This window comes from Pseudomonas sp. UBA5568, from assembly GCF_002425525.1.
GTDB classification, from domain to species: domain Bacteria; phylum Pseudomonadota; class Gammaproteobacteria; order Pseudomonadales; family Pseudomonadaceae; genus Aquipseudomonas; species Aquipseudomonas fulva.
In genome coordinates this window covers 56,576-112,660 of record NZ_DIMK01000014.1, presented here as the reverse complement: position 1 = coordinate 112,660, position 56,085 = coordinate 56,576, and the positions used below count along the sequence as shown (strand labels likewise).

At 59.8% G+C, this 56,085-nt stretch carries 53 protein-coding genes, 3 tRNA genes and 3 pseudogenes (1 of these 59 running past the window's edge); 17 read left to right on the top strand and 42 right to left on the bottom strand.

Annotation, left to right across the window (positions count from 1 at the left end; all coding sequences use genetic code 11):
- Positions 1-209 precede the first annotated feature (209 nt).
- The 6 genes from pcaC to pcaQ form a co-directional block, all read right to left on the bottom strand.
- Positions 210-611 (bottom strand): 4-carboxymuconolactone decarboxylase, encoded by a 402-nt coding sequence (gene pcaC / locus B2S33_RS04400; RefSeq protein WP_088523194.1) that lies wholly within the window; start codon positions 609-611, stop codon positions 210-212.
- A gap of 18 nt (positions 612-629) precedes the next feature.
- A complete protein-coding gene (gene pcaD, locus B2S33_RS04395; RefSeq protein ID WP_145279470.1) occupies positions 630-1,418 on the bottom strand; it encodes a 3-oxoadipate enol-lactonase in 789 nt (262 codons plus the stop codon).
- Positions 1,419-2,789: a 3-carboxy-cis,cis-muconate cycloisomerase gene (locus B2S33_RS04390; RefSeq protein ID WP_145279472.1), complete on the bottom strand. Its 1,371-nt coding sequence runs from the start codon at positions 2,787-2,789 to the stop codon at positions 1,419-1,421. It abuts the gene before it with no gap.
- Positions 2,790-2,995: 206 nt separating this feature from the next.
- Complete coding sequence (gene pcaG, locus B2S33_RS04385; protein WP_288501047.1) at positions 2,996-3,601, bottom strand: protocatechuate 3,4-dioxygenase subunit alpha; 606 nt, start codon at positions 3,599-3,601, stop codon at positions 2,996-2,998.
- A gap of 12 nt (positions 3,602-3,613) precedes the next feature.
- Complete coding sequence (gene pcaH, locus B2S33_RS04380; RefSeq protein WP_132578418.1) at positions 3,614-4,333, bottom strand: protocatechuate 3,4-dioxygenase subunit beta; 720 nt, start codon at positions 4,331-4,333, stop codon at positions 3,614-3,616.
- 120 nt (positions 4,334-4,453) lie between these two features.
- Complete coding sequence (gene pcaQ / locus B2S33_RS04375; protein WP_027916065.1) at positions 4,454-5,383, bottom strand: pca operon transcription factor PcaQ; 930 nt, start codon at positions 5,381-5,383, stop codon at positions 4,454-4,456.
- Positions 5,384-6,067: 684 nt separating this feature from the next.
- Here pcaQ and B2S33_RS04370 point away from each other — a divergent pair.
- The 4 genes from B2S33_RS04370 to B2S33_RS04355 all read left to right on the top strand — a co-directional run bounded on the left by B2S33_RS04370 (position 6,068) and on the right by B2S33_RS04355 (position 11,505).
- Positions 6,068-8,485 carry a glucose/quinate/shikimate family membrane-bound PQQ-dependent dehydrogenase gene (locus B2S33_RS04370; RefSeq protein ID WP_288649920.1) on the top strand — a complete coding sequence of 806 codons (2,418 nt, stop codon included), beginning with the start codon at positions 6,068-6,070 and terminating at the stop codon, positions 8,483-8,485.
- Between the two features lie 115 nt (positions 8,486-8,600).
- Entirely contained in the window at positions 8,601-9,881 is a 1,281-nt protein-coding gene (locus tag B2S33_RS04365) for a carbohydrate porin (protein WP_128610415.1), read from the top strand.
- A gap of 329 nt (positions 9,882-10,210) precedes the next feature.
- Positions 10,211-10,660, top strand: coding sequence for a type II 3-dehydroquinate dehydratase (gene aroQ / locus B2S33_RS04360; protein WP_197873762.1), 450 nt, complete (start codon positions 10,211-10,213; stop codon positions 10,658-10,660).
- A complete protein-coding gene (locus tag B2S33_RS04355) occupies positions 10,657-11,505 on the top strand; it encodes a shikimate dehydrogenase (protein WP_145279479.1) in 849 nt (282 codons plus the stop codon). The genes aroQ and B2S33_RS04355 overlap by 4 nt, the downstream gene beginning before the upstream one ends.
- A gap of 216 nt (positions 11,506-11,721) precedes the next feature.
- Here the strand turns inward: B2S33_RS04355 and B2S33_RS04350 are convergent, their stop codons facing one another.
- Together B2S33_RS04350 and quiC are read right to left on the bottom strand one after the other, a co-directional pair.
- On the bottom strand, positions 11,722-12,393 hold the full coding sequence (locus B2S33_RS04350) for a TetR/AcrR family transcriptional regulator (protein ID WP_128610412.1): 672 nt from the start codon (positions 12,391-12,393) through the stop codon (positions 11,722-11,724).
- Between the two features lie 128 nt (positions 12,394-12,521).
- A complete protein-coding gene (gene quiC, locus B2S33_RS04345) occupies positions 12,522-14,429 on the bottom strand; it encodes a 3-dehydroshikimate dehydratase QuiC (RefSeq protein ID WP_145279481.1) in 1,908 nt (635 codons plus the stop codon).
- 302 nt (positions 14,430-14,731) lie between these two features.
- Here quiC and B2S33_RS04340 point away from each other — a divergent pair, with 302 nt between their 5' ends.
- Positions 14,732-16,108, top strand: coding sequence for an MFS transporter (locus B2S33_RS04340; protein ID WP_242809545.1), 1,377 nt, complete (start codon positions 14,732-14,734; stop codon positions 16,106-16,108).
- Positions 16,109-16,765: 657 nt separating this feature from the next.
- On the opposite strand, the gene B2S33_RS04330 is transcribed toward B2S33_RS04340, so the two are convergent.
- Positions 16,766-17,422 carry a glutathione S-transferase gene (locus B2S33_RS04330; protein WP_242809546.1) on the bottom strand — a complete coding sequence of 219 codons (657 nt, stop codon included), beginning with the start codon at positions 17,420-17,422 and terminating at the stop codon, positions 16,766-16,768.
- A gap of 186 nt (positions 17,423-17,608) precedes the next feature.
- Here B2S33_RS04330 and B2S33_RS04325 point away from each other — a divergent pair, with 186 nt between their 5' ends.
- The gene (locus B2S33_RS04325) at positions 17,609-18,172 is read left to right on the top strand and encodes a TetR/AcrR family transcriptional regulator (protein ID WP_110606664.1); all 564 of its coding nucleotides are present in this window, start codon (positions 17,609-17,611) and stop codon (positions 18,170-18,172) included.
- Between the two features lie 117 nt (positions 18,173-18,289).
- On the opposite strand, the pseudogene B2S33_RS04320 reads toward B2S33_RS04325, so the two are convergent.
- Positions 18,290-18,735, bottom strand: a pseudogene (locus tag B2S33_RS04320) (structural protein P5).
- Positions 18,736-19,653: 918 nt separating this feature from the next.
- On the opposite strand from B2S33_RS04320, the pseudogene B2S33_RS04315 reads away from it, so the two are divergent.
- Positions 19,654-19,956: pseudogene (locus B2S33_RS04315) on the top strand (site-specific integrase); the annotation flags it as partial.
- A 69-nt stretch (positions 19,957-20,025) separates the two neighbouring features.
- Here the strand turns inward: B2S33_RS04315 and B2S33_RS04310 are convergent.
- The 9 genes from B2S33_RS04310 to thrS all read right to left on the bottom strand — a co-directional run bounded on the left by B2S33_RS04310 (position 20,026) and on the right by thrS (position 27,513).
- Positions 20,026-20,102: transfer RNA gene (locus tag B2S33_RS04310), tRNA-Pro, on the bottom strand.
- 111 nt (positions 20,103-20,213) lie between these two features.
- A complete protein-coding gene (locus B2S33_RS04305; RefSeq protein WP_003250681.1) occupies positions 20,214-20,570 on the bottom strand; it encodes a MerR family transcriptional regulator in 357 nt (118 codons plus the stop codon).
- A complete protein-coding gene (gene ihfA, locus B2S33_RS04300; RefSeq protein ID WP_003250679.1) occupies positions 20,551-20,853 on the bottom strand; it encodes an integration host factor subunit alpha in 303 nt (100 codons plus the stop codon). The genes B2S33_RS04305 and ihfA overlap by 20 nt, the downstream gene beginning before the upstream one ends.
- A 4-nt stretch (positions 20,854-20,857) precedes the next feature.
- Positions 20,858-23,239 carry a phenylalanine--tRNA ligase subunit beta gene (gene pheT / locus B2S33_RS04295; protein ID WP_110606663.1) on the bottom strand — a complete coding sequence of 794 codons (2,382 nt, stop codon included), beginning with the start codon at positions 23,237-23,239 and terminating at the stop codon, positions 20,858-20,860.
- Between the two features lie 33 nt (positions 23,240-23,272).
- Positions 23,273-24,289, bottom strand: coding sequence for a phenylalanine--tRNA ligase subunit alpha (gene pheS / locus B2S33_RS04290; RefSeq protein ID WP_027916075.1), 1,017 nt, complete (start codon positions 24,287-24,289; stop codon positions 23,273-23,275).
- Positions 24,290-24,398: 109 nt separating this feature from the next.
- Complete coding sequence (rplT, locus tag B2S33_RS04285) at positions 24,399-24,755, bottom strand: 50S ribosomal protein L20 (RefSeq protein ID WP_003250671.1); 357 nt, start codon at positions 24,753-24,755, stop codon at positions 24,399-24,401.
- 27 nt (positions 24,756-24,782) lie between these two features.
- Positions 24,783-24,977, bottom strand: coding sequence for a 50S ribosomal protein L35 (gene rpmI / locus B2S33_RS04280; protein WP_003250667.1), 195 nt, complete (start codon positions 24,975-24,977; stop codon positions 24,783-24,785).
- Positions 24,978-25,039: 62 nt separating this feature from the next.
- The gene (infC, locus tag B2S33_RS04275) at positions 25,040-25,591 is read right to left on the bottom strand and encodes a translation initiation factor IF-3 (protein ID WP_173645890.1); all 552 of its coding nucleotides are present in this window, start codon (positions 25,589-25,591) and stop codon (positions 25,040-25,042) included.
- Positions 25,591-27,513: a threonine--tRNA ligase gene (gene thrS, locus B2S33_RS04270; RefSeq protein ID WP_027916077.1), complete on the bottom strand. Its 1,923-nt coding sequence runs from the start codon at positions 27,511-27,513 to the stop codon at positions 25,591-25,593. The genes infC and thrS overlap by 1 nt, the downstream gene beginning before the upstream one ends.
- Positions 27,514-27,849: 336 nt before the next feature.
- Between thrS and B2S33_RS04265 the strand changes: the two genes are divergently transcribed.
- Together B2S33_RS04265 and B2S33_RS04260 are read left to right on the top strand one after the other, a co-directional pair.
- Positions 27,850-28,155 (top strand): hypothetical protein, encoded by a 306-nt coding sequence (locus B2S33_RS04265; RefSeq protein WP_280076811.1) that lies wholly within the window; start codon positions 27,850-27,852, stop codon positions 28,153-28,155.
- 162 nt (positions 28,156-28,317) lie between these two features.
- Positions 28,318-28,530, top strand: a complete 213-nt coding sequence (locus tag B2S33_RS04260; protein WP_028633362.1) for a cold-shock protein — start codon at positions 28,318-28,320, stop codon at positions 28,528-28,530.
- A 105-nt stretch (positions 28,531-28,635) separates the two neighbouring features.
- On the opposite strand, the gene B2S33_RS04255 is transcribed toward B2S33_RS04260, so the two are convergent.
- Positions 28,636-28,956, bottom strand: a complete 321-nt coding sequence (locus B2S33_RS04255) for an I78 family peptidase inhibitor (protein WP_049695795.1) — start codon at positions 28,954-28,956, stop codon at positions 28,636-28,638.
- Between the two features lie 258 nt (positions 28,957-29,214).
- Here B2S33_RS04255 and B2S33_RS04250 point away from each other — a divergent pair, with 258 nt between their 5' ends.
- Complete coding sequence (locus tag B2S33_RS04250; protein WP_027916081.1) at positions 29,215-29,427, top strand: hypothetical protein; 213 nt, start codon at positions 29,215-29,217, stop codon at positions 29,425-29,427.
- On the opposite strand, the gene B2S33_RS04245 is transcribed toward B2S33_RS04250, so the two are convergent.
- The 7 genes from B2S33_RS04245 to B2S33_RS04215 are packed head-to-tail and all read right to left on the bottom strand — an operon-like array spanning position 29,399 to position 36,314.
- Complete coding sequence (locus tag B2S33_RS04245) at positions 29,399-30,400, bottom strand: nucleoside hydrolase (RefSeq protein ID WP_027916082.1); 1,002 nt, start codon at positions 30,398-30,400, stop codon at positions 29,399-29,401. The genes B2S33_RS04250 and B2S33_RS04245 overlap by 29 nt on opposite strands.
- Positions 30,401-30,449: 49 nt before the next feature.
- Positions 30,450-30,848 carry a D-ribose pyranase gene (rbsD, locus tag B2S33_RS04240; RefSeq protein ID WP_027916083.1) on the bottom strand — a complete coding sequence of 133 codons (399 nt, stop codon included), beginning with the start codon at positions 30,846-30,848 and terminating at the stop codon, positions 30,450-30,452.
- Positions 30,845-31,753, bottom strand: coding sequence for a ribokinase (gene rbsK, locus B2S33_RS04235; protein WP_027916084.1), 909 nt, complete (start codon positions 31,751-31,753; stop codon positions 30,845-30,847). Before rbsK ends, rbsD begins: the two co-directional genes overlap by 4 nt.
- A gap of 9 nt (positions 31,754-31,762) precedes the next feature.
- Positions 31,763-32,785, bottom strand: coding sequence for a LacI family DNA-binding transcriptional regulator (locus B2S33_RS04230; RefSeq protein ID WP_059183860.1), 1,023 nt, complete (start codon positions 32,783-32,785; stop codon positions 31,763-31,765).
- A gap of 3 nt (positions 32,786-32,788) precedes the next feature.
- Positions 32,789-33,784, bottom strand: a complete 996-nt coding sequence (locus B2S33_RS04225) for an ABC transporter permease (protein WP_145279758.1) — start codon at positions 33,782-33,784, stop codon at positions 32,789-32,791.
- Complete coding sequence (locus B2S33_RS04220) at positions 33,781-35,334, bottom strand: sugar ABC transporter ATP-binding protein (RefSeq protein WP_145279760.1); 1,554 nt, start codon at positions 35,332-35,334, stop codon at positions 33,781-33,783. Before B2S33_RS04220 ends, B2S33_RS04225 begins: the two co-directional genes overlap by 4 nt.
- Before the next feature lie 20 nt (positions 35,335-35,354).
- Positions 35,355-36,314 (bottom strand): sugar ABC transporter substrate-binding protein, encoded by a 960-nt coding sequence (locus B2S33_RS04215; protein ID WP_288649907.1) that lies wholly within the window; start codon positions 36,312-36,314, stop codon positions 35,355-35,357.
- A gap of 375 nt (positions 36,315-36,689) precedes the next feature.
- Between B2S33_RS04215 and B2S33_RS04210 the strand changes: the two genes are divergently transcribed.
- The gene (locus tag B2S33_RS04210; RefSeq protein ID WP_028686428.1) at positions 36,690-37,778 is read left to right on the top strand and encodes an asparaginase; all 1,089 of its coding nucleotides are present in this window, start codon (positions 36,690-36,692) and stop codon (positions 37,776-37,778) included.
- Between the two features lie 47 nt (positions 37,779-37,825).
- Here B2S33_RS04210 and B2S33_RS04205 read toward each other — a convergent pair whose 3' ends face one another.
- Positions 37,826-39,823 carry a TonB-dependent receptor family protein gene (locus B2S33_RS04205; protein ID WP_242810547.1) on the bottom strand — a complete coding sequence of 666 codons (1,998 nt, stop codon included), beginning with the start codon at positions 39,821-39,823 and terminating at the stop codon, positions 37,826-37,828.
- Between the two features lie 266 nt (positions 39,824-40,089).
- On the opposite strand from B2S33_RS04205, the gene B2S33_RS04200 reads away from it, so the two are divergent.
- Both B2S33_RS04200 and B2S33_RS04195 read left to right on the top strand, forming a co-directional pair.
- A complete protein-coding gene (locus B2S33_RS04200; protein ID WP_028686430.1) occupies positions 40,090-40,335 on the top strand; it encodes a DUF1654 domain-containing protein in 246 nt (81 codons plus the stop codon).
- A 7-nt stretch (positions 40,336-40,342) separates the two neighbouring features.
- On the top strand, positions 40,343-41,032 hold the full coding sequence (locus tag B2S33_RS04195) for an endonuclease (RefSeq protein WP_027916093.1): 690 nt from the start codon (positions 40,343-40,345) through the stop codon (positions 41,030-41,032).
- A gap of 18 nt (positions 41,033-41,050) precedes the next feature.
- Here B2S33_RS04195 and B2S33_RS04190 read toward each other — a convergent pair whose 3' ends face one another.
- The 3 genes from B2S33_RS04190 to B2S33_RS04180 all read right to left on the bottom strand — a co-directional run bounded on the left by B2S33_RS04190 (position 41,051) and on the right by B2S33_RS04180 (position 42,067).
- Entirely contained in the window at positions 41,051-41,620 is a 570-nt protein-coding gene (locus tag B2S33_RS04190; RefSeq protein WP_027916094.1) for an SPOR domain-containing protein, read from the bottom strand.
- Between the two features lie 133 nt (positions 41,621-41,753).
- Positions 41,754-41,830 (bottom strand) — tRNA-Val (locus B2S33_RS04185).
- 160 nt (positions 41,831-41,990) lie between these two features.
- A tRNA-Val gene (locus B2S33_RS04180) sits at positions 41,991-42,067 on the bottom strand.
- 199 nt (positions 42,068-42,266) lie between these two features.
- Between B2S33_RS04180 and B2S33_RS04175 the strand changes: the two genes are divergently transcribed.
- Positions 42,267-43,550, top strand: coding sequence for an NAD(P)/FAD-dependent oxidoreductase (locus B2S33_RS04175; protein WP_027916095.1), 1,284 nt, complete (start codon positions 42,267-42,269; stop codon positions 43,548-43,550).
- 149 nt (positions 43,551-43,699) lie between these two features.
- Here B2S33_RS04175 and B2S33_RS04170 read toward each other — a convergent pair whose 3' ends face one another.
- From B2S33_RS04170 to B2S33_RS04160, 3 genes are all read right to left on the bottom strand, one after another.
- The gene (locus B2S33_RS04170) at positions 43,700-44,383 is read right to left on the bottom strand and encodes a peptidase C39 family protein (RefSeq protein ID WP_027916096.1); all 684 of its coding nucleotides are present in this window, start codon (positions 44,381-44,383) and stop codon (positions 43,700-43,702) included.
- A 447-nt stretch (positions 44,384-44,830) separates the two neighbouring features.
- On the bottom strand, positions 44,831-45,583 hold the full coding sequence (locus B2S33_RS04165; protein WP_027916097.1) for a TerC family protein: 753 nt from the start codon (positions 45,581-45,583) through the stop codon (positions 44,831-44,833).
- Between the two features lie 29 nt (positions 45,584-45,612).
- The gene (locus B2S33_RS04160) at positions 45,613-45,852 is read right to left on the bottom strand and encodes a hypothetical protein (protein WP_059183857.1); all 240 of its coding nucleotides are present in this window, start codon (positions 45,850-45,852) and stop codon (positions 45,613-45,615) included.
- Between the two features lie 132 nt (positions 45,853-45,984).
- On the opposite strand from B2S33_RS04160, the gene nhaR reads away from it, so the two are divergent.
- The 3 genes from nhaR to B2S33_RS04145 all read left to right on the top strand — a co-directional run bounded on the left by nhaR (position 45,985) and on the right by B2S33_RS04145 (position 48,896).
- Complete coding sequence (gene nhaR / locus B2S33_RS04155) at positions 45,985-46,878, top strand: transcriptional activator NhaR (protein WP_028686432.1); 894 nt, start codon at positions 45,985-45,987, stop codon at positions 46,876-46,878.
- 83 nt (positions 46,879-46,961) lie between these two features.
- Positions 46,962-48,173, top strand: a complete 1,212-nt coding sequence (gene sstT, locus B2S33_RS04150; protein ID WP_049695793.1) for a serine/threonine transporter SstT — start codon at positions 46,962-46,964, stop codon at positions 48,171-48,173.
- A gap of 75 nt (positions 48,174-48,248) precedes the next feature.
- Positions 48,249-48,896, top strand: a complete 648-nt coding sequence (locus B2S33_RS04145; RefSeq protein WP_049695792.1) for a YceH family protein — start codon at positions 48,249-48,251, stop codon at positions 48,894-48,896.
- A gap of 3 nt (positions 48,897-48,899) precedes the next feature.
- Here B2S33_RS04145 and B2S33_RS04140 read toward each other — a convergent pair whose 3' ends face one another.
- The 8 genes and pseudogenes from B2S33_RS04140 to B2S33_RS04105 form a co-directional block, all read right to left on the bottom strand.
- Positions 48,900-49,088 (bottom strand): hypothetical protein, encoded by a 189-nt coding sequence (locus tag B2S33_RS04140; RefSeq protein WP_027916102.1) that lies wholly within the window; start codon positions 49,086-49,088, stop codon positions 48,900-48,902.
- 146 nt (positions 49,089-49,234) lie between these two features.
- Entirely contained in the window at positions 49,235-50,797 is a 1,563-nt protein-coding gene (ahpF, locus tag B2S33_RS04135; RefSeq protein WP_288649905.1) for an alkyl hydroperoxide reductase subunit F, read from the bottom strand.
- Positions 50,798-50,983: 186 nt separating this feature from the next.
- The gene (gene ahpC / locus B2S33_RS04130; protein ID WP_028686434.1) at positions 50,984-51,547 is read right to left on the bottom strand and encodes an alkyl hydroperoxide reductase subunit C; all 564 of its coding nucleotides are present in this window, start codon (positions 51,545-51,547) and stop codon (positions 50,984-50,986) included.
- Positions 51,548-51,795: 248 nt separating this feature from the next.
- The gene (gene gorA, locus B2S33_RS04125) at positions 51,796-53,151 is read right to left on the bottom strand and encodes a glutathione-disulfide reductase (protein WP_280076818.1); all 1,356 of its coding nucleotides are present in this window, start codon (positions 53,149-53,151) and stop codon (positions 51,796-51,798) included.
- A gap of 148 nt (positions 53,152-53,299) precedes the next feature.
- Positions 53,300-54,139, bottom strand: a complete 840-nt coding sequence (gene galU, locus B2S33_RS04120) for a UTP--glucose-1-phosphate uridylyltransferase GalU (RefSeq protein ID WP_027916106.1) — start codon at positions 54,137-54,139, stop codon at positions 53,300-53,302.
- Positions 54,140-54,322: 183 nt separating this feature from the next.
- Positions 54,323-55,234 carry a c-type cytochrome gene (locus B2S33_RS04115; RefSeq protein WP_145279778.1) on the bottom strand — a complete coding sequence of 304 codons (912 nt, stop codon included), beginning with the start codon at positions 55,232-55,234 and terminating at the stop codon, positions 54,323-54,325.
- Positions 55,231-55,882, bottom strand: a pseudogene (locus tag B2S33_RS04110) (c-type cytochrome). The gene B2S33_RS04115 and the pseudogene B2S33_RS04110 overlap by 4 nt, the downstream one beginning before the upstream one ends.
- 77 nt (positions 55,883-55,959) lie before the next feature.
- On the bottom strand, positions 55,960-56,085 hold the 3' portion of the coding sequence (locus B2S33_RS04105; RefSeq protein ID WP_027916109.1) for a hypothetical protein. It continues 237 nt past the right edge of the window; 126 of the gene's 363 nt are visible here — the last part of the coding sequence; its start codon lies beyond the right edge, outside the window; the stop codon is at positions 55,960-55,962.

Here is a 56,085-nt window from a genome sequence, read left to right as displayed (position 1 = left end):
CACTCATGTGTGCGGGGCTTCCAAGCTTACATGCACGCGTGTTCGGTAGGGTAGCCATGCTTGACCAAGCCCCCCTACTTGAACGCCGATAACTACAGCCCGCTTCGACCGTTCGAAAAAGTTAGTACGCAGGGTTGCGCCGCGTCGCAACCGTAACTGTCCGCTCGGCGATTGATGGCGCGTCTTTCAACCCTGGCGACTAGAGGCATTCATCTGGCAGAATCGAGGGATTCCACGCCAAGCTCGTTCCACACCGATTCGGCCAGGTGGAAGGTGGCGTTGGCAGCCGGGATGCCGCAGTAGATGGCGCTCTGCATCAGCACCTCCTTGATTTCCTCTCGCGTTACGCCGTTGTTCTTGGCCGCGCGCAAATGCAGCTTCAGTTCACCTTCGCGGTTCATGCCGATGAGCATCGCAATAGTGATGAGGCTGCGTGTGTGGCGCGACAGGCCCGGGCGAGTCCAGATATCGCCCCAGGCATGGCGGGTAATCATTTCCTGAAACTCCTGGTTGAACGGCGTCAGGTGCTTGAGACTGTGATCAACATGGGCTTCACCCAGCACAGCGCGGCGTACCTGCATACCGGCTTCGTACCGTTGTTTCTCGTCCATCGGATGGTCCTCGCGCGCTTAGGCGGTCAGGAAGGCCAGCACGTGCTGGCTGAAGGCATCACTGGCCTGCACGTTGGAAAGGTGCGCGGCGTGGAGTTCGACCAGTTCGGCACCGACAATGCGCGCCTGCATCAGGCGGCCGTGCTCGATGGTAGTCACCGGATCGCTGCTGGCGCAGATGATCAGTGTCGGCACACCGATAGCACCGAGCTGCTCGCGATAGTCGGCGTCGCGCACCGCAGCACAACTGGCGGCGTAGCCTTGCGGTGAAGTCTGGGCCAACATGTCGACAATGGGCTCGACCTTGGCGGGCTCTGCCTTGGCGAAGTCGGCGGTGAACCACCGTGAGATCGAGGCATCGCGCAGATCACGCATGGCCTGAACGCCACCGGCCAGCACGACTTCGATGCGCGAATTCCACACCTGCGCAGTACTGATTTTTGCAGCCGTGTTGCAAAGCACCAGGCGCTCGATACGCTCAGGGGCATGGATCGCCAGCCACTGGCCAATCAGCCCACCCATGGACAGGCCGCAGAAGCTTGCACGCTGAATATCAAGTCCGTCGAGCAACGTCAGCACGTCGCCCCCCAGTTGTTCGATGCTGTAGGGGCCCTCGCTGACCAGCGACCGCCCATGGCCTCGGGTATCGTAACGAAGTACTTGAAAGTGCTCGGTGAAAGCCACCATTTGCGCATTCCACATGTGCAGGTCGGTGCCCAGCGAGTTGGACAGCACCACTACGGGCGCACCAGGCGGTCCTTCGAGTTGATAGTTGAGGTCGCCATCGGCAAGTTGTAGGGTAGGCATCTAAAGCTCCTCACGCGAAACGTTCGAATGTTCAGCGACAGCACATTGGACCCATCGGCGCGCTTGCCCGAGGTATTGGGCCGGGTCGAGCAGGCGATCAAGCTCAGTGGCACAGAGCTGTGCGCTGACTTCGGTGTTGGCCGACAGCACTGCGCGAAGGTGAGTCCCCTCCTCCACCGCCTCGCGGCAACACTGTTCGATCAAGTGGTGGGCGGCATCCCGTCCGATGCGCTGCGCCAGAGAAATGCTCACCGCCTCGGCCAGTACCAGACCTTGTGTCAGTTCAATATTGCTGCGCATGCGCTCGGCATCCACCTCCAGCCCAGACACCACCAGCAACGCCTGCTGCAGTGCGCCGGAAATCATGCAACACAGCTCCGGAAGGGTTTCCCATTCTGCATGCCATAAGCCCAGACTGCGTTCGTGCTCCTGCGGCATGGCCGCGAGCATGGTGGAGACCAGCCCCGGCGCGCGTACGGCCACGCCGATCAGCACGGCGGCACTGACCGGGTTGCGTTTGTGCGGCATGGTCGAAGAGCCACCCTTGCCCGGCGCGGAAGGTTCGAAAACTTCACCGACCTCGGTCTGCATCATCAAACTCAAGTCCCGGCCCAGCTTGCCCAGACTGCCGGCGATCAAGCCGAGCAGGCTCGCGAACTCGACCAGGCGATCGCGATGCGTATGCCAAGGTTGTTCAGGCAAATTCAGCCCCAACTCGCGGGCCAAGGCCTCGCTGACTGGCCAAGCCTGCTCGCCCAATGCTGCCAGGGTGCCGGAAGCACCCCCGAACTGGAGCACCAGTAGACGAGGCTTTAGCTGCTCAAGGCGCTGGCGGTGGCGAGTCACTACACCGAGCATGCCTGCCAGTTTCATGCCCAAGGTTACCGGCGTGGCCTGCTGCAACCAAGTGCGCCCGATCATTGGGGTATCGGTATGACGCTCGGCCTGCGTTGCCAAGGCGTTGGCTAGATCGACGAGATTGTTTTCGAGCACCTCGACAGCGGCGCGCAGCTGTAGCACCAAGCCACTGTCCATGACGTCCTGGCTGGTGGCGCCATAGTGTACGTAGCGTTCTGCGTCTGGGCTTTGCGCGGCGACGCGCTTGCCCAGCGCCTTGACCAGTGGAATCGCCGAGTTGCCAGCGTTGACGATTGCATGTGCCAACTCCGCCGGATCGTAGAGGTCGGCGTTGCAGGCGGCGACGATCGGCGATAGCACCTCAGCGGGAATCAAACCGGTGCTCGCCTCGGCACGTGCCAACGCGGCCTCGAAATCCAGCATACCCTGCAGTCGTCCACTGTCGCAGAAGATCGCACGCATGGCCGGCCGGGTGAAATACAAGTCGAAAAGTTGATTGCTTGGGCTGCTCAAGCGGGTACTCCAAAAATCGGGAAAGTTATCTGGGGCGCAGCGTCTGCCTCAGGGGGCCACCGGCAAAATCAGGACCGCTGCGCGGACATTCCTTCGAGCTGAGAGGCCGCAAGGGCAGCTCAGGCCCGTTCGACAGCCAGCGCGCCAAGCCCTGACTACGCTCCTGGCGACGGCTCGGCAACAGAGCCAGCGCCAAATGGGTACGCTCAGCAGTCAAAAAAAACGGTTTCCCCCTCGCCTTGGATCCGCATATCGAAACGGTAGGCCAGATTGCCATTCACCTCGCAGCGTTTGGCGATCAACGTCTGGCGACGCTGTGGCTGCTCGATCAAGTTGAGTACCGGATCGTCCTGATTGGCCTGGACTTCATCATCGAAGTAGATACGCGTATGCAGGTGGATATTGATACCCCTGGCGAAAAGCAACACGTTGATGTGCGGTGCCATCGGCACTCCAGCGGCGTTTTTCACCACACCCGGCTTCACCGTCTGCAACGTCCACTCGCCAGCATCGAAGGTCGTGGCGGTACGGCCGAAGCTGTTGAACGACTTCTCCAAGTCAAAGCGGGTGTCGTAGACCCCTTCATGGTTGGCCTGCCAGATTTCAAGGAAGGAATCACGCACCAAATGGCCATTGCCATCATAGACATGGCCGAACAGCAGAATGTGCTCGCCAGGGGCATCTGGCTTGGCCAGTTGATTCCAGATTTCCTGCGCACGTGGGGCAACACCGGCGGCTTCCAGAGCCAGTCCGATATGAACGTAAGGTCCGGCGGTCTGCGAAGGGGTTTCGGGCAGCAGTTCAAAAGGCATGTGCGTGAGTCCTCAGCGGTTTTCGAAGTGCGTCTTGCGCTGGCCGCGCAACACGATGTCGAAACGGTAGGCCAGGCAATCCATGGGGTTGGCCATGCCCATGTCGAGCTTGGCTATCAGGCTCTGTACCGCTAGCGGGTTTGCGATCGACTTGACGATGGGGCACATCGCAATCAAGGGGTCGCCTTCGAAATACAGCTGGGTGATCAATTTAGCGGAGATCGACGGGCCACTGATGGAGAAATGGATATGCGCTGGCCGCCAGTCATTGGGTCCGTTACGCCACGGGTACGGGCCGGGCTTGACGGTACGAAACATGTAGTTGCCTGCGCTATCTGTCAGCGTGCGGCCGACACCCCCAAAGTTAGGGTCGATCGGTGCCAAGTAGCGGTCGTTCTTGTGTCGATAGCGGCCACCAGCATTGGCCTGCCACATCTCCACCAAGGTATGCGGGATCGGCTTGCCGTATTGGTCCATGACCCGGCCGGAGACGATGATGCGCTCGCCGATCGGCAGGCTGCCGGTGTTGAAGTTGAGCAGCAGGTCGTTGTCATGATCGCCCATCTTCAGGTGCGAAAAGTCCGGCCCTGTGGTCTCCGAAATAGACTGCGCAATGCTCACCAACGCCTGTCGCGGCGAGCGGGTGATCGACGTTTTATAATCGGGCGTAAGGGCTTTGGGGTGCCAGTTGCGGTCTCGTATGACGAAACGGCCGGTGTCCAGTTCGGACATGGCGGTCTCCTGTTGTTGGCGTTATAGGAGCCTGGAAACTATCAGGCATGTGCGCCGCAGTTTCCGCGAGCCTGCCGGATCTGAAAACTGAAAAGGCGCTGCGTATCCATAACCAACGGGTTATGGATACGCGTGCACGCGATACTCCTGGCCTAGCTCGCGCAACACTTCCTGGCACCAGCGTGCGCCGAGGGACAGTGGTAAGGCGGCGTTGCTGCAGATGCCCACCGAGCCACCCCCCTCTTGCAGCTGCGGCGCCAGTTCCACCAACTCCCCTTTGGCCAGGGGGCTGCGCACGGCATCGGTCGGCGCCACCCAAACCGCTTCGCTGGTATCGACATAACGCCGGCTCAGGCTTAATGACAGGGTTTCCAGTCGTCGATTTGGCAAACGCAGACCGTGCTCGACGAGCAGGCTTTCGATGCGTTTGCGGATAGTAGTGCCAACTGTCGGAAGGACCATTGGATAGTCCTCCAGCGCGACCGTATCGAAAGCCCTCTCGAGCAGTGGATGGCCGGCTCGTACCACCAGGGTCAGGGGCTCGTTGTAGAGATGCTCGAAGGTCAGTCCTTGGATCTGCGGACTATCAGTCATGCGCCCGACAACCAAGTCCAGCTCGCCCACGCGCAGTTGCGACAGAAGAGGCGCGCTGGGCCCGGTAACCACGCTGATCACCAGCGAGCAATGGCGCCTGTGCAGACGGCGCACCACCTCCGGCAGAAACTCGCCCTCGACCGTGGACAGCACGCCAAGGCGCACGTTGCTGGGTTGGAAGTCTCCGCCGCGTAGGCTCTCCACCCCTTCGCGCAGTGTCTGCACGCTGGGCCCGGCATAACGCAGGAAGACCACCCCGGCCTCAGTCAGCGTGGCGCCTTCCTTACCACGCTCGAACAACTGTGCGGTCAGCGCATCCTCTAGCTCCTTGAGCGTCTTGGAGACGGCAGGCTGGCTGATCGCTAGCCGATCGGCTGCACGCGCCAGGCTGCCTAGGCGTGCCACCTCCAGGAAGCACTGCAGGTGACGAAACTTGATGCGTTTGTCGATGCTCATCGGTCACTCCAGAAGGCCTTGGGCCACTGCCCCGCGTCGGGGTTGGAACAGGCCGTGAACGTACACCAGCACGCAAAAGCTCATCGGGTTGAAGAGCGGCTGCACCGTCATACCGGCGTAGCTGAATTGCGCTTGGCCTCCTGCAGCCGGCGCTGAGTGATCACATGCGGCATTTTGCTTGTCCACGACCTCACGGCGGCCGACCACTATAAACGCCGTAACGGCGACATCAAACGCTCACGTTGGGCTGGCTACCCGTCAAGGACCTATAACTGCCAAAGGTAGACGCGGCACTGGCAAAGAACCAACGGCGCCATAAATGCAGGATGAGCATCAATCGCTGATGCGCCCGGGAACTCAGGTGGTCATTTTCGTCAATCACTGGGGTCCACCGTGGCCAGCCAATGTCCGTCAGAAAGGTCAGGCTGATGAGAACAGGCGGCTGCCCGGTCTGATGCCTGACGGCTCAGCCTACACATGGCCGTGACAAATCGATGTCTTTAACGAAATTTTCACGTCATTAAACTCGGCATGTTAGAGAACATTACCCACACATTTCGATAATTTCGTCGCATCTTGGCAAGATTGAAATGGTCATGCGCTTTCTATGAGAAAAATGTACTAACTTGTTAATTAGCTTGCTAAGGGCTTATGCTTTGCGCATTCCATCGCGAGATCCTTGGCATGAACGACTCACCGCGCGCATCTGGCGCCTCGAAAATCATTCTGGTTGGCTTTGGCGCGGTCATCGCCTTGCTTGGCCTACTGCTGGCTGCTGGCGGCATCAAGCTGGCCAGTCTGGGCGGCTCTTGGTACTTCCTGATCGGCGGTTTGGCCATGGCGATCGCCGGCATCCTTATCGCCCGCAGCAAGGTCGCTGGGGCCTGGCTGTATGCCGCATTCCTGCTCGGCACTGCACTGTGGGCCGTGATTGATACCGGGCTGGTGTTCTGGCCATTGTTCTCGCGCCTGTTCATGTTTGCCGTGATCGGTACCGTCGTCGCGCTGGTGTACCCGCTGCTCAAGCGCGCCAACGGTACCGGTACGGGACGCGGTGCCTACGCTGTCGCTGGCGTGATGGCGGTAGCGGTTGTGGTCGCGGCCGGCAACATGTTCGTCGCCCACCCAAGCGTGGCCCCGACCGGAATAGGCCCGGGGCTGACCGCAGTCGCACCTGCGCATGCGCAAAAAGACTGGGCTCACTACGGCAATACCGAAGGGGGCAGCCGCTTTGCCGGCCTTGATCAGATCAACCGCGGTAACGTCGACAAGCTGCAGGTCGCCTGGACCTACCACACCGGCGATGTCGCTATCAGTGATGGCAACGGTGCCGAAGACCAGCTGACCCCGCTCCAGGTCGGTAACAAAGTATTCATCTGCACGCCGCACAACAATCTGATTGCACTCGATGCCGACACCGGCAATGAGCTGTGGAAAAACACCATCAACGCCCAATCGAAAGTCTGGCAGCGCTGCCGCGGCCTGGCCTACTTCGACGCCACTGCGCCACTGGCCCAGCCCACCCAGCCGAATAGCTCACCCGTCGTTGCAGCTGTGCTAGCGCCTGGCGCCAACTGCCAGCGCCGCCTGCTGACCAATACCATCGACGGTCGCCTGATTGCAGTCGACGCTGACACTGGCGAGTTCTGCCAGGGCTTTGGCACCAATGGTCAGGTCAACCTGAAGGCTGGCCTGGGCGATGTACCGGACTCCTTCTACCAGCTGTCCTCGGCACCGCTGATGGCCGGCACCACCGTGGTTGTTGGCGGCCGTGTTGCAGACAACGTACAGACCGACATGCCAGGTGGCGTGATCCGTGGCTTTGACGTCATCACTGGGCAAATGCGCTGGGCCTTCGACCCAGGCAACCCTGAGGACCGCAATGCCCCCGCCAACGGCAGCACCTACGTGCGCAGTACGCCGAACAGCTGGGCGCCGATGTCCTATGACCCTGCGATGAACACCGTGTTTCTGCCGATGGGCTCATCGTCCACCGACATCTACGGTGTTGAACGCAGCAAGCTCGACCACACCTACGGCGCCTCGGTATTGGCCTTGGACGCCACTACCGGTGACGAGAAGTGGGTTTACCAGACCGTCCACAACGACCTGTGGGACTTCGACCTGCCGATGCAGCCGAGCCTGATCGACTTCACCAAGGACGACGGCCGGACCGTCCCTGCGGTGGTAATCGGTACCAAGGCCGGGCAGATCTACGTGCTCGACCGTGCTACCGGCAAACCGCTGACCCAGGTCGACGAGGTGCCGGTCAAGCCAAGCAACATCCCCAACGAGCCGTACTCACCCACTCAGCCCAAGTCGGTCGGTATGCCGCAGATCGGTGCTCAAACCCTGACCGAATCGGACATGTGGGGCGCTACGCCATACGACCAACTATTGTGCCGCATCGACTTCAAGAAGATGCGCTATGACGGCCTTTACACCGCACCTGGCACCGACGTATCGCTGAGCTTCCCGGGCTCGCTGGGCGGCATGAACTGGGGCAGCATCTCCACCGACCCGGTGCATGGTTTCATCTTCGTCAACGACATGCGCCTGGGGCTGTGGAGTCAGATGATTCCGTCGCAGAATCAGGCTGAAGCTGCCAGTGGTGGCGAAGCACTGAACACCGGGATGGGGGCGGTACCGCTCAAAGGTACGCCGTACGCGGTGAACAAGAACCGCTTCCTGTCGATTGCCGGAATCCCGTGTCAGGCGCCACCGTTCGGCACCCTGACCGCAATTGACATGAAGACCCGCCAGGTCGCCTGGCAAGTACCGGTCGGCACCGTTGAAGACACGGGTCCGCTTGGCATCCGCATGCACCTGCCGATCAAGATCGGCCTGCCAACGCTGGGCGGCACCCTGTCGACCCAAGGCGGCTTGGTGTTCATTGCCGGTACCCAGGACTTTTACCTGCGCGCCTTCAACAGTGGCAACGGTGAAGAAGTCTGGAAGGCTCGCTTGCCCGTCGGCAGCCAGGGAGGCCCGATGACTTACGTGTCGCCCAAGACTGGCAAGCAGTACGTGGTCGTCACCGCAGGCGGTGCCCGCCAGTCGACTGACCGTGGCGATTATGTAATGGCCTACGCCTTGCCATAACTGGCGCCTCTCCCGTACAGCACGAGGCCGCTTCTGCACACACGTTGCAGTGGCGGCCTCATGCATTGAGCGGCGCCGTTCATCATCACCTTGCGATTTCCAGGAAAGCTGCGCAATGTCCTTCGTGTTCCGTTTGTCCCCTGCTCCCATCACCGCCGGCCTGCTTCTGGTCCTGGCCAGCAACGGTGCCATGGCCGAAGCCGATCTGCTGCGCCGCAGCACCTTCACTGGCGACTGGGGCGGCCTGCGCCATCAATTAGAAGACAACGGCGTCAAGTTCAGCGCTGACTACAGCGGCGAAACCGCCTACAACGCCGATGGCGGTCTGCACCGCTCGGCGCGCTATTCGCAGAACATCAAGCTTGGCGTGCAGTTCGACTTGTCCCGCTTGTACGGACTGGACAACGCCGGCAAGGTCCAACTGAGCATCAACGATCGCCGCGGGCACAGCGCTTCGGAAGAACTGGTAGGCAACCGCCTGCCGATCCAGGAAAACTTCGGTGGCCTGTACACCCGCCTCACCGAGCTCAGCTATGAGCGCAACTTTACCCCGGCGCTGAATATCAAGCTCGGCTACATGGCCATGGGCAACGACCTTGGCGGCCTCGACAGCGGGATCCTGTGCAACTTCATGAATGCCGGCTTTTGCGGGCATCCGCTGAACATGTCCGGCGGCAGTGGCTGGACCAATTACCCCAACGCGCGGCTCGGTGCACGGGTCAAATACGACCTGTCGCCAGCCTGGCAAGTGCGCGTGGCGGCGTTCAATGTCGACCCCGAGAGCAACGGCAACTCCAGCCGTGCCTGGAAGCTTGGCCCCAAGCACACCACAGGCACAGTGGTGCCGGTGGAGCTGGTGTACAGGCTGCTGGGCGAGCTACCGGGTGAGTACAAAGTGGGTTATTACTACGACAGCTCAAACGTCAAGCGCATTGGCCGCAATGACGAAGTGGCCGGCCGTGGTGGGCACTACCTGCTGATCGATCAGGCAGTATGGAATGACCCGGGCGTGGCAGGCCGCAGTTTGCATGCCTTTGGTCAGTACTCGGCATCGAGCAAGGCTGCATCGCCGTTTACAAAATGGTATGGCACGGGTGTTGTGCTGTATCAGCCGTTTGCAGGGCGCCCGCGGGATACCTTGTCGCTGGGCTACGGCCGCGCCGTACCGAACCCCCGTAGTCGAGCTGTGCTGGAGGATGCAGCTGCGCGCAATGATCAGGAGTTCCCGACCATCGACAGTGCCGAGCAGTTGATCGAGCTGAGCTATGGATATCAGGTCACACCCTGGCTCAATCTGCGACCGGATCTGCAGTACATCATCGAGCCTGGGGCATTTACCGGCGCTGATATTGATAATGCGCTGGTAGTCGGATTGCAGGTCAAGGCCAGTTTCTGAAGCGCTCTGGATGGCACGGCTTGGTAGTCCTTTCCGCTTCCTGGGTGTCCTCTCGTCATGCTTGCAGCCCCTGGGGTCGGGGCAACGAGACGCCCCGTGATCGGGCATGGCGATAGCTAGAGGGCGCGAACACGGCTGTAGCAACAAAGCTACGCGTGGAACTGTATGACAGGCCCCAACACAGCGCATTCAAGTTTCGCGCTGCCAGGCAGCCGAACTTTGTGGTTCGGTAATCGCACATATTCAACGCGCAATCACGTACATCGATTGACGAATTAACCAGATAGTACAAACATCGGAGCTCCCAATAACAACACAGTGATCTGCCAATGACGCCCCGCATCCTCGTGCTCAACGGCCCCAATCTCAATCTGCTTGGCACACGCGAGCCGGACCAGTACGGTCGCGAAACGTTTAGCGACCTCGCTGACAGCTGCGGCGCCAGCGCTCGCGATCTGGGCCTGGACATCGAATTCCGCCAGACCAACCACGAAGGCGAATTGATCGAATGGATCCACGCTGCCCGCAGCCGTTGCGCCGGTATTGTGATCAACCCAGGCGCGTGGACCCATACGTCGGTGGCCATTCGTGATGCACTGGTGGCCAGCGAGCTACCGGTGATCGAAGTGCACTTGTCCAATGTGCACAAGCGCGAGCCGTTCCGGCATAACTCATTCGTTTCATCGATTGCAGTCGGGGTGATATGCGGTCTGGGCAGCGCAGGTTATCGCATGGCGCTGGCACACCTTGGGCACATGTGTGTCGAGCGAGCAGCATGAGCGAGCAAAGCATTCTGGTTGGCCTGATTGGCCGCGGCATCCAGGCATCGCGCACCCCTGCTCTACATGAGTGTGAGGGCGACGCGCAATCGTTGCGTTACGTGTACCGGCTGATCGATGCCGATGAGTTAGGACTCAAAGACAGCGCCCTGCCCGATCTGCTCGATGCTGCTCAGCGCACCGGTTTTACCGGACTCAACATCACCTTCCCGTTCAAGCAAGCGGTCGTGCCGTTACTCGATGAACTGTCCGATGAGGCGCGTAGCATCGGCGCGGTCAACACGGTGGTCTTCAAGGACGGCAAGCGGATGGGCCACAACACCGATTGCCTGGGCTTCGCCGAGGGGTTCAGACACGGCCTGGCTGACGTCCAAAAACGGCGTGTGGTGCAGATGGGCGCCGGTGGCGCCGGGTCTGCCGTCGCCCATGCGCTGCTGACCGAAGGTGTCGAACAGTTGGCGCTGTTCGACATAGATTTCGCCCGCGGGCAAGCTCTGGTCGACAACCTCAACGAGCGCTTCGGTGCAGGCCGAACCAGCCTTGGCATTGACCTGGCCGCCACCCTGGCTGACGCCGATGGCCTAGTCAATACAACGCCGGTGGGTATGGCCAAGCTACCGGGCACACCCGTGCCCGTCGGATTGCTGCATGCACGGCTATGGGTCGCCGAGATCATCTACTTCCCGCTTGATACGGCACTCCTGCGCCACGCTCGAGCACTCGGTTGCCGGACCCTGGACGGTGGCAAGATGGCGGTGTTCCAGGCGGTCAAGGCATTCGAGCTGATCAGCGGCAATGCTGCTGATGCTGGCAGGATGCAGGCGCATTTCGCCAGCATGGACTGAAGTGAGCTCGCCTGTTGGTGTAGATACCTGACACTGACGGGCCCAGGGCGCCTGATCAGGCAGTCGTTCATGAGCGCCGCACCGTGCTGATGCCCTTGCCGGACCGCTTCGATGCATTCGCCGTGGATCAGCCCAGCAAGGGCATCACGCTTTGGCTGCTCAATGACGATCAGGCGTTTTGCGGTCATTGGGCAGGTACAGCACGTGCCGTCTCTTTCATGCCTGGATATAGCGCAGCACCACGTCGCCGATCATCTGTTTGTGGCGCTGCTTGATCTGCTCGTCGGTCATATCGATCTGGAAGATCTCACCGAAGGTGTGTCGGTTGGAGACCCGATAGAAGCAGAACGAGCTCATCAGCATATGCAGGTCGATGACTTCGATACCCGTGCGAAAAACGCCCTCGGCAACGCCGCGTTCCAGCGAGCGGCCGAGCGTCTTCAACACCACGCTGCTCATCTCGCGGATCACCGGTGATTGCTTGACGTATTCGCCATAGTGGATATTTTCGGTCGAGACGATACGCACGAAGTCGACGTTGTGATCATGGTGATCGAAGGTGAACTCCACCAGTCGGCGGATGGCCTGCTCCGGCGGCAATGACTCCAGATCCAGGCTGTGCTCGGTCTTGCGAATGTCGCCATAAAGCTTGACCAGGCACTCGACGTAGAGCTGCTCCTTGCTGCCAAAATAGTAATAGATCATGCGCTTGGAAGCAGCGGTACGCTCGGCGATGGCGTCGACGCGGGCACCGGCCAGGCCCTGCTGGACGAACTCGCCAATTGCGGCCTGAAGGATATCCTCGCGGGTCTTCTCCGGGTTGTTCTTGCGCGATTTACGGCCCCCGTCGGAGGCAGGCTCGCCAAGGCTGACTACGGAATCATTCATACCCACTCACAGCCTGATTATTGGAATGGGTGGGATTATCCGTCACTGGTGCGACGCAGGGAAGCGCGCGGAGGGTGGCACCGGTCAGGTTTTGTCACAGGGGCGCCGGCCCAGGGCCGGCATCTGCCTTACAACACCGGTTTGCGCGGGGCCCCGCTGCGGGCTTTGGCCATGGCCGCCAGGCGGACCGCAACATTGGCAGCGCCATAACCGGCATACCCACCCTTGCGCTGAATGATTTCGAAGAAGAAACGCTTCTCGAAGGGCTCGGTATACACATGGAACAGCTCGCCACCCTGCGCATCACGGTCGTACAGCACATTGTAGTAAGCCAGTTCGCTAAGGAATTCGTCGTCGAAATCAAACCTGGCCGCGAGGTCATCGTAATAATTCAACGGGATCTCCAGCAGCGGCACGCCAGCGTTTTTCGCCCGCGCCACCTCGCCAAAGATGTCGGCACAGTCAAAGGCGATGTGGTGCACTCCCGAACCACGGTAGCTTGACAGCGCGTGAGCAATTGCGGTGTTGCGATTCTCGGAAATGTTCAGTGGCAGGCGCAGTGTGGAGCATTGGCTGCGCAAGGCACGGCTCTTGACCAGGCCATAGGGATCGGGCAAGACCACTTCGTCGTCGGCCTCGAAGTCGAACAGGCTCTTGTAGAACAGCACCCAGCTGTCCAGCGATTCGGCCGGAATGGCCAGGGCCATGTGATCAATGCGTTGCAGGCCGCCGCCAGCGTCGGGGGCGGCATCCAGGCGGAAATCGCTGTCGTAGATGGTATGCCCGGCACCTGCCTGCTCGACCAAGTAGATCAGGCTGCCATCCGGCGAACGAACGGCCGGGATCTCGCGTTCGTTGGGCCCGACCAGGCCACGGAACGGCTGCCCACCGTAGGCGGTAGCGCGCTGCAAGGCGGCCTGAGCGTCCTTGACCCGTAGTGCGATGGCGCACAACGAGGGACCATGGGCTTCGAAGAAGTTGTGTGCAAATGAATAGGGCTCAGCGTTGAGCACGATGTTGATATCGCCTTGACGCAGCAGTCGAACACCCTTGCTGCGGTGAGCGCCGGCTTCGACAAAACCCAGACGCTCGAGCCAACCACCCAGACGTGCACCGACTGACTCATCGACGGCAAACTCAAGGAATTCTACACCGTCGTAGGCACTGGCGGGGGCTGGGTCAAACAGTACCCCAGGCTCGATCCGCTGGGCTTCGTGCTGCAATTGCAGGCGCGTCTTTTCTTCCAGATACAGGAGTGAACGCAGTCCATCGGCGGCAATCTGCCGGGTAGGTGCGGCGCGAAAGCCATCGTTGAAGATTTCCAGCGACAACGGCCCGCGGTAGCCGGTTTGCAGAATCGGTGCGAGAAAGCCCGCCAGGTCCATCTCGCCCTGCCCTGGGAAGCAGCGGAAATGACGGCTCCACTCCAGTACATCCATGGCCAGGATGGGTGCATCCGCCATTTGCACGAAGAAAATCTTGTCGCCTGGAATCTGACGGATAGCGCTCGGGTCGCCCCGCAGTGACAAGGTATGGAAGCTGTCGAGGATCACGCCCAGCTCCGGATGATCGGCCTGGCGGACCAGGTCCCAGCCCTGCTGGTAGGTATTGACGTGCCGGCCCCAGGCCAACGCTTCATAGCCAATACGCAGGCCGCGGACACCGGCACGTTCGGCCAGCAGCCGCAGGTCGTCGACCAGAAGCTGCCCATCGCCCAGTGCGTCCGCCTGACTGTTGCTGCACACCAGCATCAGATCAGTGCCTAGTTCCTGCATCAGGTCGAATTTGCGTTCGGCGCGCTCGAGGTTTTTCTCCAGACGCTCGCGGCGACAGCCTTCGAAATCGCGAAATGGCTGGAACAGGGTGATGGCGATGCCTAGATCGGCGCACATCTGACGGATCTCGCGCGGGCTACCGGCGTAGTAGAGCAGGTCATTTTCAAAAATCTCGACGCCGTCAAAGCCGGCTGCGGCGATGGCTTCGAGTTTCTCCGGCAGAGTGCCGCTCAAGGATACGGTGGCAATCGAACGCTGCATGCTGGGGTTCCCTTTATCTGAAAGGCATCAGCCAACGAACCCTTGCAGGCGCTTGGCGCACTCGATTATTCGCGGGTAAAGTCACGCCATCAATGGGTTTTGTACGAAATGGTTAGTTTTCGTTCGATTACCGAACGAAAGCGGGTTTGTCGAATTGATTCGCCGCTCACGCCTGGTTGAACATGGATCCAGTTACAGATCATTCGAGCATTTCACTGCCCTGCGAACGCTCAGCAGATCCTGACCTACAAGCCCAACGTCACGACCTAACAAGTTCAATAACAAGAACAACGGAGACAACAATGGCTCACTCCAGCTCCCAAGCTAAGAAAGCGACCGCCAGTGGGTGGATAGGCTCGGCCCTCGAGTACTATGACTTTTTTATCTACGCCCAAGCCGCAGCTTTGATCTTCCCGCAGTTGTTCTTCCCGTCGATGGACCCCACGATGGCCATCATCGCGTCGCTGGCAACTTATGGCGTCGGTTACCTGGCCCGTCCCGTGGGTGCGGTTGTCCTCGGTCACTGGGGCGATACCCGCGGTCGCAAAAACGTTTTGCTGCTGTGCATGTTTCTGATGGGTATTTCGACCATGGCCGTAGGCCTGCTGCCCACTTACCACGACATTGGCATCATTGCCCCAATTGTTCTTGCGCTGCTGCGCCTGGTTCAGGGCTTTGCAGTCGCTGGTGAAATCTCCGGTGCTAGCGCCATGATCATGGAACATGCGCCCTTCGGACGGCGAGGTTACTACGCCAGCTTCACCTTGCAGGGGGTTCAGGCCGGTCAGATAATGGCTGCTGCGGTGTTCCTGCCACTGGCCTACTTCATGCCAAGCGAAGCGTTCAGCGATTGGGGCTGGCGCATTCCTTTCCTGCTCAGCGCATTCGTGCTGGTAGCCGGTTTCATCATCCGCAAGGAGGTCCATGAGACCCCGGCCTTCGTCGAGGGCGAACAGGTAGACAAGATCGCCCGCTCGCCCGTCAAAGAAGCCTTCAAGTACAGCTGGAAGCACATGGTGCTGGTCGTGTTCATGGCGCTGATGAACGTCATTCCGGTGGTTGCGACGGTGTTCGGCGCAGCCTATGCAGTTCAGCCGGCCTACGGCATTGGTTTTGACCAAAGCGTCTACCTGTGGATCCCAGTAGTGGGCAACATCGTCGCAGTGCTCATGATCCCGTTCGTTGGTAGCCTGTCTGACAAGATCGGCCGGCGTCCGATCATGATCATTGGCTGTCTGGGCTCGGGGCTGCTGGCTTTCGGTTATCTGTATGCGATCAGTATCCAGAGCGTGCCGCTGGCCTTTGCCGCTTCGATCCTCATGTGGGGTATGGTCTACCAAGGCTACAATGCAGTTTTCCCAAGCTTCTTCCCGGAGCTGTTCAACACGCGCTACCGCGTCTCGGCCATGGCCATCGCACAGAACGTCAGCACCATGTGCACCGCCATGCTGCCAGCCATCTTTGCTGCCATTGCACCACCGGGCTCGGACAACATCTGGCTTATTGTGGGGGGGTCGGCGTTTTTCATCACCTGCATCTGTGCCTTAGCCGCCTATGTCGCGCCTGAGACATACCGCTTGGCGATGGAAGATCTCGGCAGCCCAGACGCCAAGCCGATCGATGAAAATGCATACGGCGCCCTCTGCCAAGACAGGCTCAACACCGCTGCCACTCAGTGAAAACGGTTTGGGGTGCATCTTGTGCATAGCGCTGACTGCTGCCGATGAGTCCAGCGCTGTGGTCTAGACCTCGATCAGGATTCACAACTTAAAGCACACTTTCGGTCAGGGCCTTAAGGCTGCAGGGGTAACGAAGGAGGATCGCGAGTCGTGTTTGGACACAAGAATGGCAGCGTGACCAGGCAAGATCTGGGTTGATCACATTCGGAACAAGGGAAACGAAGCCACCCACGAAATTGCACTTGTGAGCAAGCAAGACGCTAACGAGCTGGTAAAATTCACCGAGATGCTGGTGAAGTTCGTGTATGAATTTCCTAACTCAGTGTCGCTCCCTGAAGCCTAACTGTACTGCAGCATTAACGGAATATGCGCTCCTAAAGCCGCACAAATCTGCGGCTCCCAAGGCATGACTGTCTAATGCCCTTGCCCCATTTTCAGCGGGTTTAGCCTATTGAAAGCGCAATGCTTCAAGGGAGTATTAGACAGCGTGGCCACCCTCCTCCGACGCTCTGCCGAATCCAATCCCTAACCCTGCTACACGGTCGTGATCCCGGACGCTGAACAGGACCACACCTCACACCTCGAACGTATCGCCCTCCATGACCCTCGAGTCCGCATTTATCAGGGATGGGGAAAGAGGATGCGCTTGATCAATCACTAACGCTTTGGAGCACCCTGCTCAACCAGGGCACGCCAGGCTTGATAGCTAGGGCGTTTCTGCATACCGTCATGCCATGCTCGCAACGCGACGCATTCTTCGGGTACCTGCAGCTTCACCAGCGATGCGAAGATCATACCGCCCAGCACGGCGATGTCCGCCATTGAAAACGTGTTGCCGGCAACGAATGGCTGACCTTCGAGCAGATCGTTGAAATAACGCATACCTCTGATCGCTTTCTCGCCCATCTTGGCACCCCACTCAGCGTTCTGATACAGCTCAACCTCCGGGCCCAAGCCAGGAGTGGCGTGGTGAAAGTAAACGCTTACGGCATCAAGAAATTCGATTTCAGCGCGCTTGGTCATCATGTGGATCAGCCCCTTCTCCAGAGGCGTTTCGCCTGTGAGCGTCGGATTACCGTCCAAGCTATCCAGGTATTGCGTAATCGCGGTGCATTCCGCAATCAGAGTTCCGTCTTGCAGCTCCAGCACAGGGAGCGTGCCAGAGTAGTTGATTGCAAGAAAATCAGGTTGCTTGTGTTCGCCTGTCCACAGGTTCACCGAGACGAACTCGATATCCTGAAGGAGGCCTTTTTCAGCCAGGGCGATACGTATCCGGGCTGGGTACGGCCCATCGAACCAGTCATAGATTTTCATAGAAGGAGTACTCGGGGTGTCAACGTGCTGCTGTGGAGTGGTCATGGCTTTCTTAACTACCTATCAGTTGGTAGGTTAAGATTGAGCTAGCTTTATAGGCGTGTCAACCCCTACCTGTCAATTGGCAGGTAGCTTCTTGATGGGTATGATGTGCAGCACACATAATCTGATCCGAAAGGCACCAACGTGAATGAAAACGCCCGTGAAGCCATCTTGGCTGCGGCAAGATCCGCAGCGCAGCTGCATGGATACAGCGGCATCAATTTTCGCAGTATTGCTGAAGAGGTGGGCATCAAGAACGCAAGTATCTACTATCATTTCGCGAGCAAGGCTGATCTAGGCGCTGCCGTCGCAGAACGCTATTGGCAGGACACACTAACGATGCTTGCAGAAATACGGGCTTCGAATACTGATCCGCTTCAGTGTTTGCTGCTGTACCCCTCTATCTTTCGTAAATCCTTGAAGGACCATAATCGGCTCTGCCTATCCAGCTTCATGGCCGCAGAATACGAAGATTTACCCGAGCAAGTATCCAAAGAGATCAAAAAGTATGCGGACGTTAACGTGAGATGGCTTGCAGCCGTATTGGCAGATGCTGGCTGGGGCGCTGGCGCAGCCTGTGAGCGTCGTGCACGCGCCATCTACACGGCCGTCGCTGGTGCGCAGCTGATTGCGCGGACTTCCGAGGATCTCAATCTATTCGATGATCTGGTGTCAACTTATCAAGAAGCAGGACTCATCCCAACCTGATTGCTCAACAGCACAGTTTGTTACTGTAGCGGCCGTGGGCCAGCCCCCGAAGCGCGGCAGCGCGTGCGTCTGGATCGTTGATCAATACCACGGCAGCCGCTAAGCCAACCCAGGGGTTCACGTCAGGATCCGCCTGATGCCCTCATCGATCAGCGTGGACGGATACGGGTTGATGCCGTTTTCGTGCACGATGATGCCGACCACCCGTTCGCGCAGGATCTGCGGCCTGAAGATGACAATCGAGTTGCGCACGCCGACGCCCAGGCGCTTGGCGATGGCTTTCGCATAGGCATTGGTGTCGTTCTCGCTCGCTGGCGCCCACCGGTTGATGAACTCCAGCGGAGTGTCGATACCAGGCCGGCCAACGCCGGGCATCCCATCCTTGCCCCGATAATTGAGCAGCAGCTTGCCCAGGACACGGACGCCGTTCTCTGGATGGTCGAAGCGGGCGAAGCGCGGCTTGGTCACGCCTACCTCCAGGCCCAGTTGCTCTTGCCAGGCGTTGCGCGAGCTGTAATCGATGTTCCCTGGATGGTGTTGCGGACACCGCGGGGTGTAGTCATAGGTTTTCTCCGGACAAAAAAGCCCACACTGGGCGGGCTTGGATGTGCCTTATTGGTTGCACGAACGTCCAATCTGCATCATCCGATACGCGCCACTGGATATGGAAAATGGATTTTTCGCACTAGCGCCATTCAGCTGGCTGCTTACTGGCTGCTCCCACTTCTCCAACAGCACCTACGGGAGCCCCACTAACAAGCATGAGATTGCGTGCGATGACACTCCTGCGAATCAACCGGGCTGCTACAACCGGCAATACCAGGAAGGCATCCTCAACAAGCTGCTCGACTCGCTTTCTTGAATCACGGGTGGTCTTTGAGATCTGTGTCACCAAAGCACGACGACCTCGGATACAGTGAGCCTAGCAATACCGAGCAATGCAGGCGTCGACGAGCGGGGCTATCCCCGCTACTGCTAAGCGATACGATAGTGCAATCTATGGAAGGAATTTCTTTATGAAGCGTGTTGCTGCATCACTCATATTCACTGCGCTGGCGGGCTGCTCTCACTACAGCTCCAGCGATGACACTACGGAGGTAGGCTCTAAGGGATACGCCGTTCGGTGTGATGCTTCGCCTGCTAACCAGCCAGGCTGTTATGAGCCACCGCCGTCTTTCAACTGGTGGCCAACCGATAAGCTGAAGTTTCAAATCGGTAGGAAATGAGAGGCACCGCTACTCGCGCATGAAGCGCTTTGAAAGTAAATCGACAGGCACAAATAGCCCACGCCGAGCGTGCCGTATGGTGAAGCATAATAGCCAACTGCATCTGCGTGCCAGTGTAGGCCGGATCTATGAGAGCAATGACCCCCTGAGTATCTGGCCCACGAGGTGGTCAACGTAAAGGTAGGCGCGTTCGACGTCTTGAAAGGCGTCCCGTCTGCGAGCAACACGCTGGCTACAAGTATTGGCCCGAGACGGAGCCCCTGGAAGAGGGCACGGGTAAGAGCGGCGAAACCCTGGCAGGAGGACAACCTTCGCCCCGCTCACCCTGGATATGCCTTGATCAGGATTCACGATTTCAAGCATACCTTCGGTCGACGACTGCTGGCAGCAGGCGTTACTGAGGAAGATCGGAAATCACTGCTCGGGCACAAGAACGGCAGCATCACCAGTTATTACTCCGGCGCAGAGCTGGGCAAGCTGATTGAGGCTGCGAACATGGTATCAACAACGAACTCTAGAGGCCCTGTGTTGACGATCTTGAAGAGGAAAATCGGATGATGTCCCGAAAATCTCCCCAGATGCAGAAATGAAAAAGCCACCCTAAGGTGGCTAAGTCATTGAATATAATGGTCGGGACGGAGTGATTCGAACACTCGACCCCTTGCACCCCATGCAAGTGCGCTACCGGGCTGCGCTACGCCCCGACTCGGTTTGAAGCATGTTCTCGTTACCGCTGAGAACGATGAAGAAGATACCCTAACCTTTTGATTAATGGAAGCTTTTTTTCAAAAATTTCCACTCATCTTAAACAACGGTCACTTCTTCAACACCACCAGCACATCTTCCAGCTCCACAATCATCTGACGAATCAGCTGTTTGTACTGGCTCGACTCATCCTTGGCCTCATCACTGGAAAGCCGCAAGCGCGCCCCGCCGATGGTGAAGCCCTGGTCGTAAAGCAATGCGCGGATCTGGCGGATCATCAGCACGTCTTGGCGCTGATAATAACGCCGATTGCCCCGCCGCTTCACAGGATTGAGCTGATCGAACTCCTGCTCCCAATACCGCAGCACGTGCGGTTTTACAGCGCAAAGTTCGCTCACTTCACCAATGGTGAAGTACCGTTTGCCCGGTATGGGGGGCAGTTCGTCGTTATGGCTTGGTTCCAGCATAGGCCTCAACCCGGGCCTTCAACTTCTGCCCTGGACGAAAGGTGACGACGCGCCGTGCGGTGATCGGGATTTCTTCCCCAGTCTTGGGGTTGCGGCCCGGCCGTTGGCGTTTATCGCGAAGGTCGAAGTTGCCGAAACCGGACAACTTGACCTGCTCGTTCTCTTCAAGTGCGTGCCGAATTTCTTCGAAAAACAGCTCGACCAGCTCCTTGGCCTCACGCTTGTTAAGCCCCAGCTCCTCGTACAGCCTCTCGGCCATCTCAGCTTTCGTCAGAGCACCCATGCCGTTATTTCCTTAACGTGGTGTTCAACCTTTGTTCGAGCGAGGTGAGGATAGTGTGCAAGGTAGTGTTCACCTCATCGTCGTTAAGAGTGCGCGATGGATGCTGCCAGGTCAAGCCGACTGCCAGGCTTTTTCTATCAGGATCAATGCCTTTACCCTGGTAGACATCAAACAGCCTGAGGTCTGTGAGCCATTCGCCTGCATTGTCACGAATTACGTCAAGTACGTCTTGAGACGCTACATCACGTCCTGCGATCAACGCCAGGTCACGACGAGTTTCCGGGAACTTGGACAGCTCGCTGAATTTCGGCAACCGGCCTTCGACCACATCGGCCAGCACCAACTCGAAAACGAAGACTTGACGGTCCAGGTCCAGGGCTTTTGCAAGCTCGGGATGAAGCGCGCCCAAATAGCCAACAACCTTGCCTTCACGCTGGATTTCAGCCGTCTGACCAGGGTGCAAGGCTGGATGCTTGCCAGCGACGAAGGTGAAATCGTCCAGCGCGCCGGAATGACCCAACAAGGCTTCCACATCGGCCTTCACGTCGAAGAAGTCGATGGTGTCACGGCCATTGGCCCAGCCTTCAGGCAAGCGGCTGCCCGTAACGACGCCGGCAATCATCGGCTCCTGCGCCAAGTTGCCCAGTTGGCCAACGAAACGCAGGCCACTTTCGAACAAGCGCACCCGGTCCTGCTGGCGATTGAGGTTGTGCTGCACTGCCTTGACCAGGCCCGGCCACAAGGAGGCACGCATGGCCGCCATGTCGCTGGAGATGGGGTTGGCCAGCAACAGTGGCTCTACGCCTGGGCTGAACAGCTCGAACAGTTTCGGATCGATGAAGCTGTAGGTAATGGCTTCCTGATAACCACGAGCAACCAGCAGACGACGCAGGTTCGGCAGCTCGCCACGGGTTTCCGGACGGGCTTGCGGCGCCAGGCGTGCCTGCGGGTAACGCACGGGCAAGTTGTTGTAACCGTACAGTCGCGCGAGCTCTTCGATCAGGTCGACTTCAAGGCTGATATCGAAGCGGTGGCTCGGAACGTTGACCGTCCACTGCCCTGCCCCGTCCGCCTGGGTAGCCAGACCAAGGTTGTTGAGCAACTGCTCGACCTGGGCCGGGTCCATTTCCATGCCAAGCATCTGGGCGATGCGCTCGGCACGCAAGGTAACCGGGGCGATGCTGGGCAGGTGTTGTTCGCTGACGGCTTCGACGATGGGGCCGGCTTCACCGCCTACCACTTCCAGTAGCAACGCGGTCGCACGCTCCATGGCTTCACGGGCCAACTGGGAATCGACGCCGCGCTCGTAACGGTGCGAGGCATCCGTGTGCAGGCCGTAGGAGCGGGCTTTGCCTGCAACGGAAATCGGCTCGAAGAACGCGCTTTCCAGGAACAGATCGCGGGTTTTGGCAGTATCGACGCCGCTGTGCTCGCCGCCCATGACGCCGGCGATGGCCAGGGCGCGGGTGTGGTCGGCGATGACCAGGGTGTCGGCACGCAGTGCAACTTCCTGGCCGTCTAGCAGGACGAGTTTTTCGCCCTCTTCGGCCATGCGCACGCGAATGCCGCCGTTGATCTCTGCCAGGTCAAAAGCGTGCATCGGCTGGCCGAGTTCGAGCATCACGTAGTTGGTGATATCTACGGCAGCGTCGATGCTGCGCACGTCGCTGCGGCGCAGACGCTCGACCATCCAAAGCGGCGTCGGCTTGCTCAGGTCAACGTTGCGGATCACCCGACCCAGGTAACGTGGGCAGGCAGCCGGCGCTTGGACCTCGACCGGGCGTACTTCGTCGTGCGCGGCAGCCACGGCGGGTACCAGCGGGCGGGTAACCGGTACGTCGTACAGCGCGCTGACGTCGCGGGCCAGACCAGCGATCGACAGGCAATCACCCCGGTTGGGGGTAAGTCCGATTTCGATACTGGCATCATCCAGACTCAGGTACTGGCGAATGTCCTCGCCTACCGGCGCATCGCTGGCCAGTTCGAGCAGACCGTCGTTTTCTTCACTGATCTGCAATTCCGCCGCCGAGCAGAGCATGCCGAAGGACTCCACACCGCGCAGCTTGGCCTTCTTGATCTTGAAGTCGCCAGGCAGTTCGGCGCCGATCATGGCAAACGGGATCTTGATCCCTGGCCGTGCGTTAGGCGCGCCGCACACGACCTGGAACGTTTCCTGACCATTGCTGACCTGGCACACACGCAGCTTGTCGGCGTCCGGGTGTTGTTCGGTGGCAAGGATTTCACCCACCACGATGCCGCTGAACTGGCCAGCAGCAGGGGTTACGCTGTCGACTTCCAGGCCGGCCATGGACAGGCGGGCCACCAGTTCGTCACGGGAGACTTGCGGGTTTACCCAACCGCGCAGCCACTGTTCACTGAATTTCATGCTGTTCTTCTCCTGAAGGTTGCGTCGATTGGCTTAGCGGAATTGGGCTAAGAACCGCAGGTCGTTGTCGAAGAACAAACGCAGATCATTGACGCCATAGCGCAGCATGGCCAGGCGCTCGGCGCCCATGCCGAAGGCAAAGCCCTGGAATTCTTCAGGATCGATGCCCGACATGCGCAGCACGTTCGGGTGCACCATGCCGCAGCCCATCACTTCCAACCAGCCGGTCTGCTTGCATACCCGGCAGCCATTGCCCGAGCACATGACGCACTGGATATCCACCTCAGCAGACGGCTCGGTGAAGGGGAAGAACGATGGACGGAAACGCACCGCCAGTTCTTTTTCGAAGAACACACGCAGAAATTCTTCGATGGTGCCCTTGAGGTCGGCGAAATTGATGCCGCGGTCAATCAGCAAGCCTTCGACCTGGTGGAACATCGGCGAGTGAGTGATATCCGAGTCGCAGCGGTAAACGCGGCCAGGGCATACAATGCGAATGGGTGGCTGGGTGGACTCCATGGTCCGTACCTGCACCGGCGATGTGTGGGTACGCAGCAGCATGTTGGCGTTGAAATAGAAGGTATCGTGCATCGCCCGGGCCGGATGGTGGCCCGGGATGTTGAGCGCTTCGAAGTTGTGATAGTCGTCTTCGACTTCAGGACCTTCGGCAATGCCGTAGCCAATGTGCGTGAAGAACTGTTCGATGCGTTCGAGTGTACGGGTGATGGGGTGCAAGCCACCGGTGGCCTGGCCACGGCCTGGCAGGGTCACATCAATGCATTCGGCAGCCAGGCGAGCGCTGAGCTCGGCTTCTTCGAAGGCTGCCTTGCGTGCGTTCAGCACAACGGTGACGCGCTCTTTGGCGTCGTTGATCAGCGCGCCCACTTTGGGCCGCTCCTCGGCTGGCAGGTTGCCCAGGGTCTTCATCACCTGGGTCAGCTCGCCCTTCTTGCCGAGATAGTTGACCCGGATCTGTTCCAGGGCATTGATGTCTTCAGCGCGCTCCACGGCCTCCAGGGCTTGGGAGACCAGCGCATCCAGGTTTTCCATGTACAGACTCCAGATACGAAAATAGGGGAAGAGCTTTGAAGGCTCTTCCCCTATCGATGACGTTCAATGCCCGGCGACGCAGGCGTCGCCGGGTGATTGTCGCGGGTACTTAAGCCAGAACGGCTTTAGCTTTCTCGACAATCGCAGCAAACGCCGCTTTTTCGTTCACTGCCAGATCGGCCAGAACCTTACGGTCGATTTCGATCGAAGCCTTTTTCAGGCCAGCAATCAAACGGCTGTAGGACAGACCGTTGGTGCGGGCACCGGCGTTGATACGAGCGATCCACAGTGCGCGGAACTGACGCTTCTTCTGGCGACGGTCGCGGTAGGCGTACTGGCCTGCCTTGATGACCGCTTGCTTGGCAACACGGAATACGCGCGAACGTGCACCGTAGTAACCTTTAGCCAGTTTCAGAATTTTCTTGTGACGCTTACGGGCGATGACGCCACGCTTAACACGAGCCATGAGTAACTTCCTCTATCTTAACCAGAATTAACGTACGCGCAGCATGCGCTCGACTTTTGCCACGTCGGACGGGTGCAGCAAGCTGGCACCGCGCAGTTGACGCTTACGCTTGGTCGACATTTTGGTCAGGATGTGGCTCTTGAAAGCGTGCTTGTGCTTGAAGCCCGAAGCGGTCTTCAGGAAGCGCTTCGCAGCACCGCTCTTGGTTTTCATTTTTGGCATGTTGGAACTCCGCATTCGATAAAAATTACACAATAATCATCAGGCCTGCCGTGCCCGGGAGATTACTTCTTCTTTTTGGGGGCGATGACCATCATAAGCTGGCGTCCTTCCATCTTAGGATGCTGCTCGACGGAACCGTATTCGATCAGGTCAGCTTCAACCCGCTTCAACAGCTCCATGCCCAGCTCCTGGTGGGCCATCTCACGACCACGGAATCTCAGAGAGATCTTGGCCTTGTCCCCTTCGGTAAGGAAACGTACCAGGTTGCGTAGTTTTACCTGGTAATCCCCTTCTTCCGTCCCTGGACGAAACTTGATTTCTTTAATCTGGATCTGTTTCTGGTTTTTCTTGGCTTCGTTGGCCTGCTTCTTCTTCTCGAAGAGGTGCTTGCCGTAGTCCATCACCTTGCAGACGGGCGGAAGCGCGTCTGCAGAGATTTCCACCAGATCCAGCTTCGCTTCTTCAGCGATACGAAGCGCTTCATCAATCGAGACGATGCCAACCTGCTCGCCGTCTGCGCCAATTAACCGAACCTCGCGGGCCGAGATATTCTCGTTGATCGGGGCCTTCGGTACAGCACGTTTATCATTTCTCATTTCACGCTTAATAGTCATTACTCCGTTGTTTGGCGACCACGCCGGGAAACCGCTTGCGTCAGGAGCTCAGCGAACTGGGCGACGGGCATGGAGCCCAGGTCAGCGCCTTCGCGAGTACGCACTGCTACGGTCTGCGTTTCGACTTCGCGGTCCCCTATAACCAAAAGGTACGGGACCTTGAGCAAAGTATGCTCACGGATTTTAAAGCCGATCTTCTCATTTCTCAAGTCCGACTTGGCACGGAAACCGCTACCGTTCAGAGTTTTCTCAACTTCAAGGGCAAAATCGGCCTGTTTGTCGGTGATATTCATGATCACCGCCTGCGTCGGCGCCAGCCAGGCAGGGAACACGCCGGCGTAGTGCTCGATCAGCATGCCGATGAAGCGCTCGAACGAACCCAGAATGGCGCGGTGCAGCATCACCGGGCGCACGCGGCTGTTGTCTTCGGCGATGTAGCTGGCGTCCAGACGCTCCGGCAGGTTCGGGTCGTACTGCAGGGTGCCGCACTGCCAGTTACGGCCGAGGCAGTCACGCAGGGTGAACTCGATCTTCGGCCCGTAGAAGGCGCCCTCGCCCGGCTGGTATTCCCACTCCAGGCCAGATTCGTTCAGGGCATCGGCCAACGCGCCCTCGGCACGGTCCCACAGCTCTTCGGAGCCAACACGCTTGGCCGGACGGGTGGACAACTTCATGGCGATGTCGCTGAAGCCGAAGTCCTTGTACACATCCAGGGTCAGCTTGATGAAGTCGGCCGCTTCTTTCTTCACCTGCTCTTCGGTGCAGAAGATGTGGGCATCGTCCTGTACGAAGCCGCGCACACGCATGATGCCGTGCAGGGCGCCAGATGGCTCGTTGCGGTGGCACGCACCAAACTCGGCCAGGCGCAGCGGCAGGTCGCGGTAGCTCTTGAGCCCTTGGTTGAAGACCTGCACGTGGCACGGGCAGTTCATTGGCTTGACTGCGTAGTCACGGCTCTCCGACGACGTGGTGAACATGTTCTCGGCGTAGTTGGACCAGTGGCCCGAACGCTCCCACAGGATGCGGTCGACCACTTGCGGGGTCTTGATTTCCTGATAACCGTTCTCGCGCTGGACATTACGCATGTACTGCTCGAGCACTTGGTAGACAGTCCAGCCGTTAGCGTGCCAGAACACCATGCCCGGTGCTTCTTCCTGCAAATGGAACAGGTCGAGCTGCTTGCCGATCTTGCGATGGTCGCGCTTCTCGGCTTCTTCGATGCGCTGGATGTAGGCCGCCAGCTGCTTCTTGTCCGCCCAGGCAGTGCCGTATACGCGCTGCAACTGTTCGTTCTTGGCATCGCCACGCCAGTAGGCGCCGGACAGCTTGGTCAGCTTGAATGCCTTGAGGAAACGGGTGTTGGGCACGTGCGGGCCGCGGCACATGTCCACGTATTCTTCGTGATAGTACAGGCCCATGGCCTGCTCGTTCGGCATGTCCTCGACCAGGCGCAGCTTGTAGTCTTCGCCACGGGCGGTGAACACGTCGATGACTTCAGCGCGCGGAGTCATCTTCTTGATGACGTCGTAGTCCGTGTCGATCAACTGCTGCATGCGCTTCTCGATGGCCGCCAGGTCATCCGGCGTGAAGGGCCGCTCGTAAGCGATATCGTAATAGAAGCCTTCGTCGATCACAGGGCCGATCACCATCTTGGCGGTCGGATACAGCTGCTTCACCGCGTGGCCAACCAAGTGGGCGCACGAGTGACGAATGATCTCCAGTCCCTCTTCATCTTTGGGGGTGATGATCTGCAGCGTAGCGTCGTTCTGGATCAGGTCGCACGCGTCGACCAGCTTGCCGTCTACCTTGCCGGCAACGGTAGCCTTGGCCAGACCGGCGCCGATGGATGCGGCGACCTCGGCAACGGACACGGGGTGATCGAACGAACGCTGGCTGCCATCGGGAAGAGTAATGGTGGGCATTGGCGCCTCCTCTCCTAGTGGTGACCCCTACCAAAGGTCACGTGGGTTGGGATGAGCCAGTACAAGATCCGAACCTGCCTTCCGTTTGACGGGAAGCCTGCCTCACAGTGGCAGAAGCCTTTGGGCTTGCGGGGACGAACCAGAGTGACTGGAAAGAAAATGGAACAGCAGCGTGGACGTTGTCAGCTGCAAGCCGGGCATGCTAGCACGCAGTCAGAGCCGTGCGCAGGAATATTTGGAAATTGCCGCCGGCGGTGAACTTCCGCGACAGCTTCCCTATCAGACGTGTGGAAGCAACCTGCTCTTGATGAGAACTGACCCAAGGAGTAATCGGTTATGCGAGTTCCGTCTCTTCTGGCCGTTGCGGCCGCTGGCGCCCTGCTGATGCCAATGGCCGCGAACGCTGGCAACTTCCCTGCCGGCAAGGAAAATGCCTATATGGCCCAGTGCACGCAAGTTGCCACTGGTCAGGGCGTTGATGCCGCCGCAGCGAAAAAGCACTGCGACTGTGGTGCAAAAGCGATCAAGAAGAATTTCTCCGACGCTGAAATTGCCGACCTCGACAGCAAGGATGGCGTTGACGCCAAACTCATGCAAAAGGCGCAAAGCGTCGTGAAACAGGCCTGCGCACCTAAAAGCTGACGCTGTGTAGCTACCGGTGGTCCGCCAAGAAATTGCGCTGGATCACACTGGGGCGAAGGTAAAAGACGCGACAGCCGCAGAATTAGACTATGATGTACCCGTGCTCCGTAGCCTTGGCCGCATTGCACCACCGAAAATACTAAATGTTCTGGAGATTCACCCATGTCCAATCGCCAAACCGGCACCGTCAAATGGTTCAATGATGAAAAAGGCTTCGGCTTCATCACCCCAGCAGGCGGCGGCGACGACCTGTTCGTTCACTTCAAAGCCATCGAATCTGACGGCTTCAAGAGCCTGAAAGAAGGCCAAACTGTTTCCTTCGTCGCCGAGCGCGGCCAGAAGGGCATGCAGGCTGCGCAGGTTCGTCCGGAGTAATTCGGATAGCCGTAAAAAAACCCGCCCTCGTGGCGGGTTTTTTTTGACTTGGCTTTGACGGCTCACGTACAGGGCACAGGCGCCCTCGATACGCGAGGTAGATCTTTAGCCGCAGTTGACGCGTGTCACGCGCCCTTGCTCGTCGACGTTCAAGTTGAGCCGCTCTGAGCGGTATTCCAGGGTCACCACATCGTGGGGCTTGAGGATGCGCGCCATTTGCGAACCGCTCGCCTTGCGGGCCTGCTCCAGCAGCTCTGCGCTCCCCATCTTGCCCACTGCAAAATCAGCGCCGCTGGCCTGGCAGCGTCCATCATTGCCCGCAGGTGCCTCAGGCACTTGGCCGCCAGTGGAGTCTCCACCAGTGCTGCAGCCCGCCAGGACAGCAGCCACCGCCAGGGTCGCCAGATAAGCACGGGTACGTAACATGAAGCCTCCTAGATCATTTGGGAACTGCCTGATCCGACAGCCTCACCTTAAATTCGTTGCAAAACTGGCCAAGTCTGCACCATCAGGGCGGCTGATGGGGGACACAATCGTGACCGAATTTTACCGCCCGGCCCACACGCCGCTTGGTTTGGCCTGCAAAGTCATGATTTACTTTAAGAAGTGAAGGCATAGTGCCTGCTACGAATGCCAGGTTTGGACGTTCGTTCTTTCATCCCGCGCCGCAAGCGAGAGCTTTTCATGAGCACCCACAGCATCGATGCCGACATCAAGGTCAAATGGGCGGAGGGGCAAAGCGCCTATAGCCCCAGCACCCCGGAGGAGTTGCTGCTGATCGCCATCGACCTCCTGGTACGCGACCGCGGCGCAGAGGCAGCGCGCGGCTTCATCGACCAGGTGGTCGAACGGTATGCGCCACGCCTTGCTACTTCAAACGCGCCAGCCGCTCGCTAAGCAGGTCGAACAGCCCCTGGGCATCCCCCTCCTCTACCCACATGACATTGGCCGGTTGCTTGAGCACCCCGTACCAGTCTGCCACTGTCTGGCCGAAGGTCGGCCCCTCGCGGGTGTCGATCGTCATGTGGATCCGCCGGCCGCTGAACTGGTGGGGTTTGAGCAGATAGGCGATGACGCTGGCGTCATGCACCGGGCCACCGGGCATTCCGTATAACGCCATGTCATGGGTGATGTAGGCATTGAGGATGTCCACCACACGCTTGCTGGCCTGTGTGTTGACGCCGGCCAGTTGCTTGAGCCGTGCGTCGCTGGTCAGCAGCTTGTGGGTAACGTCCAGGGGCAGGTAGGTCAACGGTACGCCACTTGCCAGTACCACGGCAGCCGCGTGTGGGTCGGCATACAGGTTGAACTCGGCCGCAGGTGTGATATTGCCACCGTTGAAATGAGCCCCGCCCATCACCACCACTTCCTTGATGCCCTTGGCGATCTCCGGGCGCTGGATCAAGGCCAGCGCCAGGTTGGTCTGTGGCCCAAGCATGGCCAGCGTCACGCTGTGTGGCGGGGCGGTACCTAGCGTGTCGACCAGGTACTGAACAGCGTTGCCGCTCGCCAAAGGCTGCTTGGGTTCATGTACCTCTACCCCGGTGACACCTTCTTCACCGTGCACTTCGGCCGCGTAAATGGGGGCGCGCACCAAGGGGCGACCCGCACCGGCGTACACCGGAATATCCTCACGGCCTGCCCATTCGCGGGCAAGACGGGCGTTACGGGCGGTCTTCTCCAGACGCACGTTGCCGGCAACTGTCGTGATGGCACGAATCTTAAGCTCATCAGGCGAAGCCATGGCCAGAAAGAGTGCAACCAGATCGTCAGCCCCCGGATCGGTGTCGATGATCAAGTCGATGGGTGCCGCTTGTACGGCAGACGCTGCGGCCATGAGAGCGAGTCCTTGAAGCAGGGGTTTTAGCATGACGAGGCACTCCTGTTGCCAGTGGATAACGAGTAGGAAACCGTCAGTGTCAGAACGTTACGCCAGACACCAGGGCGATATTGCTGTAGGGCTGGCACTCACCCGTGCGTACCATGGCCCGCGCCTTACGCGACAGTAGCTTGAATGCTTCATGGGGCATGTATTCACGCTCGCCCAGCGTGCCCTTCAGGCGCTCGATTTCTGCAAAAGCCGGCGGCGCCACGGTTTGTATTTCTTCGGCCAACAGGTGACGCTCGACCTGCAGTTCGCTCAGCACACAACGCAGCACACTGGCGAAATCAGGCAGCCCCGGGGTGACGGCCAAGTCGATCAGCTCGACGCCGGGCGGTACGGGTAACCCGGCATCGCCGATGATCAGGATGTCGCCATGGCCCATGCTGGCAATGGTCCGGGACAGTGCAATGTTCAGCAAGGGCGTCTTCTTCATGGCAGTAGCTCCGCGAGCCTGGGAATGGAAGGTTGCGCGCCGGCGCGGGTCACCGACAGGGCAGCAGCCCGTTGCCCGAAGCGGATTGCCTCGCCCTCCTCCAGGCCCTGCACCAGCCCCGCCGCAAAGCCTCCGATGAAGGTGTCCCCTGCGGCAGTGGTGTCCAAGGCTTGCACCACGGGTGCTGGATAATGCTGGTGGCCAGCGGGCGTGACCAACAAGGCACCTTGTGCGCCGAGGGTGATGATCACCTTGCCAGCTCCCAGCGCCAGCAGGCGCGCGCCTGCCAATAAAGCGCTGGCCTGATCGTGCACAGCAACACCGGTCAGCGCCTCGGCCTCGCTTTCGTTGGGCGTCAGGTAATCGACATGGCTGAACCATTCGGCGGGCAGCGGCCCTGTTGCCGGCGCCGGATTGAGTATCACCCGCTTGCCGAGCTGACGACCCCTGGCCAACGTCCAGGCCACGGTAGCCAATGGCACTTCAAGTTGGCAGATGATCACCTGCGCCGCCTGCAGCAGGCCGTCGAAGCGCGCTACGGCGTCTGGCACCAGCAGCCCGTTGCCCCCAGGCACGATCACGATGCAGTTCTGGCTGGCCGCATCCACGGTGATCATCGCCACCCCTGTGGACACGCCGGTGCAGGTGACCACGCCCTGGCAGTCAATGCCTTCTACTTCCAGGGCATTGCGCAATTGCGGGCCGTAGGCGTCGTCGCCTACGCAGCCAATCATTGCCGCGCTGGCGCCCAGCCGCGCGACCGCCACGGCCTGGTTGGCCCCCTTGCCTCCGGCGGCGGTGAAGAAGGTATCGCCGGCCAGTGTCTCGCCAGGCCGTGGCAGGCGTTGGGCGCGCGCCACCAGGTCCATGTTGAGGCTGCCGACTACCACGACCTTGGCACTCATGTTGTTTCCTTAGCGGTAATCGTTGAACAGGTCCGGGCGCGGCCCGGTGGACTCGCGCAGAACGATGCGCGGGGTGACGATGCGCTGCTGCGATGCGCTGTTGCAGGGCTGAGCGATACGCGCCAGCAGCAGTGCCGCAGCGCTCTCGCCAAGCTCGCGGATCGACTGCCCCACTGTGGTCAAAGGTGGGTAGACGTAGCGGCTCAGCTCGATGTCATCGAAGCCGATGACCGACAGCGCACCCGGCACGTCAATGTGGCGCTCGGCCGCTGCGCGCAATACGCCGAAGCCGATCATGTCGTTACCCGCGAAGATGGCCGTCGGCCGCGCCCCTGCCAACAGCTCGGCAGCTGCAGCGTGGCCGCCGGGGCTCGTGAAGTCGCAGTGGCGCACACGCTCAGCGGCCACGGTAACGCCCGCCTCGGCCAAGGCCCGACGAAAGCCGCCCAGGCGCATCTGCGTCACCCCGGTTTCTGCTGGCCCACCGATGTAGGCAATATCCCGATGGCCAAGCTCCAATAGATGGCGCGTAGCCAGGTAGGCGCCCAACTCGTGGTCGATGCGCACCAGGTCGGCGTCGACGCCTTCGAGCTCCCGGTCCACGATGACCATGGGTGTGCGAACCCCTGCAAGGCTTTGCAACAAGTCGTCATCCTGCCCTACCGACCCTACCACCAGCCCATCGATGCGCTTTTCGAGCAGCACGCGCAGGTAGTTGCGCTGTTTTTGGGGATCGTCGTCGGAATTGCACAGGATCACGCAGTAGCCATTGCGCTCGCAGGCGTCTTCAATACCTCGGGCCAGCTCGGCGAAGTAAGGGTTGACGCTGTTGGGCACGAGCAAGCCGATGGTGGCCGTGCTGCGCGCCTTCAACGACCGCGCGACGGCGCTGGGCACGTAGTCCAGTTCCCGAATGGCGGCCTCGACTTTGAGCCGGACAGGCTCGCTCACCGGTCGCGTTTTATTCAACACATGGGACACTGTGGTGTAAGAAATCCCCGCCAGCGCCGCGACGTCTTTGATGGTTGCCATGGTTCAGTTCCGCCGGGCTGCGCGCCGGCTGCGATAAGTGTCGAGCACCACGGCAATAACGATCACAGCCCCGGTAATGATGCGCTTGGTCGGCTCACTGGCCCCGATCTGCGCAAGGCCTGCCGCCAGCACCGAAATGATGAGCACGCCAAAAAAGGTGCTGATGACTGAGCCACGCCCACCCATCAGGCTGGTACCGCCGATCACGACAGCGGCAATCACCTGCAACTCCAGGCCGGAGCCCGCGTTGGGGTCGGCTGCTTCCAGGCGCGACACCTGAAACAACGCAGCCAGGCCAGCCAGCAGCCCCATCAGGGCGAAGACCAGCACCTTGTAGGGGCGCGGGTCGATACCGGCCAGGCGCACAGCCTCTTCGTTGGTGCCGATCCCGATCAGGTAGCGCCCGAATACGGTACGGGTGAGTACCAGGTGAGCGATCACGATCACCAGCAAGGCGATGATGAACGCGGGCGATATCCCGAAGGCTATCGGGTTGGAAAACCAGGCATAGGCATCACCAATGTAGGCCGTGCGCGAATCGGTGAACTGGTAGGCCAGGCCGCGAGCCATTTCCAGCACCCCCAGCGAGACGATGAACGAAGGGATACGCCAGGCCACGGTGACGACGCCGGTAACGCTGCCAGCCAATGCGGCTACCGCCATGCCCAGCAGTGCAGCCGGCACGATGCTCCAGCCCCAGCCAAGGATCGCCACGCTGACAGTCGATGCGGCCAGGGCCAGCACCGAACCGACCGACAAATCGATGCCGCCGATGATCAGCACGAATGTCATACCCACGGCCAATACCATCAGGTCAGGTATCTGGTTGGCCAGGGTACTGAAGGTACTGTATGACCAGAAATGGCTGCTCAGCATCGAGAACAGCACGATCATCGCCAGCAAAGCGCTGGCCAGGCCCAGGTAAGTACCAAGGCCCAGGTAGGTGCCGCTGCGGCGTGCCGGGGCAGCGCTTTGGTTTTCGAGCGGTGTGGTTTTCATGCGTCCATCCTGGGGGCTGCAGGGTGCAGCAGTGCGTCACGTTTCTGATAGCCGGCGAAGGCTGCCGCCAGCAACTGGTCCTGGGTCCAGTGGTCACGTTCGAAGGTGTCGATCAAGCGACCGGCAGACAGGACCGCGATGCGGTCGCAGATCAGCATCAACTCGCGCAGGTCGCTGGAGACCACGACCAAAGCCTTGCCCTGCCGCGCGAGTTCGGCGAGCAACCCGTAGATATCGAACTTGGCACCGACGTCGATGCCGCGCGTGGGCTCGTCGAACAGCAAGACCTGGCAATCGCGCTCAAGCCAGCGGCCGATCACCACCTTCTGCTGATTACCACCCGACAGCTCGCCAACGACCTGATCGGCGCCGGCACTGCGAATGCGCATGGCCTGTATTTGCCGCTCGGCCAGTTCGCGTTCGGCTCCGCGGTCCAGGACACCGGCCCGCGACACCGCACCCAGGTTGCCCAAGGCGATGTTGGCGCTGATCGACTGGCTCAACAACAGGCCTTCGCCTTTGCGATCTTCAGTGATCAGGGCAATACCCGCGCTGACGGCGGACTTCGGCGAATCGATGGTGACAGGCAGCGGCGGCTGGCCAAGGGCGATGCTACCGCTGTCAGCGCGGTCGGCGCCGTAGATCAACCGCAGAAGCTCGGTACGACCCGCGCCGATCAGCCCGGAGATACCGAAGATTTCCCCTGCACGGACTTCGAAGGACACCTCACGCACCTTCTCACCACGGCTGAGCTTGTCCACCCTGAGCAATGGACCACCGATGGAGCGACGGCCCAGGTCGATGTGTTCTCCCAGCTCACGCCCAACCATCAGGTTGACCAACTCGGCGCTGCTGTAGCGCTGGATCGGCTCGTCGCATACCAGCCTGCCGTCGCGCAGCACGACGATGCGTTGCGCGACGCGCTGCAGTTCTTCGAGCCGGTGGGAGATATAGACGATGGCCACCCCCCGGGCGCGCAAGCGCTCGATCTGGGTGAACAGCAACTCGACCTCGCGGGCGGTCAACATGGCGGTGGGCTCATCGAAGATCAGCACGTGGCAGTCTCCGATCAGGTTGCGGGCAATCTCGACCATTTGCTGGTGACCGATGCCCAATTCTCCGACCGGTGTATCGGGGTCAATCGCCTCGAGCCCGACCTGGGCCATGGCATCGACAGCCATCTGGCGTAAGCGCTTCTGGCTGATCCAACCGAAGCGGCTGGGTAGGTTGTCCAGAAACAGGTTTTCTGCGACGGTCAGGGTGGGTAACAGGTTCAGTTCCTGCATCACCATGCGCACGCCGAGGCGCTCGGCCTCGCTGCGACTGACCGGCGCATATGCCTGCCCACGGTACAGCATGTGCCCGGCAGTGGGGGTTTCCAGGCCGCTGAACAACTTGGACAAGGTGCTCTTGCCGGCGCCGTTCTCGCCGGTCAAGGCCAGTACCTCACCAGCACGCAGCTCCAGGCTCACCTCGCCCAGCACTGGCTGGGCGTACGTCTTGCCGAGGCCGCGGGCAGTCAGGACCACGTCATGGACCGATGCGGACATCGCCGTGTCTCCTGGCAGCATCAAGGCTTCTTCGTGATCAGTTCGACCGGGGTCTGGATGACGTTATCGGCATCCACATCGGGCTTCTCGCCCTTGACCATTTTCAGCGCGGCCTGGATACCGAACACAGCCTGCTGGCTAGCTGCCTGGTCAAGCGTTGCCAGTACGCGGCCATCGGCAATCATGGGCTTGATGGCATTGATGTTGTCGTAACCGACAACCTGCACCTGGCCAGCCTTGCCAGCGGCTCGTACCGCCGAGACTGCACCCAAGGCCATGCTATCGTTGCCCGCCAGCAATGCCTTGAGCTCAGGGTATTCGTTGAGCATGGATGCAGCGACGGCATTACCCTTGTCGATTTCCCAGTTGCCGCTCTGTGTAGAGACGATCTTGATTTGCGCAGCGTCCATCGCATCATTGAAGCCTGCGGTACGCTGCTGGGCATTGGTCGTGGTCGGCACGCCTTCGATGATGCCCACCTGATCGCCCGCCTTGAGTTTTTCCTTGGCCAGGTACTCGCCCACCAGGCGTGCGCCTTTGCGGTTGTCAGGGCCTACGAACGGTACGCTGATGCCTTTGCTCTTGAGCAGTTCAGGGTCAAGGCGGTTGTCGATGTTGATCACCACCACCCCCTGGTCCATCGCCTTTTTCACAGCTGAGACCAATGCCTTGGAGTCGGCCGGCGCGATCACCAGCGCCTTGGCACCGGCGTTGACCATCTGCTCGACGATGCGGATCTGCTCGCCCGTGTCGGTCTCATTCTTGATGCCGTTGGCAACCAGGTCGAATTCGTCTGCATGGGTTTTCTGGTAGGCCTTGGCGCCGTCTTCCATGGTGCGGAAAAACTCATTGGCCAATGACTTCATGACCAGCGCCACCTTGGGTTTGTCTTCGGCATGAGCAGCAGACAGTGGCAGGGCCATGGTCAAAGAAGAAAGAACAGCGGCGGCCAACAAGCGGCCTGGGAAAGGCAGTTTCATGGGCGATGACTCCGAATCTTGTTTTTTTATCGGAAAGCAAACGTTTGCGCTGGGTAACTATGCGAACGCGGTAGGCGTTTGTCAAATACGTTTAGCTGAAGCCAGCGCAAGATTATCCGTAAATTTTCGGATAACCGAACACGTTTCCCTACAATTAATCGGGTTTTCGAATGAAATACTTCCGGCCCTGATTACGCAAGTCATTCGAAGCCCCGGCCAAAACATCATCCTCAACAGCGCCCGCTGCGGGGTTGAACCTGTCCGAGCGCGGTGTCACGAGCTGTTACAGAGGCCACCGGGGACCTGGTACGGAACATGCCTTACCGACTGCGCGACGTACTAAAACCATCTCATTAGGAAGAGAGCACAAAAACGATGAATGCCGCACTTAAATCCTTTGCCCCCAGCGCACTCGCCCTGCTGCTGATCCTGCCAACCACGGTTTCGGCCGAAGAAGCCAAAACCCAGCAGAAGCTCGCCAACGTGGTCATCCTGGCAACCGGCGGCACGATAGCCGGTGCCGGTGCCAGCGCCGCCAATAGCGCCACTTACCAGGCCGCCAAGTTGGGCGTCGACAAATTGATCGCCGGCGTACCCGAACTGGCAGACCTGGCCAACGTGCGTGGCGAGCAGGTCATGCAGATTGCCTCCGAGAGCATCTCCAACGACGATCTGCTCAAGCTGGGCAAGCGGGTGGCTGAGCTGGCCGACAGCAAGGACGTGGATGGCATCGTCATCACCCACGGTACCGATACGCTGGAAGAAACCGCCTACTTCCTGAACCTGGTCGAAAAAACCGACAAGCCTATCGTGGTCGTCGGCTCCATGCGCCCCGGCACCGCCATGTCGGCAGACGGCATGCTCAACCTGTACAACGCCGTCGCCGTCGCCAGCGATAAGCAGTCGCGCGGCAAGGGCGTGCTGGTGACGCTCAATGATGAAATCCAGTCGGGCCGTGACGTCAGCAAGTCCGTGAACATCAAGACCGAAGCCTTCAAGAGCGCCTGGGGCCCGATGGGCATGGTCGTGGAAGGCAAGTCCTACTGGTTCCGCCTGCCAGCCAAGCGCCACACCCTGGACTCGGAATTCGACATCAAGCAGATCAGCAGCCTGCCTCAGGTGGACATTGCTTACGGCTACGGGAACGTGACCGATACGGCCTACAAGGCGTTGGCACAGAACGGCGCCAAGGCGCTGATCCACGCAGGCACCGGCAACGGTTCGGTATCTTCGCGCGTAGTGCCCGCACTGCAGGAGTTGCGCAAGAATGGCGTGCAGATCATTCGCTCTTCCCACGTCAACCAGGGTGGCTTCGTGCTACGCAACGCCGAGCAGCCTGACGACAAGAACGATTGGGTAGTGGCACATGACCTGAACCCGCAGAAAGCGCGCATCCTGGCCATGGTCGCCATGACCAAGACCCAGGACAGCAAAGAGCTGCAGCGGATTTTCTGGGAATATTGATCCCAATAACGCTGGAGCCGATCACCGGCTCCAGCGTTATCAGCCCACTACTTGAACTGATATTCCAAGCCAGCACCGGCGTACCACGAACGCCCTGGGGCTGCCTCGTAGTAGCGTTTATTGCTGTCACCGACAATCACCGAACCCACGTATTGACGGTCGAACACGTTGTCCAGACGCACCAGTTGATGGAAAGTCCAGGGGCCGACCTGCTGCTCGAAGCGCGTGCGCCAGTTGAACACAGCATAGGCAGGCGCAGCTTTCTGCTGGTTGCTGTCCTCGACGAATACCTTGCTACGGTACTGCCCCTCGAACCCCATGCTGACCGAAGCGGTCGGTTTCCACACCACTTCTGCATACAGATTGTCTCGCGGCACGCCCGGCAAGCGATTGCCACTGTCGATGACTTGTCCGCCTTGCTTGAAGTCATCGGCGTAGCGAGCGTCGGTATGGGTGAACACCCAGGTGGTCTGCCAGTGCTCGGCAAAGTCGCTCTGCATGCTGGCTTCAAAACCACGGCGCACAGTCTGCCCGGCGTTGTGATAGCTGGTGCGGCCGTTGGTGGAATTATCGACCACGATTTCGTTATCCGTGCGGATCTCGAACAGGGCAGCATTCAGCCGCGTGGCCGCGCCCAGGCGATATTTCACTCCTAGCTCATATTGCTTGCTGGTGGCCGGGTCCAGCCCGAAGTTGAAACTTTCCTGCAAGCCTGGCGCATAGGCCATTTCAGCCTGCGTAGGCGTTTCGAAGCCCTTTCCCACGCTGGCATAGCCACGCAGATCAGGCGTGAAGGCGTACATCACCGACAGCGTCGGGTTGGCCTGCTGATAGCGCTTGACACCGCTGGCGTCACCGTTTTCCAGGTAGTGGTCATCGACCTTCATCTTCATGGTGCTGTAGCGCACGCCCAGCTCGCTGGTCCAGTTGCCGATTTCCCAGTGCGCCTGCACATAGGGGTCCAGGCTGGTCGCGATGTCTTTCTCGTCGCGCTTGAGCTCGCCCTTGACCCCCAGTTGGTCGCCCCGGAAGTTCTGGAAGCCCCGACGGTCATCCGTGCTCTGGTCGTAGTCGGCACCCACGGTGAGCGTGAAATGGCCGGGAACGGCCGGTACCGGCTGAATCCAGCGCAGCGTACCGCCGTGAAACTCGCGGTCAAAATCCACCACACCGCCGCCGCGCTGGCTGTTGGAGGCGATTTGCCGAGGAATCGACAGGTACTGCACCACGCTCCGACGCCCTGCGTAGAGATTGAACTGAAGGGTAGCGTCGCCAACGTAGCGCTCGTAGTTCATGCCCACCTGCTGGTGATCGATGCTCTTGCGCGTGTTGTAATCCCTTGCGCCATCGGCGACCGAACGTGGGTCGTGCTTGTAGCTGGACCAAAGCTGACCCAGCGGGTCTTGCGTGTTGTTCTGTTCCAGGCTGCTGTAGGTCAGCGCCAGGCGTGAATCGGTATCCGGCCTGATGTGCACCTTGGCGAACGTCTGGTCGCGCTTGGCCGCGCTATGGTCGCGATACCCATTGGTGTCCATGCGCGAAGCGTCCAGCACGAAACCCCCGATCTCGTTGCCCCCCTGTGCCGACAGGTGATGCTTGCTGAAGCCATCGCTGCCAAAGGTGGTTTCGGCACCCAGGCGAGCCGGCCCCACCCCGTCACGGCTGAACATCTGGATGACACCGCCAGCGTTGCTGCCATAAAGCGTAGCGGCCGGGCCGCGCAGCACCTCGATACGGTCGGCCACATCCAGGTTCAGCGTGGCTGCCTGGCCCTGTCCATCCGGGGTGCTGGCTGGGATACCATCGCTGAGCAGCTTGATACCGCGCACGCCAAATGCAGAGCGAGCACCAAACCCGCGGGATGATATCTGCAGGTCCTGGGCATAGTTCTGGCGATTCTGCACCACTAGGCCAGGGACCTTCGTCAGCACCTCTGACAAGTTGACGCCAAGTTGTCCATCGGTGCCATTGGACAGGTCGACCGTGTCCACCGAGAACGGCAGATCGAAGCTGCTGGTAGGCGCGTAGGCACCCGTGACAACCATCGGATCGATAACGATCGCGGTTGCCGGGTCGGCCCAAGCTTGATTATGAGAAGTGACACCACCGACAAACAACAGGGCGAGGTGCGTGGAAGAGGTAACGCGTAAGACCAATCGATACATGAGCAATTTCCGGAAAGTGCCGCTATTACAGCAGACCCTGGCCTGAATCGCGAACATGGCGAGGGCGATCCACAGAACTTTGCCTTCAAGCTGTTGCGAAATCCCTTACAGTGAAATACTGTACGTGCATACAGCAAAAAAAGGAAATGCCTGTGTCTACCTCCTCGCCCTCACCTGCCAGCTACCAACAACTGGGCATGCGCATTCAGAAAATCATCAACAACCCCATTGCCCAGCGCAGCCGGGCGGCTTTGATTTTTCGCCTGGAACAGGAAACACCAGAGGATTGGGACACGTTGCTGGCCGAGATTGCCGAAAATGACAACGTTACCCTCGCCCACCGCGACGATGGTGGCGTACAGCTTTTCTGGACCGTGCCCAAGGAAGACTGACCGCGCCATGAGAGTTTCGCTTATTGCAGCAGCCTGCCTGCTGATGGCTCCGCTTGCCTATGCCGATGCGCCCCGCACGTTCCAGGAAGCCAAGAAGGTGGCCAGGCAACTCTACGCACCACAATCCACCGAGTTCTACTGCGGTTGCAAATACAACGGCAACAAAGTCGACATGGCTTCATGTGGGTATTCACCACGCAAGAATGCCCAACGCGCTTCACGCATCGAGTGGGAGCACATCGTGCCGGCCTGGCAAATCGGCCATCAGCGCCAGTGTTGGCAAAGCGGCGGTCGTAAGGCCTGCTCGCAGCACGACGAGGTATACAAACGCGCCGAAGCCGACCTGCACAATCTGGTGCCAAGCGTTGGGGAGGTCAACGGCGACCGCAGCAACTACAGCTTCGGCTGGCTGCCGGAACAACGTGGGCAATACGGCCAATGCCTTACCCAGGTGGATTTCAAGGCCAGGAAGGTCATGCCGCGGCCTTCGATCCGCGGCATGATTGCACGCACCTATTTCTACATGAGCAAGCAATACAACTTGCGCCTCTCAAGGCAGGACCGTCAGCTGTTCGAGGCATGGAACAAGACGTATCCGCCGCAGCCTTGGGAGTATCAACGCAACCAGCGGGTCGGGTGCCTGATGGGGCACGGTAATGAGTTTGTAGGGCCGGTCGACCTCAAGGCGTGCAGCTGATCGACCGGCCACGAGCGCTTAGCGGGCTGCGCCGTGCTGGATGACCACCGAGTCGGTGCCAAGCTTGGCCATGACTTCATCGCGACGGGCCTGCGCCTGCTCCCGGGTAGGAAACGGCCCCAGCAGCACCACAGGCTTGCCGTCCCGGTACTCCACCGAAGACGGAATACCTTTCTCGATCAGACGCGCGGTCATGTCGCTGAGTGCACCCATGTTGGCGCCCTGGACCACTTCGACGTCCCATCCCTCTGGCGCGGGCTCACCTTCGAGCGCTTGCGCACGGCGCTGCAATTCAGCACCCCCACACAGCTCCCGAATACGCAGGTTGTCGCCATTGTCGTCGACAATGATTTCGTACTGACCGTCGCGTTTGATGGCCACATAGCTGCGGTAGGCCTGGAATTGGCCGGCATCGTCCTTGCCGCGCACCTGACCGCAGATCGTACCCTGCGTATCGATGCGAACGTTACCGAACTTGGCGGTCTTGGGATTTTGCAGGTGTTCGGCCACACGCTTGTGCACGCCCTCCACCTCGTTGTCACAGCCCGCCAGGGCCAGCACTGCCATTACCACCACCAGTTTGCGCACGCGTGTACCTCCAGGTTCGAAGAGGCGGATTCTACCACGCGAGACTGAGCATCGAACTGCGGCCAAAGGTTACAGGCTGATTCCGCCGGGCATGCAAAAAGGGCGATCATTTCTGATCGCCCTTTTTGGGATTTGGTAGGCACAATTGGACTCGAACCAACGACCCCCACCATGTCAAGGTGGTGCTCTAACCAACTGAGCTATGTGCCTGTCGTGTGGTGCGCATAGTAGAGACTCACTGAACACCTGTAAAGCTTTTTTTTCGATATAAATCAAAAACTTTCGAGCAGCCGGAGAATTGGAGCCATCTAAGCGCTTCCAAAGCAAAACGCAAAAAAGGGTGACCCTTGCGGATCACCCTTTTTCAATTTGGTAGGCACAATTGGACTCGAACCAACGACCCCCACCATGTCAAGGTGGTGCTCTAACCAACTGAGCTATGTGCCTGTCGTGGTGCGCATTCTACGCAATTACAAAGGCGTGTCAACAGTTTTTTTGAAGCTAACCCACTGAATTGCAAACTCTTTATAAAGAGGGGTCAGGCGCGAGCACTGTTCATGATTTTCGGCGGACGACTAGCGGGTGTTTATTATTATTGATAGCATCGCTACATTCGTTAAAAATATAAAACACGAGGTTCTGCAGCATGGCTAACACCCCCTACCCCCAGTCCTACTACGCCGCCTCGGCCAACCCGGTGCCGCCACGTCCGGCGCTGCAGGGTGAGGTGCAAACCGATGTCTGCATCATCGGCGCGGGCTACACCGGCTTGTCCAGCGCCCTGTTCCTTCTGGAAAATGGCTTCAAGGTAAGCATTGTCGAAGCGGCCAAGGTAGGCTTCGGCGCATCGGGCCGCAACGGTGGCCAGATCGTCAACAGCTACAGCCGCGACATCGATGTCATCGAGCGCACCGTGGGTGCTCGCCAAGCCCAGCTGCTAGGCCAGATGGCCTTCGAAGGCGGGCGCATCATTCGCGAGCGGGTGGCCAAGTACAACATCCAGTGCGACCTCAAGGACGGTGGCGTGTTCGCTGCGCTGACCAGCAAGCAAATGGGTCACCTGGAATCGCAAAAGCGCCTGTGGGAACGTTTCGGCCACAACCAGCTGGAGCTGATGGATCAACAGCGCATCCGCGAAGTGGTGGCCTGCGACAACTACATCGGCGGCATGCTCGACATGAGCGGCGGGCATATCCATCCACTCAACCTGGCCCTCGGCGAAGCTGCTGCGGTCGAATCGTTGGGCGGCACCATCTATGAACAAACTCCGGCGGTGCGCATCGAGCGCGGCGCCAACCCGGTCGTGCATACCCCACAGGGTAAAGTGCGCGCCAAGTTCATCATCGTGGCGGGCAACGCCTACCTGGGCAACCTGGTCCCGGAGCTTGCCGCCAAGTCGATGCCTTGCGGTACACAGGTCATCACGACCGAACCCTTGGGCGATGAACTGGCGCGCACACTGCTTCCCCAGGACTACTGCGTCGAAGACTGCAACTACCTGCTCGACTACTATCGCCTGACCAGCGACAAGCGCCTGATCTTTGGAGGCGGCGTGGTTTATGGTGCACGGGATCCGGCCAACATCGAGGCGATCATTCGTCCGAAGATGCTCAAGGCCTTCCCGCAGTTGAAGAACGTCAAGATCGACTACGCCTGGACCGGCAACTTCCTGCTCACCTTGTCGCGTCTGCCACAAGTCGGCCGTATCGGTGACAACATCTATTATTCCCAGGGGTGTTCAGGCCACGGGGTCACCTATACCCATCTGGCAGGCAAAGTCCTGGCCGAGGCCATGCGTGGCCAGGCGGAGCGGTTCGATGCCTTTGCCGGGCTGCCGCACTACCCCTTCCCGGGCGGTCAGATGCTGCGCGTGCCCTTCAGTGCCTTGGGCGCTTGGTACTACAGCTTGCGTGACCGTCTGGGCTTCTGAGTCAAGACGTGGCAACCGGTAAAGGGCTGCCACTGGCGTGATGGGGTTCACTCATGTTCGCCGGGCCGCGTTGCGGCCCATGCCGACCAGCCCAGCGCCCCGGCAAGGCCACGCCTTCAGTGACCGTGGGAAGCCTGATGCGAGCAGCCTCACTTGAGGCTGTCCAGGGCCTGCCTGGCCGCCAGTTCCTGGCCCGCACGCGCCAGATCGTCAGCGGCCTGTTGCCAGCGCTGACGGTCAACGTTCGCCGGCAACTCCCCCGGCGGCTGCACCAGGATTGCCCAACGGCCCTCTTTCGCCCAGGCAGAGGCGAAATCGTCGAATGCCATCACCAGGCGGCGCTGCATGCCTGCACGCATCAGCACACGCTGTTTGTAACGGTCATACCCTATCAATACCGCATACCTGGGTTCGCTCCACCATGCCGAACCGTCCTGGTAGCGAACCAGCACCGGGTTTCCAGCGGCCACCTGCGTCAACAAGGCATCTAGCCGCTTGTCCAAGGGGTACACCACCCTACCGTAGTCGCGCGCAACGCGCGGGATGCTGGTATCTAGGCTGTCGATACCTGTGGGCAGGTTCAGCGGCTGATCGAGCAGCCCAGGCGTGATGGGCGCACCTTGCTGCGACAGAATCGCGGCCAATGCCATGGCTGCGCTGTGGTTGGCGTTACCGCGGTAGAACGGAACGCTGCTGAGCTCCACCCGCTGGGGCAGGCCCTGGAGTGCGGTAGAAGGTGTCCCGGCACAACCTGCCAAGGTGACACCCAACCAGCACGCCAGGATGAGCTGGCGAACGACCTTGGTCGGCGACGAGAAGGTGAAATTGGGCATGGATACTCGCTTGCTGAACGCAGGGCAGGCAGCGCCCTGCTGTGTTCGCGATGATAGGTCCCACAACGATGGCGGTACAGTCCGACAGGGCATGTTGGCGAATCATCTCGGCACCGCAGGCGTTATTCGATGGAACGTACCCACGCAAGGGCTACACTAATCAAGTGTCTGGAAGGCAATCGCTGGCGTATCAAGCGCTCGCCGTAGAGATGGAGGCACAAATGAATATGACCTTGGCAATCATCATGTTGGTGTGCATGTGGCTCAGCGTTGCAGCGGCCATGCTCTGGGGCGTACTGCGCATCGCACGGCGGCACGCTCAACCCGTTGCGCAACCACAGCCACGCCCTCAACCCGCCCCTGCACGGCGTGCTCCACACGCAGCAGCGGCGCACTGAACCCACCTGAAACATGCAGCGAATGGGGCGCCATGCGCCCCGCCTGCTGTCATCCTTGCTTGGCCTCACGCTTCAGCCGTGCTCGACGCGCCAGGATATTCAGAATCTCGATAGCGGTTGAGAACGCCATGGCGGCATACACATAGCCCTTGGGCACGTGGGCTCCGAAGCCCTCCGCGATCAGCGTCATGCCGATCATGATCAGGAAACCGAGCGCCAGCATGACAACGGTTGGGTTGTCGTTGATGAAGTTGGCCAGCGGATCGGCCGCCACCATCATCACAATCACGGCAGTGATCACGGCGATGATCATGATAGGCAAGTGCTCAGTCATGCCTACTGCGGTGATAATGCTGTCTACCGAGAACACAATATCGAGCAACAAAATCTGGAAAATCGCTGCGGCGAAGCCCAAGGTAACGGTAGAAGAAGCCTTGGACTCTTCCTTGGCACCGTGTGGGTCGACGTTCTCGTGAATTTCCTTAGTGGCCTTCCACAGCAGGAACAGGCCGCCGGCGATCAGGATCACATCCTTCCAGGAGAAGGCGTTGCCAAACACCTCGAACACAGGGTCGGTCAGCTGCACGATCCAGGCAACGGTGCTCAGCAGTGCCAGGCGCATCACCAGTGCCATGCTGATACCGATGCGGCGTGCCTTGGAGCGATACGCGACTGGCAGTTTGTTGGTCAGGATGGAGATGAAGATCAGGTTGTCGATACCCAGTACAACTTCCATGGCCACCAGCGTGGCGAGCGCCACCCAGGCTGTCGGGCTAGCGGCAAGTTCCAGCAAATATTCCATTGTTCACATCCTGTCACGCGGGTTGGGGATCAAATGTCCTGGGTTTCGGAAGCGGTGTCATCTTGCTCGGGCTCTCGCCGGTCGGTCCCAAGCGCGTCGCTCAAGGCCTGCTGGGCCGCCTGGTTGGTTTGCTCGATCACCTGCTGAGCCGACTTCGCCGCCTGGTCAAGCACTTGCTGGGCAGACTTCTCGGCCTGATCGCAGCCGGCCAGGGCCAACAGCGTCATGCCCATGACCAGCGCAGTACCCATTGATTTGAAATACAGCATAGGCGCCTCCGGAATGATGTGCGCAGGCGCGTATCCGCCTGAATGAAGTGGATTCTAGAGGGCGCAATACTTCTGTAAAATTCGTATTTTCAAGCGATATACTTCGCTTTTTCCGAATCGGCATCTGCGCTAATGCTTAACTATCGCCAGCTCCACTACTTTTGGGTGGTAGCCCGAACCGGCAGCATCGTTCGGGCGAGCGAGCAATTGAATCTGACGCCACAGACCATCAGCGGTCAGATCACGCTATTGGAACAGGCTTATGGCGTCGAACTGTTCCAGCGGGTTGGCCGGCAATTGGAACTCACTGAGACCGGACGCCAGGCGCTGACGTATGCCGAGCAGATGTTCCAGCTGGGGGGCGAACTCGAAGCCATGCTGCGTGCCGGCCCTCAGGAGCAGATCCTGTTCCGGGTCGGGGTGGCTGACGTGGTGCCCAAGTCCATTGTCTATCGATTATTGGCACCCACCATGGAGCTTGAGAACGTGCTGCGCATCAACTGCCGTGAAGACAAGCTGGAGCGGCTCCTGGCCGACCTTGCCATTCAGCGACTGGACCTGGTCATTTCAGACAGCCCGATGCCGCCCCACCTGGACATCAAAGGGTATAGCCAGAAACTGGGAGAATGCGGCCTGAGCTTTTTCGCAACCCCAACATTGGCCCTTCAGCACGATGGCCCGTTCCCTGAATGCCTGCACGATGCGCCGCTGCTCATACCCGGGCAAGAAACGGTGCTGCGCAGCCGCCTTCTACGCTGGCTTGGTGATCAACATCTTCAACCGCGCATCGTCGGCGAGTTCGACGACAGTGCCTTGATGCAGGCGTTCGGGCAGTCTGGCAGCGGCATCTTCGTGGCGCCCAGCGTGATTGCCGAAGAAGTGTGTCGGCAGTATGGCGTACAGTTGATTGGGCAAACCGAGGCCGTGAACGAGTCCTTCTACGCCATTTCGGTCGAGCGCAAGGTCAAGCATCCTGGCATCGTTGCCATCACCGAAGGGGCGCGACGCGAACTGTTCAACTGGTAGCGCTCCCCACAACGGGCAGTAAGTGCCTGGGCGAGGTCTATGGTAAAGTCCAGCCCTTTTCGAATTTCAGGACCTCGCTGCGCATGACACCGCTTCTTCGCCTTCTCAACCGCACCGGCCTGGTGACGCAAATCGTTATCGGCCTGGTGGCAGGTATCGCGCTTGCCCTGATCGCCCCCACCGTTGCCCGTGACCTGGGCTTTCTCGGTACGGTGTTCGTCAGTGCCTTGAAGGCGGTGGCGCCAGTGCTGGTCTTCGTTCTGGTCATGGCATCGATTGCCAATCACCGGCACGGACAGGAAACCCATATCCGCCCCATCTTGGGGCTGTACTTGCTCGGCACATTCGCCTCGGCTGTCGTGGCGGTGGTTGCCAGCATGGTATTTCCTTCGCACCTGGTACTGAACGCAGCGGATGCCGCCCTGAGTGCACCGGGCGGCATCAGTGAAGTGTTGAAGAACCTGTTGCTCAGTGCGGTCGACAACCCGATCAACGCGTTGCTCAATGCCAATTTCATCGGCGTGCTGACCTGGGCTATCGGCCTGGGCATCGCGTTGCGCCGCGCCGGTGACACCACCCGCAAGGTGGTCGACGACCTGTCCAACGGCGTCACGCTGATCGTGCGCATCGTCATTCGCTTTGCGCCACTGGGCATCTTCGGCCTGGTCACCTCCACCTTGGCTCAGTCAGGGCTCAAAGCCATGTTGGGGTACCTGCACCTGCTGGCGGTACTGATCGGGTGCATGCTGTTCGTCGCCCTGGTCATGAACCCGCTGATCGTATTCTGGAAAACCCGTCGAAATCCCTACCCACTCACCCTGCTGTGTCTGCGTGAAAGCGGCATCACTGCATTTTTCACCCGCAGTTCGGCAGCCAACATCCCTGTGAACATGGCGTTGTCCGAACGCCTTGGGCTGCATGAGGATACTTATTCGGTATCCATTCCGCTGGGGGCCACGATCAACATGGCTGGCGCTGCAATCACCATCACCGTATTGACGCTGGCGGCGGTGCACACCTTGGGGATTCCCTTGGACCTTCCCACGGCAGTGTTGCTCAGTGTGGTAGCGGCGGTCTGTGCCTGCGGTGCGTCCGGTGTGGCCGGCGGCTCCCTGCTGCTCATCCCATTGGCCTGCAGCTTGTTCGGCATTCCCAGTGAGATCGCCATGCAGGTTGTGGCTGTGGGGTTCATCATCGGCGTGCTGCAGGATTCTGCCGAGACCGCGCTCAACTCCTCCACCGACGTGCTGTTCACCGCAGCCGCCTGCCAGGCCGAAGCGCGCCGCAGCGCCTGATTTAGCCGGGCCGTCTTGCGGCCCTCCCCTCATACACCTACGCTAATGGCCTTTTCCCAGCAATGAGACAGGGCCATGTCCGAGCAAGACACCACCACTGAAGGTCGCTTGAGCAGCGTCGAGATTCGCGTGCTCGGCTCGCTGATCGAGAAACAGGCCACCAGCCCGGAAAGTTACCCGCTTACCCTCAACGCCCTGCTCCTGGCCTGTAACCAGAAGACCAGCCGCGAGCCGGTGATGAACCTTACCCAGGGCCAAGTGGGTCAGGCGCTGCGCAGCCTCGAAGCACAACAGATGGCACGCTTGCAGATGGGCAGCCGCGCCGACCGCTGGGAACACCGGGTGGACAAGGCGCTGGAATTGGTTCCTGCGCAGCTGGTGTTGATGGGGCTGATGTTCCTGCGTGGCCCGCAAACCTTGAGCGAGTTGCTGACCCGTAGCAACCGCCTGCACGATTTCGACGACACCGACCAAGTTCGCCACCAGCTAGAACGTCTGGTGTCACGGAACTTGGCCGTGCACCTGCCGCGTCAGGCTGGCCAGCGTGAGGACCGTTACACTCATGCGTTGGGTGACCCGGCAGACATCGAAGCCATTCTGGCTGCAAAGCAGCAGGAGAGCTCAATGCGAAGTGGTACCAGTACGGTTACGCAGGATCGAATCGAGGCACTGGAAGCGCGTATCGCTGCACTGGAAGCGCGCCTGGACGCACTAGGCGGCTAGTCTTCAGCGGTCTGATTTGGGGAAGTTGCGGCAGCTCTTGCGCTCGGTCATTTCGCGATCGCTTGGGCGCTGGTCGACAAACACCGTGTGGCCGTTGCTGTAGATCTCAAGGTAGCCCCAGTGCAGGTCTTGTTCAGTCTGCCCGGGCTTTGGCGGCACTAGCCACCAGGGTTCGCGGCTGATCAGGGTCATGGCGTGGCTCCTGAGGGGTCTGCTTGTAAGCATAGACACCCTCATGGCTCGTGGGTTTAGCCAGGCCCATGACAAGACCCCCGCATGCGCTGCGCCGTGGGGCACGGCCAGTTCATGCGAGGGTTGCGGTTCTGCTGAAATGTCGCTTATGCAGGCGCGGAGGCGCGGATCAGGTGGTCGAAGGCGGCCAGAGACGCCTTGGCCCCTTCGCCAACGGCGATCACGATCTGCTTGTAAGGCACCGTCGTCACGTCACCTGCGGCGAACACACCGGCAATACTGGTCTGCCCTCTGGCATCGACGATGATTTCGCCGCGTGCCGACAGTTCAACGGTGCCTTTGAGCCAATCAGTGTTCGGCAACAGACCGATCTGAACGAAAATCCCCTCCAACGCCAGCTCATGCTCGATGTCGCTGGTGCGGTCCTTGTAGCGCAGGCCAGTCACTTTCTCGCCATTGCCGATCACTTCGGTGGTCAGTGCCTGGGTGATGACCGTCACGTTAGGCAAGCTATGCAACTTGCGTTGCAGCACCGCATCGGCACGCAGCTGGCTGTCGAATTCAATCAACGTCACCTGCGCCACGATCCCCGCCAAGTCGATCGCCGCTTCCACGCCAGAGTTACCACCACCAATCACCGCCACGCGTTTGCCCTTGAACAACGGGCCGTCACAGTGCGGGCAGTAGGCCACGCCACGGCCACGGTATTGCTGTTCGCCCGGCACATTCATTTCGCGCCAGCGAGCACCGGTGGCCAGGATGACCGTCTTGGCCTTGAGCGAAGCCCCGCTCGCCATGCGCACTTCATGCAGGCCACCGTCGGTAGCCGGAATCAGTGCTTCACCGCGCTGCAGGTTCATGATGTCCACGTCATACTGCTTGACGTGTTCTTCAAGCGCGGTGGCCAGTTTCGGGCCTTCGGTTTCATGCACGGAAACGAAGTTCTCGATGGCCATGGTGTCGAGCACCTGCCCGCCGAACCGTTCGGCGGCCACGCCAGTGCGGATACCCTTGCGCGCGGCATAGATGGCGGCAGAGGCACCCGCCGGGCCACCGCCTACGACCAGTACATCGAATGCTTGTTTGGCGTTGAGCTTCTCGGCCTGACGTGCGCCGGCGTTGGTGTCGATCTTGCCAAGAATTTCTTCAAGGCCCATGCGCCCCTGGCCGAACACCTCACCATTGAGGTACACGCTGGGCACGGCCATGATCTGGCGGGCATCGACTTCAGCCTGGAACAACGCACCGTCGATGGCTACATGGCGCACGCTTGGGTTGAGCACCGCCATCAGGTTCAATGCCTGGACCACATCCGGGCAGTTCTGGCAGGACAGCGAGAAGTAAGTCTCGAAGTTGAACTCACCTTCCAGCGTCTGGATCTGCTCGATCACTTCCAGGCTGGCCTTGGAGGGGTGGCCGCCCACTTGCAGCAGCGCCAGCACCAGGGAGGTGAACTCGTGGCCCATGGGAATACCAGCAAAACGCAGGCTGATGTCGCCGTTGGGGCGATTGAGCGAGAACGAAGGGCGGCGGGCGTCGTCGCCATCGGCTCGCAGGGTGATGAGGCTGGACAAGCCGGCGATTTCCACCAGCAGGTCGTGTAATTCGCGGGACTTCGCACCGTCGTCGAGGGAGGCAACGATCTCGATCGGCTGGGTGACCCGCTCCAGGTAGGTTTTCAGTTGCGATTTAAGCGTGGCGTCCAACATACGGGCGATTTCCTTTTTCAAACTCAGATACAAAAACGCCCAGGCGAAGTCGCCCGGGCGTTTGACGGGGCGGTAAGTGGTTCAGCTGTGGCGGCTGCTTACCGCCCGCGTTTGGCACATGACTGGCTGCTCATCCCGCAAGGCCTGTGCGGCGCTGCCGCTGCACAGGCGCTTATCGGGCGACAATCAGATCTTGCCGACCAGATCCAGCGACGGCGCCAGAGTGGCCTCGCCTTCTTTCCACTTGGCTGGGCAGACTTCGCCTGGGTGGGCGGCGACATACTGGGCAGCCTTGACCTTGCGCAGCAGCTCGGTGGCGTCACGACCCACACCGCCGTCGTTCAGCTCGACGATCTTGATCTGGCCTTCGGGGTTGATCACGAAGGTACCGCGGTCCGCCAGGCCGGCTTCTTCGATCAGCACGTCGAAGTTGCGGGCGATCACATGGGTCGGGTCGCCGATCAGTGGGTACTGAATCTTGCCGATGGTGTCGGAGGTGTCGTGCCACGCTTTGTGGGTAAAGTGGGTGTCGGTGGAAACACCGTAGATCTCAACGCCCAGTTTCTGGAACTCGGCGTAGTTGTCAGCAAGGTCACCCAGCTCGGTCGGGCAAACGAACGTAAAGTCGGCTGGATAGAAGAACACGACAGACCATTTGCCTTTCAGGTCGGCTTCGCTGACCGGGACGAACTCGCCCTTGTGGTAGGCAGTGGCGTTGAACGGTTTGACCTGGCTGTTGATGATAGGCATGAGAGACGCTCCTTCATGGGTTGAAATCAGTTGACGGAGAGAATCCTAACCGCATGGACCGATAAAGGCTCATTGGCAAACCTGATGCTCATGATTGGTTTTGGCTATGAATGGGACAGGTTACAAAGCGCTTACCGGGGTAATGCCCAAGCGCGCGGCTAGCCTATGAAACCGACCGCGCATGGGGCGACGATTACGTAATCGTCGCCCCGCAAGCTGGCCGCACGTTGCATGCGGCCTGGGCTGAGTCAGCGGGTCACCGTGCGCAGAGTCACGAACTCTTCCGCTGCCGTGGGGTGCACGCCGATGGTTTCATCGAACTGTTGCTTGGTCGCGCCCGCCTTGAGTGCGATGCCAAGGCCCTGGATGATCTCGCCTGCATCCGGCCCGACCATGTGGCAACCCAGTACCTTGTCGGTCTTGGCATCTACCACCAGCTTCATCAAGGTCTTTTCCTGAATGTCGGTGAGGGTCAGCTTCATGGCGCGGAAGCGGCTTTCAAAGACCTTGACCTCGTAGCCCTGCTCGACGGCCTGTTCTTCGGTGAGCCCTACCGTGCCGATGGGCGGCTGGCTGAACACGGCCGTGGGGATGTTCTGGTAATCCACGGGGCGGTACTCCTCCGGCTTGAACAGACGCCTGGCCACGGCCATGCCTTCGGCCAATGCCACCGGGGTCAACTGCACACGGCCGATTACATCTCCAATGGCCAGGATCGAAGGCGCCGTGGTCTGGTACCGATCGTCTACGCGCACATAGCCCTTGTCATCGAGTTCGACACCGGTGTTTTCCAGGCCAAGGTTGTCCAGCATCGGACGCCGGCCGGTGGCGTAGAAGATGCAGTCGGCAACCAGTTCCCGCCCGTCCTTGAGCGTCGCCTTGAGGCTGCCATCCTCAAGCTTGTCGATGCGCTGGATGTCAGCATTGAACTGCAAATCGAGCCCGCGCTTTTCGAGCTCCTCCTTCAGGTGAGTGCGCACCGAACCATCGAAGCCGCGCAGGAACAGATCGCCGCGGTACAACAACGTTGCCGCGGCGCCCAGCCCTTGGAAGATCCCGGCAAACTCCACTGCGATGTAGCCGCCGCCCACCACCAACACCCGCCGCGGCAGGTCCTTGAGGTAAAACGCTTCGTTGGAGGTGATCGCCAATTCCTTGCCCGGGATGTCCGGCACCTGGGGCCAGCCGCCAGTGGCGATCAGGATGTGCTCGGCACTGTAGCGCTGGCCTTCGACTTCGACCTCGTTAGGTCCGGTGATGCGCGCATGACCTTGAACCAGGGTCACGCCGCTGTTGACCAGCAGGTTGCGGTAGATACCGTTGAGCCGTTCGATTTCACGGTTCTTGTTGGCAATCAGGGTGCCCCAGTCGAAGTGCCCTTCTTCCAGGGTCCAGCCGTATCCAGCCGCCTGCTCCAGCTCATCAGCCACATGGGCGCCGTACACCAGCAGCTTTTTGGGCACACACCCCACGTTGACGCAGGTGCCGCCCAAATAGCGGCTCTCGGCAACCGCTACCTTGGCGCCAAAACCGGCAGCGAAACGTGCGGCGCGCACGCCACCGGAGCCGGCGCCAATCACGAACAGATCAAAATCGTAGGCCACTTTTCGTTCTCCAAAAAAAAGCTGCAAGCTTCAAGCGGCAGGCTGCACGAACGGGCAGCGTGGCTTGTCACTTGCAGCTTGGTACCGGCAGTTTCAAGCTTCAAGCATCAGGCGGCAAGAAAAAATGCGCCTGGCTTGCAGCAGGGGCTCAGTAAGCCTTGCCAGCCTTGTAGTAGTTCTCGAAGCAGAAGTTGGTCGCGTCGATGTAGCCCTCGGCGCCACCGCAGTCGAAACGCTTCCCTTTGAATTTGTACGCGATCACGCAGCCGCTCTGGGCTTGTTTCATCAAGGCGTCGGTAATCTGGATCTCACCGCCCTTGCCGGGCTCGATGTTCTCGATGATATCGAAGATGTCGGGCGTCAGGATGTAACGGCCGATGATGGCCAGGTTGGACGGCGCATCCTCGGGTTTGGGCTTCTCAACCATGTTGGTGACACGGAAAATGTCGTCACGAATCATGTCGCCGGCAATGACACCGTATTTGTTGGTTTCCTGCGGATCGACTTCCTGAATGGCGACGATCGAGCAACGGAACTGGTTGTACAGCTTCACCATCTGGGTCAGCACGCCATCGCCTTCCGGGTTGACGCACAGGTCATCGGCCAGCACCACTGCGAACGGCTCGTCGCCGATCAGGGGACGGCCAGTGAGGATCGCGTGACCCAAGCCTTTCATTTCGGTCTGACGGGTGTAGGAGAACGAGCACTCGTCCAGCAGGCGACGAATGCCTACCAGGTACTTCTCCTTGTCGGTGCCCTTGATCTGGTTTTCCAGCTCGTAGCTGATGTCGAAGTGATCTTCCAGTGCGCGCTTACCGCGGCCGGTAACGATGGAGATCTCGCTCAACCCTGCATCCAATGCTTCCTCAACGCCGTACTGGATCAACGGCTTGTTGACCACTGGCAGCATTTCCTTCGGCATGGCTTTGGTGGCTGGCAGGAAGCGAGTGCCATAGCCGGCTGCCGGGAACAAGCATTTCTTGATCATAAACGTCCTTAACAAAGGCTAGGCCTGGGGGTTACGGCGCAGTCTAATCAGGCGGCGGTCACCTTACAATGCCCCGCCTGTGGCCGATCGTTGGGAACATAGAGGCAACCGCTCACGGATAGTTCAAAGGGCCGCCCAATATTCCTCACCGGTACGTCACCCCTCCAGGCCGTTGCCCAGCTTTCAGCGACCGGTGCCCTGCCCGATCAACACACCTTCGATCTTCTGGCCGTAGAGATTGATCCCATCATTGGCATGGAACTTCAGGCGGGTTTTCTCGATGGAGCCCTCTACCAACCTCGGGTCCTGGGGCCGCTCGTGCCGGTTTATCCAGGCCGCCACGTCCCAGGCCTGCTGGTCGCTGAGCGAGCCCGGTCGACCCAGCGGCATGTTGTACTTGATGAATGACGCCGCCGTATTGATCCGGTGCATGCCCGCCCCCCAGTTGTAGGCGTCCCTGCCCCATAGCGGCGGCATCACATACTCGCCCGCCACCTTCTGGCCTTCGCCCTTCTTGCCGTGGCAGATCGCGCACTGCTCGAGGTACACCTGCTGCCCACGCTTGAAGTCATAGCCCCCCGCTGGCGGCGCCACTTCCGGATAGCCTCGCCCGGCCAACGGCACACCGGTCGGCGCTTTGGTAGAGAGCCAGTAGGAATAAACCGACAGCGCGGTCATCTCCGGGCTGTCAGCCGCCGGCGGCTTGCCGTTCATGCTGAACTGAAAACATCCCTGGATTCGCTCGGCATACGTGTTGACCTTGTCGTTTTTCTTTCGGTAGGCCGGGTACATCGGGTAAGCGCCCCACAGAGGGGCCGAGTGCGCCATGCGCCCTTGATCAAGGTGGCAATTAGAGCAGTTCATGCCGTTGCCAACCGCTTCAGGCATCAGACGTCGGGTATCGACGAACAGGGCGTGCCCCTCGCGCACCCTCTTCCCAAACGCATTGTCCGGCAACTCGCCCTCTGCCGGCGGCACGAAGCGCGGTTGCGCCTGTGCATTCGGCACTTTGAGCTGGGACTGGTCTTCCATGGTCACGGGGCTGGCGTGAACGCTACCTGCTGCCAGCAGCAGGGCTGTAAGCAAAGGCTTCATGGCTTGGCCTCCAGGTTGGCAGGAAGAGCGAAAAACGCGGAAACGGCCGTGATCTCGTCGGGGGTCATGGCCTTGGCCACGCCGACCATCAACTGGTTGGGGTCGTTGCTGCGCGTTCCATCACGCCAAGCGTTCAGTTGAGCCGCCAGATAAGCGGCGGGCTGGCCAGACAACGGCGGGAAATGCTCGCCTACGCCGCTACCGCCTGGGCCGTGGCACTGGATACATCCAGGGACGTGCCGGTTCCAGTCGCCATAAAGCGCAAGCCGCAGCGTTGGATCATTGGCGATTTGCTGACGACGCAGGTCACCGGTTGCCGGCGCCGGCAAGCTGGCCAGGTAGGCACTCACCGCTGTGATCTCGTCCTCGGACAATGCCTTTGCCAAGGGCGCCATGACCGCCTGCTGTCGAGTACCATTGCGCCAGTCACGCAGTTGCTTGCTCAAGTAAGGGGCCGGCAGGCCGGCGAGCCGTGGGAAGCCTGCTGCGCCGATACCGTTGCCATCGGCACCGTGGCATCCGATGCAGGCGAGGGCTGCAGGGTCGGCGCCCCCCTTGGGTAAAGACTTTCTGGCCATCTGCAGCGTGGGCCGATGCCCAGGCCAGGGACATCAGGCCACCGATCACCATGACGCTGAATGGTCTCATCACGAACCTCCTTTTCTATTGTTATATGCTTAGGCCCAAAACATATAAGCAAAAGGAGGTCGGTCACTTGCGCTGGGTCAATCCCCGGAAATACAAGCCGTCGCGGCTTTACGCACATCACCCGGACGCAATGGGAAGTTGCTCAGACGTTCATGCAACTTGATGCTGCTGCCATTGTTGCCACGCTGGCTGATATCCAGAAG

Coding starts and splice junctions, on each gene's coding strand:
- pcaC (WP_088523194.1), bottom strand. CDS start 611: ATGGACGAGAAACAACGGTACGAAGCCGGTATGCAGGTACGCCGCGCT.
- pcaD (WP_145279470.1), bottom strand. CDS start 1,418: ATGCCTACCCTACAACTTGCCGATGGCGACCTCAACTATCAACTCGAA.
- pcaG (WP_288501047.1), bottom strand. CDS start 3,601: ATGCCTTTTGAACTGCTGCCCGAAACCCCTTCGCAGACCGCCGGACCT.
- pcaH (WP_132578418.1), bottom strand. CDS start 4,333: ATGTCCGAACTGGACACCGGCCGTTTCGTCATACGAGACCGCAACTGG.
- pcaQ (WP_027916065.1), bottom strand. CDS start 5,383: ATGAGCATCGACAAACGCATCAAGTTTCGTCACCTGCAGTGCTTCCTG.
- B2S33_RS04370 (WP_288649920.1), top strand. CDS start 6,068: ATGAACGACTCACCGCGCGCATCTGGCGCCTCGAAAATCATTCTGGTT.
- B2S33_RS04365 (WP_128610415.1), top strand. CDS start 8,601: ATGTCCTTCGTGTTCCGTTTGTCCCCTGCTCCCATCACCGCCGGCCTG.
- aroQ (WP_197873762.1), top strand. CDS start 10,211: ATGACGCCCCGCATCCTCGTGCTCAACGGCCCCAATCTCAATCTGCTT.
- B2S33_RS04355 (WP_145279479.1), top strand. CDS start 10,657: ATGAGCGAGCAAAGCATTCTGGTTGGCCTGATTGGCCGCGGCATCCAG.
- B2S33_RS04350 (WP_128610412.1), bottom strand. CDS start 12,393: ATGAATGATTCCGTAGTCAGCCTTGGCGAGCCTGCCTCCGACGGGGGC.
- quiC (WP_145279481.1), bottom strand. CDS start 14,429: ATGCAGCGTTCGATTGCCACCGTATCCTTGAGCGGCACTCTGCCGGAG.
- B2S33_RS04340 (WP_242809545.1), top strand. CDS start 14,732: ATGGCTCACTCCAGCTCCCAAGCTAAGAAAGCGACCGCCAGTGGGTGG.
- B2S33_RS04330 (WP_242809546.1), bottom strand. CDS start 17,422: ATGAAAATCTATGACTGGTTCGATGGGCCGTACCCAGCCCGGATACGT.
- B2S33_RS04305 (WP_003250681.1), bottom strand. CDS start 20,570: ATGCTGGAACCAAGCCATAACGACGAACTGCCCCCCATACCGGGCAAA.
- ihfA (WP_003250679.1), bottom strand. CDS start 20,853: ATGGGTGCTCTGACGAAAGCTGAGATGGCCGAGAGGCTGTACGAGGAG.
- pheT (WP_110606663.1), bottom strand. CDS start 23,239: ATGAAATTCAGTGAACAGTGGCTGCGCGGTTGGGTAAACCCGCAAGTC.
- pheS (WP_027916075.1), bottom strand. CDS start 24,289: ATGGAAAACCTGGATGCGCTGGTCTCCCAAGCCCTGGAGGCCGTGGAG.
- rplT (WP_003250671.1), bottom strand. CDS start 24,755: ATGGCTCGTGTTAAGCGTGGCGTCATCGCCCGTAAGCGTCACAAGAAA.
- rpmI (WP_003250667.1), bottom strand. CDS start 24,977: ATGCCAAAAATGAAAACCAAGAGCGGTGCTGCGAAGCGCTTCCTGAAG.
- infC (WP_173645890.1), bottom strand. CDS start 25,591: ATGACTATTAAGCGTGAAATGAGAAATGATAAACGTGCTGTACCGAAG.
- thrS (WP_027916077.1), bottom strand. CDS start 27,513: ATGCCCACCATTACTCTTCCCGATGGCAGCCAGCGTTCGTTCGATCAC.
- B2S33_RS04265 (WP_280076811.1), top strand. CDS start 27,850: ATGCGAGTTCCGTCTCTTCTGGCCGTTGCGGCCGCTGGCGCCCTGCTG.
- B2S33_RS04260 (WP_028633362.1), top strand. CDS start 28,318: ATGTCCAATCGCCAAACCGGCACCGTCAAATGGTTCAATGATGAAAAA.
- B2S33_RS04255 (WP_049695795.1), bottom strand. CDS start 28,956: ATGTTACGTACCCGTGCTTATCTGGCGACCCTGGCGGTGGCTGCTGTC.
- B2S33_RS04250 (WP_027916081.1), top strand. CDS start 29,215: ATGAGCACCCACAGCATCGATGCCGACATCAAGGTCAAATGGGCGGAG.
- B2S33_RS04245 (WP_027916082.1), bottom strand. CDS start 30,400: ATGCTAAAACCCCTGCTTCAAGGACTCGCTCTCATGGCCGCAGCGTCT.
- rbsD (WP_027916083.1), bottom strand. CDS start 30,848: ATGAAGAAGACGCCCTTGCTGAACATTGCACTGTCCCGGACCATTGCC.
- rbsK (WP_027916084.1), bottom strand. CDS start 31,753: ATGAGTGCCAAGGTCGTGGTAGTCGGCAGCCTCAACATGGACCTGGTG.
- B2S33_RS04230 (WP_059183860.1), bottom strand. CDS start 32,785: ATGGCAACCATCAAAGACGTCGCGGCGCTGGCGGGGATTTCTTACACC.
- B2S33_RS04225 (WP_145279758.1), bottom strand. CDS start 33,784: ATGAAAACCACACCGCTCGAAAACCAAAGCGCTGCCCCGGCACGCCGC.
- B2S33_RS04220 (WP_145279760.1), bottom strand. CDS start 35,334: ATGTCCGCATCGGTCCATGACGTGGTCCTGACTGCCCGCGGCCTCGGC.
- B2S33_RS04215 (WP_288649907.1), bottom strand. CDS start 36,314: ATGAAACTGCCTTTCCCAGGCCGCTTGTTGGCCGCCGCTGTTCTTTCT.
- B2S33_RS04210 (WP_028686428.1), top strand. CDS start 36,690: ATGAATGCCGCACTTAAATCCTTTGCCCCCAGCGCACTCGCCCTGCTG.
- B2S33_RS04205 (WP_242810547.1), bottom strand. CDS start 39,823: ATGGTTGTCACGGGTGCCTACGCGCCTACCAGCAGCTTCGATCTGCCG.
- B2S33_RS04200 (WP_028686430.1), top strand. CDS start 40,090: ATGCCTGTGTCTACCTCCTCGCCCTCACCTGCCAGCTACCAACAACTG.
- B2S33_RS04195 (WP_027916093.1), top strand. CDS start 40,343: ATGAGAGTTTCGCTTATTGCAGCAGCCTGCCTGCTGATGGCTCCGCTT.
- B2S33_RS04175 (WP_027916095.1), top strand. CDS start 42,267: ATGGCTAACACCCCCTACCCCCAGTCCTACTACGCCGCCTCGGCCAAC.
- B2S33_RS04170 (WP_027916096.1), bottom strand. CDS start 44,383: ATGCCCAATTTCACCTTCTCGTCGCCGACCAAGGTCGTTCGCCAGCTC.
- B2S33_RS04165 (WP_027916097.1), bottom strand. CDS start 45,583: ATGGAATATTTGCTGGAACTTGCCGCTAGCCCGACAGCCTGGGTGGCG.
- B2S33_RS04160 (WP_059183857.1), bottom strand. CDS start 45,852: ATGCTGTATTTCAAATCAATGGGTACTGCGCTGGTCATGGGCATGACG.
- nhaR (WP_028686432.1), top strand. CDS start 45,985: ATGCTTAACTATCGCCAGCTCCACTACTTTTGGGTGGTAGCCCGAACC.
- sstT (WP_049695793.1), top strand. CDS start 46,962: ATGACACCGCTTCTTCGCCTTCTCAACCGCACCGGCCTGGTGACGCAA.
- B2S33_RS04145 (WP_049695792.1), top strand. CDS start 48,249: ATGTCCGAGCAAGACACCACCACTGAAGGTCGCTTGAGCAGCGTCGAG.
- B2S33_RS04140 (WP_027916102.1), bottom strand. CDS start 49,088: ATGACCCTGATCAGCCGCGAACCCTGGTGGCTAGTGCCGCCAAAGCCC.
- ahpF (WP_288649905.1), bottom strand. CDS start 50,797: ATGTTGGACGCCACGCTTAAATCGCAACTGAAAACCTACCTGGAGCGG.
- ahpC (WP_028686434.1), bottom strand. CDS start 51,547: ATGCCTATCATCAACAGCCAGGTCAAACCGTTCAACGCCACTGCCTAC.
- galU (WP_027916106.1), bottom strand. CDS start 54,139: ATGATCAAGAAATGCTTGTTCCCGGCAGCCGGCTATGGCACTCGCTTC.
- B2S33_RS04115 (WP_145279778.1), bottom strand. CDS start 55,234: ATGAAGCCTTTGCTTACAGCCCTGCTGCTGGCAGCAGGTAGCGTTCAC.